We start from the raw sequence: 55933 nt of genomic DNA, 5'->3' as shown, positions 1-55933 counted from the left end.
TGCAGAAGAACAAATACTCTGCCTGCGGAAAAATATCATTGGGGCAATCAAGAGCCTTCTTTCAAGAGGGACGCAGTTCTTCTATATCCCAGAAGTGAAAAAAGCGGCCATGGAGCAAATCAAAGAGGATTCCCGTCCGTCTGTTCTACAAAAGCTGCATCAGAGGCAGGAAGAAATCAATCAGCGTGAGCAGACATGCACCAAACCGAAGAAGCGCAGTCATGGCATGGAACTGTAAAGGAGGAAAATCTTCAAGAACAACAATTTATTTGAAATCGTAAAGCTGAATACCATCAGCGAACGCACCGCCGCGAATCTGAAAGAAGCAATGGAGCAGGGCAACAATATCCTGGGCTTTCTCAAATCCGAGGGCTATTTTGAAATTCGGCAGGGGGCCAAGTGCAAATCCACGGATTTCTATAAAGTCTATGAACGCTGGTGTCTGGATAACCTGGAAAAGCCGCTGGCAGCATCAACCTTTATCCACCATCTAAAAGATAATCAGAAAAGTCTGGGCATTGTCTATGATGATAAGTGCATTGGCACAAATCGGGGCTTTCACAATGTAGACGTTGACCTGTTTTTACCCGTTGATGTTCCCAGTCCGTGGGATTATAGCAGTTTGCGTTTTTAATGCACAAGCAACATCCGCAAACTGCATATCGCAAATATGCCATTTTGATAGGCACTATTTTTGAAAATTGCGATAAAAAATAAGAATCAACTTGAAAAAGCCCTGCTCAGCCTGCTCACAGTGCGCAAAAGGTGCAGGATGCGCAGAGTGAGCAGGTGATTTTGAATTTACATCAAAAATAAAACATGGAGGTTTTGCTTATGAACAAATCTCGGCCTGTTGCGACCGAAATTGTGAAATCTTTGGATTATACGAAAAATATCTTGCAGACTATTCCGAATAACGATACAATGGAAGTGGTCACTCGAACCAATGCCGTCAAGTCTCCGACTGACAGCCTGAAAGCCGCAACACTGGTGTACACGGTGGAGGAAATTGCGCAGATGCTGTCCATCAGCCTGCGCTCTGCTTATAACCTGTGCAACAGCACCACCGAATTCCGTGTCCTGCGGGTAGGCGGAAGCATCCGCATCCCGAAAGACAGTTTCGATGCGTGGCTCCGGGCAGCTTGAAAAGGAGATAACGTATGGCATATATTACGAAACGCGGCAGCTCCTATGGTGTCCGCTATACTTACCAAGACGATCAGGGTAAAAACTGCAACAAATGGGAAAGTTTTTCCACGAAAGAGGAGGCAACAAATCGAACATGAACTGGCAAACGGAACGTTTCTGATTCCGTCCACCATCACCGTCAAAGAGTTTTTGATGGAGTGGCTTCCCAAGCAGTGCAACAAGCACAAGTGGGCACCCTGCACCTATCAATCCAATCTGGGAACGGTCCAGAATCTCATTATTCCGTATATCGGCGATATGCAGATGCAAAAGCTCAAGCCTTACCATCTGGAAGACCTGTATGCCACTCTCAGCAAAACGCCCTGCGGCCAGTATTATGAGGGCAAAAAGCAGGCGCTCTCGGAAAAACAACAGCAGCGGTTTCTCTCCGGCACGACCATCCACGAGGTACACCGCCTGCTGCGGACAGCGTTTCAGTATGCGGTGGAGTGGGGTATCCTCATCAAAAGCCCCGTTCCGGTGGACAGCCCTAAAAAGTCGATTCAGGAGCGCGCCATCTGGAATGCAGATGAGATGTGGGCCGCACTTGCCAGCATGGAAGACCCGATTCTGCATCTGGCTGTTCACCTCACACTGGTGGGCGCACTGCGTGAGGGCGAAGTCGCTGGCCTGACTCCGGAAGATCTTGATTTTGAGGGAGCGGACGGCACCGGCACATTCCGCATCAACAAGTGTATGCAGCGCGTCCAGAAGGCATCGCTGGCAAAAACGGGCAAGGGCTGCATCTTGCAGGAGTTTGAGGATAAGCGTGAGGGCAGTACCACAACGCTGGTGCTCAAAAAGACCAAAACAGCATCTTCCAACCGAACCATCTTCATGACAACCGTGCTGAAAGAGGAACTGAAGCACTGGTTCAAGCGTCTGGAAATGGACGAAGCTGACATGGACGGTAGATACCGCAACAGCGGGATGCTCCTGCGCTTGCCCAATGGTCTGGCGGTGGAGCCGATCCTCATCCGCAAGAAGTTCATCAAGTGGCAGGACGAGCACACGGAGTTCACCCGCATTGTGTTTCACGGTCTGCGGCATTCCAGTGCCACCTATCAACTGATGATCTCCGGCGGCGATGTGAAAGCGGTACAAGGCACAACAGGCCACGCCAGCGCCAATCTGCTGGTCAACACCTATGCACACATCCAGCAGGATTCCCGCAAAAAGCTGGGTAAAAAGTTCGAGGAAGGCTTCTATAAGCCGGGAGCAACACTTGTGCAGGCTGCCCCGGTTGAAGCAGAACCGACCATCTCGGTATCTGCCTTAGTGGAACTTCTGAAGGACGCAGACCCCTCTGTAAAAGCGCAGCTCCACTTGGCTTTGCTGACCTGAATTGCAAAAAATAGCACGAATTGCAGAGTAATTCACAGACTTACTCCATCTGACACGAAAAATGCGGACCGTGCAAAAACCGTGCAGAGACCGTGCAAATGGCGTATAAAAAGAAAATCCCACGAGGAATCTTACGATTCTTCGTGGGATTTTGGTGCGCTCGAGGGAACTCGAATCCCTGGCCCTCTGATTAAAAGTCAGATGCTCTACCGGCTGAGCTACGAGCGCATATTCATGCAATAAAACATATTGCCGAATTATATTACCACACCCGGGCAAAAAAAGCAAGAGTAAAGTGCAAAAAAGCGCATTTCTTTTTCCGCGGGCAGGACATGCCGGGCTGTGGGCCGGTGCTGGCCGGAACTTCCTCTTTACAAACCGGACAAGAACCAGTACAATCAAATCAATCAAAATTTACACTCAACCGCGCTGGGCCGGGCGGCTCAGCGCTTTTACAGGAGGTCTTCCGCAATGAAAATTTCTCGTCGGTCTGTACTTCGATTTTCGGGGATGGCGGCAGCGCTGCTGGCCCTGACGGGCTGCTCCGGGGCGGGCAGCGCCGCGCTGGGCGGCGGCGTGTCCGGGTGGATCAAAAAGCTGGTGGACGGCAACGCACCGGCCGCCAGTGAGGCTGGCTCTGTGGCGGCTTCCAGTGAAGCGGCTGCATCGTCCGTGGCCGGGGCCGCGTCGTCCGAGGCAGCCGCCGCGCTGCCGGTTTATGACGCTGATGTGCTGACCGGACAGGCCCACCGCACCAATGGCCGCATCGTAGGCGTGATGGTCAACAACATCTCCAACTCAGAGCGGCAGAATGCCCGCCCGCAGCGGGGCATCGGCTCGGCAGACATCCTGATTGAGAGCAAGGTAGAGGGCGGTATCACCCGCCTGTGCGCGCTGTTCCACGATGCCAATGACATCCCGGAGGTGGGCCCGCTCCGCTCCGGCCGCGACCAGTTCCTGCAGCTGCTCATGCCCTGGCAGGCACTCTATTACCACGACGGCGAGAGCATCTTCTGCACCCAGTTTGTCAATGTATATCAATATTCTGGCCTAAACATCGGCGGCAAGAATTACTTCAACACGCCCATCCACCCCCATGTGGCCCACCGGGACAGCCGGGGCCGCAACGTGGCCTACGAGCACACCGAGTTCACCTCCGGCAAGGAGATCCGGCAGGCCGCTTCCAACGCGGGCATCAGCCTGCAATATCCTTACGAGAGCACGTTCTTCCGCTTTGCGGATTACCGCACCGACGAGGTCAACAAGCTGAGCGGCACTCCCTCGGCCAAGAAGATCCACATCAGCCACTCGGACAGCTACCGCTCGGAGCTGGTCTACGGCAGCCGCAGCAAGACCTACTCGCTCTCCATGTACGACCCCTCCAAAAAGGCCTATGGCGACACCATTGACGAGCTGACGGGCAAGCAGCTGACCTTTGACAATGTGGTGGTCTGCTTTGCCAACATTGCCGCCTATGCGGGTGACTCCCACGACGTGCAGGAGGTCCAGTACGTTCAGGGCGGGCAGGCTTATCTGTTTACCCACGGCGGCGTCCAGACCGGCCGCTGGGAGAAGCCGCACCCCACCCATCCGCTCAAGCTCTACACCGACAGCGGCGAGGAAATGACCCTCAACCGCGGCAAGACCTACCTCGCTCTGGTGGACGATGATGAGTGGAGCAGCTTCAACTATCAGTAAGGGCAGTCATGCCTGCAACCGTAAGGAGACGCGAATGAAACGCATTGGAACCGCGCTCCGGGCCGCTGTCAGCCTCGGGCTCTGTGCCGCCCTGCTGGCAGGCTGTTCGCTCCTGCCATCCGATCCCGCCCCGGAGCAGCCTGTTCCCACCGACCCGCTCACCGGGCAGGAGCAGCTCTGGCCGGGCCAGCGCCCCGTGGCGGTGAGCATTGAGAACGCCTCGGACAGCACCACCCAGTGGGGGCTTTCCACCGCTTCCGTGGTGCTGGAAGCCCGCACCGAGCTGCAGGGCAGCACCCGGCTCTGTCTGGTCTATCCCTCTGTGAACGCTGTGCCTCAGGTGGGCCCGGTGGCCGCCGGCGAAGACTTATACTGGCGGCTTCTGGTAGGCCAGCAGGTGATCCCCGTCCAGCGCGGCGGCGGGCAGTTCGACCAGAATTATCTTGATTATTATTCTCTGCGGCCTGTCGATGCACTGGAAGCAGGCCGCAACGCCTTTTCCTGCCCGGCAGGGTGGAGCAACGCGCCCCTCTGGTACACCAGCGGCAGCGCCCTTTCCAGCGCGCTGGAAACGCTGAACATCTCCTCCACGCTGACCGAATCCCGGGTGACGACGGCCGCTTCCGCGGCGGCGGACAGCGCCTCCGGGGAGGACACGCCTCTGACCATCCCGGCCCTGCTGCCCCAGAGCATGGAAAATAAAGTCCCGGATGCCACGGCCCCCGATGCCGTCAATGTCCGGCTCCAGTTCGACGAACAGAACGCCACGGGCTTTGCCTACGACGCCGAGAGCGCCACCTACAACATGCTCCACGCCGACGGCACCCCGCAGCTGGACGCCAACAGCGGCCAGCAGGCAGCCTTTGACAACCTGCTCGTCCTGTTCAGCGCTTCCGCCCTGCGGGATGACGAGCAGACGTTCGACTATGATCTTTCCATGGGCGGCGGCGTCTGGCTCAACGGCGGGCACCTGTGGTACATCACCTGGACGCAGGGCACCGACACCACGTTCCAGTTTTACGATGCCGACGGCGAGCTGCTGACCCTGAACGCCGGGCGGAGCTACCTGGCCCTCGTTTCCAGCGTGACCGGGCAGGAGCTGACCGTGACCAACTCCGCCGGAGAAAATCTGATCCAATAATCTCAAACATGCAAAAATGCCTCCGCGCCGGTCTGACGCGGAGGCATTTGTTTTTCTTGGAATCTTTACAGGTCCACCACGCTGCCCACTTCGGCAGGGGAAGCGGGCACAGGGCCCAGCTGGACTTCATCGGCACCGCGGCGCACCACGAACGTCATGGGCTGGCTGGCCGCAAAGGCAGGCTGATAGGTCAGCTCCAGCGTCTCCCAATTTTCCGGTACCTCACAGAAGCAGTGGAGCATGGCTCCGCGGCCTGCGGAGAGGTTCAGCGTGAACGCCGAGGCATCCGCCGCATTCTCACCGTAGAGGGGCGCTGCAAAGCTGCCGCAGCGGACAGGCTTGCCGTCGCACCGGGCGGCGAGGCCCACGCCCAGGGTATAGAGCTCGTCGGTGGTGGCGACCTCCCGGCTGAGCAGGTAGCCTGGCCCCCACGGCCAGCGTTTTTGCAGAGAGATTTTCCACCGAGAGATAGATCAGCGCACCGCCCAGACCCGGGGCCGGGGCATAGCCCAGCAGCTCAACGGCAGCTTTGCCGTCCAGCAGGGCAGGTTCGCCCTGATAGCAGGGCGCAAGCGCGGCCGCCGAAACGCCCGTGAGCAGGGCAGCAGCCAGACTGACCGCACCCGACCCGGCGCATTTCAGGAACGAACGACGCGACAAAGATTGAGACATCGGGGGATTCCTCCTTGCAAGGGAAAAGTTTCACTTTATACAATAGTAAATTCCGGGCACCCTGTCAAGGCTTTTGCCCGGAATTTCTCGTTCTTTGCCGCAAAAATGCCGTCGGACAGCAGTTTTGTGCCCGGCGGCAAAGATTTTGCAGACTTATGATCCCACGTTATTCAAACGCTTCGTTTTCCTCGGTCTCGGCCTGGCCCCGCAGGGTATCGGCATAGCCAAAGGGCACGATGTCGATGGCCTCCACCAGGCGGTCCCGCATCCAGAGCTGAACATCGGTCTGGACAGTGTAGCCGCAGCCGGGGTCGGCCATCCACTGCTCCGGGTGGCGGGAGGGGAGGGCACGCTGGCTCAGCATACTCATGATGACGCCGCCGTGGGTCACGCAGGCGGCCTCGGTGACATCCATCCGGATCATGTACTCAAACAGCTTGAGCAGGGTCTCGGCACAGCGGGCATGGAACTGCTCGGTGGGCTCGGCACCCTCGGGCACAAAGCCGGAGCCGGGGGTGATCCACTTTTTGAAGTCCTCATCCTTGACCAGCTCTTTCACCGGGCGGTTCTCAAACACGCCGAAGCCCGCCTCCCGCAGGTCGTGCACCGAGAACTGGTGGGTGGCGTTGGGGAAGAGGATGTTGGCCGTCTCCACAGAGCGCATCAGCGGGGAGGAGAAGACGGTATCCACCTGCGGGTACTCGAACCGCTCTTTCAGCTCCTGCAGTTGGGCGCGGCCCTCGTCGCACAGAGGGATATCCGTGCCGCTGCCGATGTACAGCCCCTTGAGGTTGCCCTCGGTTATGCCATGGCGGATGAGATGAAGTTTGAACGTTTTCATGTAAACTACCTCAATTTATCCTGAATTTTGGCCCCGCAGGCAAGATCCTGTTTTGCCGCGTGCCACAAAATGTATGCTTTCTGTCCTCTAGTTTAGCATAGATATGGGGGAGGGGCAAGTTTTTTGATAAAAATGACGAAAATCGACAAAAAATTCCGTCACTTTTCTTGCTTTACAAGTCGTTTTCCATTGTGTATAATCAACGTGCTGTAAACCAAAAATCAAGGATGTTCCAATTTCATCATCGAGGAGCAAAAACATCATGGAATTTAACCGTATCATCAAACTTCTGCGCAAGGAGCGCGGCATCACCCAGAAACAGGCTGCGGAGGATCTGGGTGTCTCGCAGGCCCTGCTCTCCCACTACGAGAAAGGCATCCGCGAATGCGGCCTGGACTTTGTGGTCAAAGTGGCCGATTATTATAATGTCTCCTGTGATTATCTGCTGGGCCGTTCTGCCGAGCGCAACGGCATGATGCTCTCGGCCGAGGACCTGCCCAACCCCGATAAGATGAAAGACAACATCTACCACGGAAGCGTGCTGCCCACCATGAACAAAAAACTGATCTCCAACAGCCTCAACGTGCTGTACGCCAAGATCGGCCAGTGCCACAGCAAGGCCCTGACCACCGAGGTGAGCAGCTACCTGATGATGGCTGTGGCCAAGATGTTCCGGCTGCTCTATTCTGCCGAGCCTCACAACGCCCAGAGCCTGTTTGGCGTGGAGGCCCGCCGCTGGCCCGGCTACTCGGACGCCGTGATGAAGATGGCGGAATCCAACGTGGAGGCCCTGCTGGCCGGGGAGGATGTCAACGGCGGCGAGGGCGTCAAGGACCCCTCCAGCCTCGCCATGACCACCGAGAGCCTGACCCGCGAGTTCCCGCTGTACACCCCCAGCCTGCTCAACCTGGTCAAGACCAGCGAGACCCATGTCAAAGGCCTGACCCCGGAGCCGTGAGTTTTTTGTTGCTCCCTGTGAAACAAGTGTAAATTCTGGACGTAAATGCTTGCATCCTGGTGCAAAAGATGTTATAAACGAAGTATCAGAAAAGCGTTTCATGATCTGCATTCAATAGAAGGAGGCATTTCCCATGTCCAATAAAATTTCCCGCCGTACGTTCCTCAAGTGCACCGGTGCTTCTGCCGCCGCTCTGGGCACGGCCGCTCTGCTGGGCGGCTGCCAGTCCAGCTCCAATGCTTCTGTCGAGGTCAAAGTCGGCGATAAGGTCAGCAACTGGAACAATCTGGGTGTTCAGCTGACCAGCGTTTTTACCCTGACTTCCGCCCCCGATGTCCCGGGCCATGAGTATGTGGCTGTGCTGGTCACCGCCGTCAACCGCTCTTCCAGCGTCACGTTCAACATCGGTGCCCCCAACATTGCAGAGATCAACGCCGCTTACCCGCTGAATACCGATGCCGCCAAGGCTGCCAACACGGCTCCTTACTTCCACGCTCTGTCCGCTTCCACCACCGATTTTGCCGTGGTCTGCGATGGTGCCGACGTGGAGAGCGGCGCTTACATCTCCCTGTACGACAGCACCACCGAGACCTTTACCGATGCCCCCAGCCTGCCCCCGCAGCGCTCCGGCTACATTGAGCTGGTCTGCATGGTGCCCACCGGCTGGCAGCAGATCACGGTCACCTATACCCCGACCTTTGTCACCAACAAGACGCTCACTTTCAGTCTGAGCGCTTCCGATGTGGCCAAAGCCTGATCTTGCGGGACGAAATTTCGTCAGTTTTGGACAGAGCAAGGCCAAAAGTTTCACAAAAACATTTTCAAAACCATTGACATTTGCTTTGTTTTCGCCTATTTTATAGGTAATGCTTTTTGAGCAAACTTGCAAAATTGTATTTGTACATACGAGGAGGAACGATTATGTCCTTAACATTTTCTCGCCGCTCTTTCCTGAAATATACCGCTGTTGCTGCTGTGGCCGTGGCTGGTTCCAGCATGTTCACTGGCTGCTCCAAGGATGATAACAAAGCTACCCGTACGGAGTATGGCAAAATCACCGTCCTGCAGGCACAGTCCACGCTTTCTGGTGCAACTTATAATGCTTCCGATCGCACGCTTACTTTTGATTTCAGCGTTAAGTGCGGTCGCGGCAATCCGATGCGTGTCAACAATTCTTGCTTCTATGTCGGTATTACCAGTACCAACGATTCCGGGAAAGAAACCACCAAGAAATATGCTTCTGATTTCAGCAATCTGAAGATTAGTCAAGAGCTTTACAATGCCCAGTTGAAGAAAGACAAGACCGCTGAGGGCACTATTACTATTTCTGGTGTTTCCTCTCTGGGCGAAAAAGACGTCGTTACTTTCTTCTATCAGCCTGATGCCGACCCCTACACTGAGTATGGTGCCACTTGGAAATTGACCGGTGAGTATATTCTCAGCAATATGGCTAAGTAATTTAGTTTTTGCGCTTTCTGCCGCCCGGCGTTGCCGGGCGGCTTTTTTGCGCCCTTTTCACGTCATACTGCTCAAGTTTTCGGTAGGATTTTTAGTGGTTTTGTGTCTTGTGCACAGTGCCCGCTTGCTGTTACAATAGATGCATGAAAACGGAGGGGAGCACAGCGGCGGGCTCAGGAGAGCTGCTGTGCTGTTTGTGTTTTCGGCAAGGGCGTCCGCGCCGCATTTATCAGAACAGGAGTGTTGCAGTTATGATCAATATGGTAAAGCTTCCCACCAATAAGAGCAGTCTGTTCCTGCGCGTGGCCAAAGGCCATTTTGCCACCAGCCACAGCCATATCAACTATTACATCGACGTGACCACCCAGAAAGCCCGCCTGTCCGAAGCCAAAGCCGTGGCCAAAGAGCTGGTGGCCGCCTACCAGCACAACACCATCGTGGATACCGTCCTCTGCCTGGACGCACCCAGGTCATCGGCACCTGCCTGGCCAACGAGCTGACGAAAGACGGCTTCTCCAACATGAACGCCCACCAGACCATCTACGTCATTACCCCGGAGTACACCACCGGCAGCCAGATCATCCTGCGTGACAATCTGGCCCCCATGGTCAAGGGCAAGCATGTGCTCATCCTGGCCGCCTCCATCACCACCGGCTACACGGCGCAGGCCGCGGTCGAGGCTGTCAACTACTACGGCGGCACGGTGGCCGGCCTTTCCGCCATCTTTGCCACCACCACCGCGTGCGCCGGCATCCCGGTGACTTCCATCTTTGACCCCTCCAGCCTGCCCGATTACGCCAGCTATGACTCCCGCGAGTGCCCCCTGTGCAAGGCAGGCCAGCACATTGACGCCTTGGTCAACAGTTTTGGGTATTCGGCACTGTAAAATTCAGATCCTCGTAACAGAAAAGCGCTGCCATTGGCAGCGCTTTTCTTGCGTTTTATTCTTAATTTTTCGCTTTTTTCGGGAACACAAACGGGTCGTGCAGGTAGACCAGCACCAGCTCCACCGTCATAAAGCACCAGATGATGGGCTCGCAGAGGATGACGGCATCGTAGGCAAAGCGGGGGATGAAGAACAGCACGAACAGGATCTTGCCCACAAACTCAATGACGCTGGAGAAGAGGGGCAGCACTTTCTGACCCAGGCTCTGCAGGGCATAGCGGGTGGAGAGCAGCACACCCAGCACCGCGTAGAACGGAGCGTTCCAGATCAGATATTTTGCGCCGTTTTCCAGCACCACCGCCTCGCTGGAACCGGAGATCAGCTTGATCATCCACTCGGCGCCCACGTTCATCAACAGAACAGCCAGCACGGCCACCACCACAGAATAAAGGTAAATTTCCCGCATCCCCTTGCGGACACGGTCCGGGTGGTTTGCGCCGTAGTTCTGGGAGACGAACGTGGAACCCGCATTCGCCATGGCAATGAGTGGCATATCCGTAAAGGCGAACATCTTCCGGGCGGCGGTGTGTCCGGCGATGACCAGCGTACCCAGCCCGTTGATGCCATATTGCAGCACCACGGAGCCTGCCGAGACGATGCTGCTCATGAGGCCCATGGAAATGCTCTGGCTGAACAGGTCCCAGTAGAGCTTTCTGCCCACCTGGAAGTGCTTGCGCTCTGGCACCAGCACGCGGGTCTTGCGGAGGACATAGAAGATGCAGAGCACCACCGAAACGCCCTGGGAAATGACAGTGGCCACGGCCGCTCCCTTGACCCCCATGCCGACGACGGCGATGAACACGAGGTCCAGCGCCACGTTCAGGCCCGAGGAGATCAGCAGAAAGACCAGCGGCATGAAACTGTTGCCGATGGCCCGGAGCAGGCCTGCACAGAGGTTGTACGCAAACATGACCAGCACGCCCACGTCAATGATGATGATATAGCTGTAGGCCTCTTCCAGGATCTCCGCCGGGGTGTCCAGCAGCACCAGCAGCGGGTGCAGGCCCACAAGGCCTGCCAGCGTGATGCAGAGGGAGGACAAAAATCCGATGACGAGAGAGCCTGCCACGGTCTTCTTGAGCAGGTCCTCGTCCTGGGCCCCGTAGGAGCGCGCTGCAACGATGGCAAGGCCGTTGCCAATACCAATGCCGAATCCGACCAGAAGCTCGTAGATCGAGCCGCAGGAGCCAATGGCGGCCAATGCCGTGTCGCCCAGCACATTGCCCACGATCATGGTGTCCACGGTATTATACAGCTGCTGGAACAGGTTGGAAACAAAAATGGGGAGCATGAAGACGAACAGGCTCTTGAAAATGGGGCCGTTCATCAGGTCCACATTCTGGCTGAAGAAATTTTTCTTTGCGGGGATGGTCTGGGTCATAGGGTTCCTGCCTCTCAAAATTGATCGCAAAAACAGGGCTGCCATGCAGTTGCACAGCAGCCTTGTCTCATTTTACTTGTTGTTTACAGCTCCTGGGTCTCAAAGCCGTTGACGGTGAGCACCTCCACGCTGGAAAAGCCTGCGGCTTTCACCGCCTCAGCGGCCTCATCAAAGCCAAAGGTCAAGCTGGCGGTATCGTGGGCGTCGGAGGTGATGATGACCTTGCCGCCCATCTTGTGCCACTCGGTCAGGAGCCACGGGCCAGGGTAGAAGTCCTTGCGGTAGCCGCGGTAGACGCCGCCGGTGTTGACCTCCAGCAGGCAGCCATTCTCTTTGGCCGCGTTCAGCGCCTTGAGGGCAGCTGCCTTGTAGCGGGGAGACTCTTCATCAAAGAACTCGCCCTCGGCGTTCAGCTTCTTGATGAGGTCGATGTGGGCCAGGATGTCCGGCTTCATGGCCGCCACCTTTTCCACCTCGGCAAAGTAGCTTCCACAGCGGCCAGCGGGTCGCCGTCAAAATCATCGTAAATACAGTCGTGCAGGTCCTGCGGGCGGAAGTCGATCTCATAATACTTGCCCGTGTTCTTGCCGTACAGGTGGTGCGCGCTGCCGATCCAGTAATCATAGCCGGCGCGCTTGTCCTCGCTGAGGATGTCCCACTCGATGCCGCAGAGGATATCCACCTTGCCCTTATACTCGGTCTTGAGCTTGGCAATGGTGGCCTTGTACTGGGCGGTACGGCTGGGGCTCATGCAGTATTCGCGGTCACGCTGGGTATAGCTATGGCCCGTGAAGCCCAATGTGGTCAGGCCCTGCGCGCAGGCCGCGCTGGCCATCTCCTGCAAGGTGTTTTTGCCGTCGCACATCGTCGAGTGACAATGTACACTGGACTTCTTGAAATCTGCCATAGTGAACTCACTGCATCCTTTCCTGTTTGACCTTGTGGTCAATAACGTGTCGTTTTTCCAGCTCACGGGTGATATCCTCCACCGTGATGCCCGCCTGCACCATCAGTACCAGCACATGGTAAGCCAGGTCGCTGATCTCATAAATGGTCTCGGCGTTGTCTTCTTTTTCGCCCGCAATGATGACCTCGGTGCACTCCTCGCCCACCTTTTTGAGGATCTTCTCTTTGCCTTTCTCAAACAGGTAGGTGGTGTAGCTGCCCTCCTTGGGGCTGGTCTTGCGGCCCTTGATGAGGTCGTACAGGCCCTGCCAGCTGAACTGCTTGAGCTCCGGGGAGACATACACTTCGTTGAAGAAGCAGCTCTCCGCGCCGGTGTGGCAGGCGGGGCCCGCTTTTACCACTTCCACCACCAGGCGTCCGCGTCGCAGTCGGCGGTGATGGACACCACCCGCTGCACATTGCCGCTGGTCTCGCCTTTGCGCCAGATCTCCTGACGGCTCCGGCTCCAGAAGACCGTGCGGCCCTCCGCAATGGTCAGCGCCAGGGTCTCGGCGTTCATGTACGCGAGGGTGAGCACCTCTTTGGTGTAGTGGTCCTGCACGATGGCAGGGATCAGGCCTTTTTCATCAAATTTCAGTTCCATGGTAATACTCCCGCCCCGAATGGGGACACCTATAGTTTATCCGATTCCGATGGGAAACGCAAGGGGTTCACAGCCGCATTTCCACACCATTTTTATTTAAGTATTCCTTTAACTCCCGGATGGTGAGCAGCTTCTGGTGGAAAATGCCCGCCGCCAGGCCCGCGTCGATGCCCTTGTGGCCGAACAGCTCCAGAAAATCCTCTTTTTTGCCCGCGCCGCCGCTGGCGATGATGGGCACGCTGACCCGGCTGGCAACGGCATCCAGCATCTCGAGATCAAATCCATTGCGGACACCGTCCGTGTCAATGCTGTTGAGGCAGACTTCGCCCGCGCCGTGGTCCACGGCCCAGGCGATCCAGTCCAGCGCGTCCCGGCCCGTATCTTCGCGCCCGCCCTTGGCAAAAACGCGGAACTGGCCGTCCACCCGCTTGACGTCTGCCGAGAGGACGACGCACTGGTTGCCGTACCGCTGGGCCGCCGCCGGAATGAGGTTTGGGTTCTTGAGGGCTCCCGAGTTGACGCTGACTTTATCGGCCCCGCACTTGAGCACCCGGTCAAAATCTTCCAGCGTGTTGATGCCGCCGCCCACCGTCAGGGGGATGAAGATCTCGCTGGCCACCCGGGTCAGAATCTCCGTGAAGAGGGCGCGGCCCTCAAAACTGGCCGTGATGTCGTAGAACACCAGCTCATCGGCCCCGGCAGCGTTGTAGCGCCGGGCCATTTCCACCGGGTCGGCCACATCCTTGATGCCCTCAAAGTTGGTGCCCTTGACCACCCGGCCATTCCGGACATCCAGACAGGGAATGATGCGTTTTGTGATCATCTTGCGTTTCCCTTTCGTTTATTTCTGTACCAGCTGTACGCAGCGGGCAAGGTCCAGCGCCCCGGTGTAGAGGCTCTTGCCCAGGATGGCGGCCGCCACCCCCATCCGCTCCAGCTCCAGCAGCTCTGCCTCCGAGGAAATGCCGCCGCTGGCCGTGAACTCCACCCCCGGCACCTCGGCCGAGAGCTGGCGGTAGAGGGCCAGATTGGTGCCCTGCATGGCGCCGTCGCAGGCAATATCCGTGTAGATGATGGCTTTGCAGCCCGCTGCCGCCAGCCGCTTGCAGAAGTCCACGCCCTTTTCGGCGCTGACCTCTTTCCAGCCGTGGATGGCAACAAAGCCATCTTTGGCGTCCACGCCCACCGCGATCTGATCGCCGTACTTTTGCAGCATCCGGACCGTGAACTCAAAATCCGTCACGGCCACGCTGCCCAGGATGCAGCGCCCCACGCCGAGGGAGAGATATTTTTCGATCCGCTCCTCGGTGCGGATGCCGCCGCCCACCTCGATGTACAGGCCGCCCTGCTTTGCCAGTGCGGCAATGGTGTCATAGTTGGAGAGGGTACCGTCTTTTGCGCCGTCCAGATCGACAACGTGGAGGTATTTTGCCCCTGCGGCCACAAACTGCCGCGCCTGGGCGCAGGGGTCGGTGCCGTAGACGGTCATTTTATCGTAATCGCCCTGGGTCAGGCGGACGACCTGCCCGTTCCGCAGGTCAATGGCGGGATAGAGTTTCATGATATTTCCTCACAATTCTGCAAACGCCTTTAAGATCCGCAGCCCGGTGTCGCCGCTCTTCTCCGGGTGGAACTGCGTGCCGTACACCTTGCCCGCCCGCACCACGCCCGTGACCGGGATGGAGTAATCACTGACGGCCAACGTACTGGCGGTACAGTGTTTGCCGTAATAGCTGTGGACGTAATAGACGTACTCGCCCTCCTGGATATATTGGAAAAGCGGGTCGTCCCGGAGGATGTGGAGGGCGTTCCAGCCGATCTGGGGTACTTTCAGCGCCGGGTCTTTCAGGTCCGGCTCCAGCGGGCAGACCTCGCCTTGGACAAAGCCGAGGCCTTGGTGCTCGCCGTATTCATAGCTCTTCTCAAACAGCAGCTGCATCCCCAGGCAGATGCCCAGCAGGGGCTTTTTCCGGGCCTCTTCTTTTATTACCGGCACAAGGCCCGTGGCGGTGAGTTTCTCCATGGCGTCGCCAAAGGCTCCCACGCCGGGCAGGATGATCCGGTCAGCCGCCCGGAGCCGGGCGGGGTCTGCCGTGACCACCGCTTCCAGCCCCAGATGGGCCAGGCTGGATTTGAGGCTGAACAGATTGCCCACGCCATAATCAACCATTGCGATCATACCAGCAGTCCTTTCGTGGAGGGGATCTCATCCCGGTGGGCAGCGTCGATGCGGACGGCCTCGGCCAGCGCGCGGCCCGCACCCTTGAAGCAGGCTTCGAGAATATGGTGGGTATTTTCGCCTGCAAATTGTACAAAGTGGACGGTAGCAGGCAGGTTGCGCGCAAAGCCCAGCCAGAACTCCTGCACGCACTCCACGTCAAAATCGCCTACTTTTTCCGTCTTGCAGTGCACATCCCAGTTGAGGGTGCAGCGGCCGGAGATATCCACCGCGCAGAGGATGAGGCTTCGTCCATGGGCAGAGTGAAGCTGCCGTAGCGGCGGATGCCCCGCATATCGCCCAGAGCCTTGGCAAAAGCCTGCCCCAGTGCAATGCCGATGTCCTCGGTGGTGTGGTGGTAGTCCACCTCCACATCGCCGTGGCAGGTGAGGACGAGGTCAAAGCGGCCATGCCGGGCAAACAGCTCCAGCATGTGGTTCAGAAAGCCGCAGCCCGTGTCCACCTGATAGCGGCCCGCGCCGTCCAGATTGAGGGTCAGCTCGATCTGCGTCTCGTTGGTGTTCCGTTCGATGGTCACTTCCCGCATGGCTCATTCCTCCAAAATCTTGTCAAGAGCTGCCAGCAGCGCCTGCATTTCCTCCGGCGTGCCAATGGTGACGCGCAGCCAGTTGGCAATGCGCGGGGCATCGAAATGCCGCACCAGCACGCCCTTTTCTTTCAACTTTTTGTAAAGTTCCGCCCCGTTTTTCCGCTCCGTGCTGGCAAACAGGAAGTTGGAGCGGCTGTCCAGGCAGGTGAAGCCCCGCGCTTCCAGCTGCTGTTTCGTCCAGGCACGGGTCTCGATGATGGCCGCGCGGGTCTTGTCGAAATAGGCGGTATCGTTCAGCGCGGCCTCACCGGCTTTCAGGGTCAGCCGGTTGATATTGTAGGGGTTCAGGCTGAACTTGACCCGATTCAGGTCTGCAATGAGCTTTGCATTGCCCATGGCCAGGCCCAGCCGGGCACCCGCCAGCTGGCGGGATTTGGAGAACGTCTGGATCACCAGCAGGTTCTCGTACTGGTCGATGAGGGGCACGCAGCTCTCCCCGCCAAAATCCACATAGGCCTCGTCCACAATGACCACATTGTTGGGGTTGGCTTTCAGGATGCCCTCAATGGCACCGCGGGGCAAGGCCAGACCCGTGGGGGCATTGGGGTTGGCAATGACGATGGTCTCGTTCCGGCCGTAGTAATCCGCCGGGTCCAGGGTGAAATCCTCTTTCAGGGGAACGATATCGCTGGGGATGTGGAGCAGCCCGCACCAGACGCCGTAGCAGCCGTAGGTGATGTCGGCATAGGCCAGCGGGTGGCTCTCATCGCAGAACGCCCGGAGCGCGAAGAAGAGGTTCTCGTCGCTGCCGTTGCCGGGCATGATCTGATCCGGCTGCAGGCCAAAGTGCTTTGCCGCGGTCTGGAGCAGGGCGGCACAGGCGGGGTCGGAGTAGAGGCGGAGCTTTTCCACCTCGGCCCGGTTCACGGCATCCAGCACCGCCGGGGAGGGCGGGTAGGGGCTCTCGTTGGTGTTGAGCTTGATGTATTTCTGGTCCTGCGGCTGCTCCCCCGGGGTGTAGGGGGTGACAGCGGCAAGGCGGGGTGAAAGAAAACGGCTCATTCGATGTTCCTCCGTTTCTGATAATGCGTTCTCGTCAACTGGCAACGAAACCTCTTTGCCAAGGGCTCCCCTGATAGGAAAGACTCCCCGGCCGGGGGAGGTGGCACGGAAGTGCCGAAAGGGGAACGGCTGGCGCAAAGCGCCTGAGAGGTTTATTCGTATCGAATCGTCACACTGCGGGCGTGGGCGTGCAGGCCCTCCCGCTGGGCAAAATCGGCAATGCGGGGGGCAACCTCGCCCAGCGCCTCCCGGGTGTAGTAAATAAAGCTGGATTTCTTGACGAAATCGTCCACGCCCAGGGGGCTGGAGAAGCGGGCGGTGCCGCTGGTAGGCAGAGTGTGGTTGGGCCCTGCGAAGTAATCGCCCAGCGCCTCGGGCACGTTGCGGCCCATGAAGATGCTGCCCGCGTTCTTGATCTCGTTCAGCACGCCGAACGGGTCTTCCACACAGACTTCCAGATGCTCGGGTGCAATGATGTTGCAGGCCTCAATGGCCTTGTGCAGGTCCGCACAGACGATGATCTTGCCGTTGTCGTCCACGCTGGCCCGGGCAATGGCGGCACGGGGCAGCTGAGGGATTTGAACCTCCAGCTCGGCCTGCACGGCCTTGGCAAGCTCCGGGCTGTCGGTGACAAGGACGGGGCTGGCCAGCTTGTCGTGCTCGGCCTGGCTCAGCAGATCAGCTGCCACCCAGGCGGGGTTGCAGCCGCCATCGGCCAGGACCAGAATCTCGCTGGGGCCTGCGATCATATCAATGCCCACCTTGCCGAAGACTTTCCGCTTGGCGGTAGCAACGTAGATGTTGCCGGGGCCCACGATCTTGTCCACCGCCGGGATGGTCTGGGTGCCATAGGCCAGCGCGGCCACGGCCTGGGCGCCGCCGGTCTTGAAAATTTTGGTCACGCCGGCGGTGGCCGCCGCGGCCAGGATGACGGGGTTCACCTTGCCGTCCTTGCCCGCCGGGGTGGTCATGACGATCTCGGACACGCCCGCCACCTTGGCCGGGATGACGTCCATGAGGACGGTGGAGGGGTAGGCCGCCGTGCCGCCCGGGACGTAGACACCCGCCTTTTCAATGGGGGTGTACTTCTGGCCCAGCACGATGCCGGGCTTGTCGTTGACCACAAAGTTCTTGTGCACCTGCTGGCGGTGGAAGCTCTCGATGTTGGCGGCGGCTTCTTTCAGGGTTTCGAGGAAGTAGGGGTCCATGTTGGCAAAGGCGTCCTCGATCTCCTCCTGCGTCACCTGTAAATTCTCGAGCTCCGCGCCATCGAACTTGAGGGCGTATTCTTTCAGGGCCTCATCGCCCCGGGTGCGGACGTCCGCAAGGATGGCGTCCACCACGTCTTCCACGTTCTTCTCAGCGCGGATGTCGCGGTTTAAAATCTCTTCCGGCTTAAGCGAGTCAAAATCATAGAGCTTGATCATTTTGCTGCCTCCTGTTCTGCAAGTGCTGCCCGCAGCTTTGTGAGCATGAGTTCCATCTCGTTGTGTTTGAACTGGTAGCTGGCCTTATTGGCAATGAACCGGGCCGAGACGGGCATGAACTCCGTGACCACTTTCAGGCCGTTTTCCCGGAGGGTGGTGCCCGTCTCCACGATGTCCACGATGACGTCCGAGAGGCCCAGGATGGGGGCCAGCTCAATGGAACCGTTCAGCTTGATGATGTCGATGTCCCGGCCCATGGACGCGTAATAGCTTTTTGCAACGTTGACGAACTTGGTCGCCACCCGCACCGGGCGGCTGGGGTCGTCCTGGTAATCCGCCGGGGCGGCCACGCACATCCGGCATTTGCCCAGGCCGGTGTCCAGCAGCTCGTAGACATCGGCAGAGGCCTCCGTCAGGATATCCTTGCCCACGATGCCCACATCCGCCGCGCCGTGCTCGACGTAAATGGCAACGTCGCTGGGCTTGACGAGGAAGTAGCGGATGCCCGCCGCCGGGTTCTCCACCACCAGCTTGCGGGTGGCGTTGTAGTCCTCCGGGCAGCCGTAGCCGATCCTGGCCAGCAGGTCGTAGACCTTATCGCCCAGGCGGCCCTTGGGCAGGGCCACATTCAGCATTCCTTGATCGGCGTTCTGCTGCTGGACGGGCGGCAGCGGGGCGCTCAGGCGGTCCAGCTCGTCCAGATAGACCGCAAACCCGATGGCGTCCGCCCCGGGGGTGAATTTCTGCATCAGCAGATCGTACCGGCCGCCCTTGAGCAGCGGGCGGGGCAGGGGGCGGAGATAGCCCTGGAAAATAAGGCCGTTGTAATACTCCATCTCGCCCGCAAGGGTCAGGTCCAGCCGGATGCTGCCGCCCGCCTTTGCCAGCGGCTCGGCCAGCGCGTTAAGCTCGGCCACGGCGGCCTCCATCCGGGCGTTGCGGCAGAGGGCCGCGGCCTTGGGCAGGGCCACGGCATACTCCCCGCTGAGGGAGAGCAGGGCCGTCAGGGCGTTGGCATCGGCATCCGAAAGGCCCGCCGCTTTGGCAGCCGCCCGCAGCTCATGGATGTTCTTGGCCCGCAGCGTTTCCAGCAGGCCGGGGCGGGCGGCCTCCGGCACGCCCAGCGCGTCGAACAGACCGAAGAGATAACCCATGTGGCTGATCTCCAGCACCCAGGGCTGGCCCATCTGCTCCAGTGACTGTGCCGCCAGGCAGACCGTCTGCCGCACCTCCGGCTCTTTCACCTGGCCCAGCATCTCAAGACCCATCTGGGAGATCTCCTTGAACGTGTGGCTCTCCGCCGAGGGGCGGTAGACGTTCTCGTGGTAATAATATTTCAGCGTTTCGCCCGGGGCGGGCTGTGCCGTCTTGGCAATGGAAAGGGTCACGTCCGGCTTGAGGGCCAGCAGGCGGCCATCCAGGTCGGTAAACGTGATGACCTGCTCCGAGGAGAGGAAACTGCGGTTCTCCTGATACAGGCCATACTCCTCAAACCGGCCCATGTGGTATTTGCGGCAGCCCGCCGCTTCATACAGCGCGCGCAGCGCAAAGGAGGCACGCTCCTTAGGCTGCAGCCGTGCAAGATCAAACTCCATGCTGTCTCCCCATTTCTTTCCCAGTGTTTTTCCACGCCTTTTGCACGGCACGTTCCGTGCAGGCTTTTCCTGCAGCCGATGCAGGATGTTCTGGTTTTATTCTACTTTATCTTGGTAAAGTTGTAAAGCATAAAAGTGACAGCCTTTTGATTTTCCAGCAAAAATTTTCTGGTGTGTTTGCCATTTGTCCGTTCTCAGCGGACAAATCCACCGTATCCTGGCTCTTTTGGGCGCAAAAAAGCCCCCGGAGGGTGTTTTACCGCTCTCCGGGGGCTTTCTATGCGTGTTGTGCCTTGGCTCACACGACCAACGTTTTACTCAATTGCAATCAGATTCGGGTTCTCAGGCAAAGCCTTCGTCTGCTGAGAAGCAGGCAGCTCGATGTGCAGGACGCCATCCTCGAACTTCGCGTGGATGTCTTCTTTCTTCACATCGCCCACGTAGAAGCTGCGGGCACAGGTGCCGGAGAAAGATTCGCGCCGCAGATAGCGGCCCTCTTGATCCTTTTCATCGTTGCTGTGGCTGCGCACTGCCTGAATGGTCAGGTAGCCGTCGTTCAGTTCCATCTGAACGTCTTCCTTCTTGCAGCCCGGCAGGTCAACCGCTACTTCGTAGCCGTTGTCCGTCTGTTTGACATCGGTCTTCATCATGTTTGCACCGCGCTTACCAAAGGTGTCACGAGCCTCACGGTTCATCATACGTTCCAGTGCAGCGTCATTCCAGAACGGATCGAAGAAATCATCGAACAGGTTTTCATGGAAAACAGTCGGCATAAGCATAAATCATTCCTCCAATCCCGGCGTTCGGGTCGGGGCAAAAAATCTGAAGCGTCCATTCGGAAAGGCTTTCCGGGGAGCCTTGCGGCTCTCCTCTTGCCCTTCCTCCTGAGCACGCCACTGTTATAGCACCGTTTATTAGCAATGTCAAGCCTAGAGTGCTAAAATTCACAGAAGAATCATACTTTGATAAAATTTCATGCAATCTTTCAAAAATTCACTCGTTCTATCGTGTTTTATTCGTCTTCACTTCCGACACATTGCAGTGCAGATATGGAGCCCTGATTATAAATTATTTTTTGCGGCACGTTTTTCGGCCAGCTGGTAGACATCCTCTGCCGGAATTGTTTCCGCAGGCGTAAAATTCTGCAAGCGGCTTTCTGCCAGCTGGAGAAGCTTTGCGTCCTCCACCTCTTCCATCAGACTCAGATATTCTTCCGGCGACATCAGAACACACTCCGGCGTGTTATTCTTCATCACGACCTTTGCACCCTGCTTTTTGACGTCTTCAAATATTTTTCCGGCCAGACCACGGTTGAACTGCGTGATCGGCACTGTATTCTTGATCGCATTTACCAGTGAGTTCATTCTGCCCACCTCCTGTACTTTCAGTATAGGGTTCCACAATCAAAATGTCAACCATTTTATCGCCAAATTTATCAGTATTTCATTCAAGCACAAAAGCCCCACATCCGGCACTTTTACAGTACGGATATGGGGCTTGCTCTCATACTTTATCTCAGCCCAGCAGGCTCAGGACGCCGCTCTTCGGGCGGGCACCGACAGCGCGGTTGACCAGCTTGCCGTTCTCAAAGACCAGCAGGGTGGGGATGCTCATGACGTCGAACTGGCCGGCCAGCTCAGGCTGCTCGTCCACGTTGACTTTGCCCACCTTGATGTCGCCGCGCTCCTCGGCCACCTCGTCCACGATGGGGGAGAGCATCCGGCAGGGGCCGCACCAGGTTGCCCAGAAATCCAGCAGGACGGGCTTGTCGCTGTGCAGGACCTCGGATTCAAAGTTTGCGCTGGTAATGTTGATGACTGCCATATGTTTTTACCTCCGTAAGAGTGTATCGTTGTGTTCGATGGTGCTAGTATACCCCATTGGGCCCCCGTTTTCCGTGACTGTGTCACACAACGCGGCAGAAAACGCAAAAGAGGCCGCTGCAACTTACAGCGGCCTCCGGAAAAGCGGATTTTTTACTTGCCCAGCATCTCTTTTGCAGTCTTGCAGATGGTGGCAGCGTCCAGACCATACAGCTTGAGCAGATCCCAGGCCGGGCCGGAGCAGCCGAACTTATCCTGCACGCCCACACGGCGGACAGGGGTGGGGCACTTCTCGCTCAGGACGGCACAGACAGCCTCGCCCAGACCGCCGATGACACTGTGCTCCTCGGCAGTGACGATCTTGCCGCACTCCTTGGCCGCCTTGAGGATGATGTCCTCATCCAGAGGCTTAATGGTGTGGATGTTGATGACCCGGGCGTGGATGCCCTCGGCAGCCAGCTGCTCGGCGGCAATGCGGGCCTCGTTGACCATCAGGCCGGTAGCCACGATGGCGATGTCATCGCCCTTGGTGATCTGCTCGCCCTTGCCCAGCTCAAAATGGTAGTTGGCCTCGTCGTGGAACACGGGAACCGCCAGACGGCCAAAGCGGAGGTAGACCGGGCCCTGCATCTCGTAGGCGGCACGGACAGCGGCGCGGGCTTCCACATCGTCAGCGGGGCAGATGACCGTCATCCCGGGGATGCTGCGCATGAGGCAAAGTCCTCACAGCACTGGTGGGAAGCGCCGTCCTCGCCCACCGAGATGCCGCCATGGGTGGCACCGATCTTGACGTTGAGGTGAGGGTAGCCGATGGAGTTGCGGATCTGCTCAAACGCGCGGCCCGCGGCAAACATGGCAAAGCTGGAAACAAAGGGGACATAGCCCATGGTGGACAGGCCTGCAGCCACGCCCATCATATTGCCCTCGGCAATGCCGCAGTCAAAGTGGCGGCCGGGGTAAGCCTTGCGGAACATGCCCGTCTTGGTGGCAGCAGCCAGATCCGCGTCCAGCACCACCAGCTCATCGTGGCCCTCGGCGGCCAGCTCTTTCAGGGTATTGCCGTAACTGTCACGGGTTGCGATCTTCTTCACTTCTGCCATCTTACTTGTCCTCCTCTTCCAGCGCGGCGTAGGCTGCGTTCAGCTCCTGCATGGCGATGGCGTACTCCTCATCGTTGGGGCCCTTGCCGTGCCACTCCACAGCGTTCTCCATAAAGGAAACGCCCTTGCCCTTGATGGTGTCCAGAATGATGCAGGTGGGCTTGTCGTTTTCCGCGTGGAAAGCCTTGATGGCGGACTCGATGGCGTCATAATCGTGGCCATTGATGGTCAGAACGTTGAAATTGAAAGCCTTGAGCTTTTCTTCCAGCGGGTGGCTGTCCATGACCGTCTCGGTGGTGCCGTCGATCTGCAGATGGTTGCGGTCCAGGAAGACGCAGAGGTTGGAGAGCTTGTAGTGGGACGCAAACATGAACGCCTCCCAGCACTCGCCCTCTTCCACCTCGCCGTCGCCCACGATGGCGTAGACGCTGACGGGCTGCTGCTTGAGCTTGGCACCCAGTGCCATGCCGCAGGCGGCGGAGATGCCCTGGCCCAGGCTGCCGGTGGACATATCCACGCCCGGCACCGTGTTCATGTTGGGGTGGCCCTGCAGGTAGCTGCCGATCTTACGCAGGGTCTTCAGGTCTTCCACCGGGAAATAGCCGCGCTCGGCCAGAGCGGCGTACAGGCCGGGGGCCGCGTGGCCCTTGGAGAGCACCAGACGGTCACGGTCCGGTGCTTTCGGATTTTCAGGGTCAACGTTCATGTCCACGAAATAGAGGTAAGACAGCACCTCTGCAATGTCCAGGCTGCCGCCCGGATGGCCGCACTTGGCGCTGTGGGTCCCCTCGATCACGCCCATGCGGATGTGGCAGGCGTGCTTTGCCAGGGTGAGCTTTTCTGCATTTGTCATGATGGTCCTCCCGTATGAACCTCAGAATTGCAAGAATCTGCAAGATGGATGGCGCGCAATTCCTTGGTGTTTGCCGCGGTTTTGCACTATAGTTCAAGTTTATATTATCTATTCTGTGCAAAAAGGTCAAGTTTTTTCAGCAAAATGTACATCACCGGGCAAAATCCGTTGGAAATGCTCTGCTTTTTGGGCATTTTGCAGCTTCACTTGACAAAAGCCGCGAATCTCTGCTATACTTTTCACAATTTCCGGCAGGAAGCCGGGCCCGCGGGCAGAAGCCCGCCCTTTGCAGCTCATTTTCCCAAACTTTTTGTAACAGACGCCACGAAGGGGTCTGCCTTTGGCATGGATGCCGGGGCAGGCCCCTTTTTTGCGTCACCTCAGGAGGAATCACCATGAAAACCAAAACTTCTGCCACCCGCGGCATCGTGCTGGCGGCCCTGTTTCTCGCGCTGGCCTTTGTGCTGCCCATGATCACCGGCCATCTGCCCAGGTGGGCAACATGCTCTGCCCCATGCATTTCCCCATCCTGCTGTGCGGCTTTGTGCTGGGCGGCCCCTGGGGCCTTGCCGTGGGCTTTGTGGCCCCGCTGCTCCGCTCGGTGCTGTTCGGGATGCCCCCGATGTTCCCGGTTGCCATTTCCATGGCCTTTGAGCTGGCCACCTACGGCTTTGTTTCCGGCGTCGTTTACCGCCGGGTCCAGCACACCCTGCCGATGATGTTTGCCACCCTCCTCTCCGCCATGGTGGCTGGCCGTCTGGTCTGGGGCGCTGTCCGGTTCATCCTGGCCGGGCTCACCGGTTCCAGTTTCCCGTTCTCAGCATTCCTGTCCGGTGCACTCCTTACCGCCGTGCCCGGCATCCTTGCCCAGCTCATTCTGATCCCGCTCATCGTCAACGCGCTGACCAAGGCAAAGCTGATCGACTGATTTTTTACAGCACAAAAGGGCTGACACGCGAAGTGCCAGCCCTTTTCTCATGCTTTTGAAAATTATTTCTTCTGGAGGAAGTCCGGCAGGGGCTTGCCCTCCTTGCGCCACTGGTGATACTCGGCGGTAGCCGCAAACTCCACGTCGCCGGCGGAGTTCAGAGCCGTTTCCACGGAGTCCTGCACCACGCCGATGATGAAACCGACGCCGACCATCTGCATGGCAATGTCGTTGGAGATGCCAAACAGGGAGCAGGCCATGGGGATGAGCAGCAGGGAGCCGCCCGCCACACCGGATGCGCCGCAGGCACCCAGGGCGCTCATGGCGCTCAGGACAACGGCGGCGGGCAGAGAGACCTGAATGCCCAGGGTGTTGGCCGCTGCCAGCGTCATGATGGTGATGGTGATGGCCGCGCCATCCATGTTGATGGTGGCACCCAGCGGAATGGAGACGGAGTACATATCCTTATCGAGGCCCAGCTTCTCGCACAGGGCCATGTTGACGGGGATGTTTGCCGCCGAGCTGCGGGTGAAGAACGCGGTCAGGCCGGATTCTTTCAGGCAGCGGAAGACCAGCGGATAGGGGTTGCAGCCCAGATAGAGGAACATGATGAGCGGCGAAACGATGAGCGCCATAAAGAGCATGGTGCCCACCAGCAGGGCCAGCAGCTTGCCGTACTGGGTAAAGATGGACAGGCCGTTGCTGGAAACGTTGGAGTACACCAGACCCATGATGCCGAACGGAGCCAGGTTGATGATCCAGCGGACGATCTTAGAAACGGCGTCAGCCGTGTTGGAGAGGAAGACCTTGGTGCTCTCGGCACCGATCTTTTTCATGGCAAGGCCAAACAGGCAGGCCCAGAACAGGATGCCGATGTAGTTGCCGTTCATGATAGCGCTGACGGGGTTGGCCACAAAGTTGGCCAGCAGGGTGTTCAGCACCTCGCCCAGACCCTGGGGAATGACGTCCGATTCTGCCGCGTCCGCCAGGACGACGGTGACCGGGAACAGAAAGCTGGTGACGGATGCAATGGCCGCCGCCAGAAACGTGGTAAGCATGTACAGCCAGATGACCGTGCCAAAGCGTCGGTCCAGCTTGGACGAGCCCTGCGCCAGCGCGCTGGCCACGATGACAAAGACCAGCACCGGGGCAATGCCTTTCAGGGCACCGACAAACAGGGTGCCGAGCTCCGCGACCCAGCCAGCCCCCGGGACTGTCAGTGCCAGCACCGCGCCGATGACCAGACCGCACAGGATGCGGACGATCAGGCTGATGCTGTTGTACTTGGCAGCAGCCGCATGCATCATTTTCATATCGAAACACTCCTCTGTTTTCACTGTGCGCCCATTGCGCACATTTTTCCCATTCTCTTACACGGGACGTCCCCCAGTATACTCACTTCGGAACGAAAAATCAAGGGCTTTTCCGCATCTTTTGGTTTTTCATCTCACCAAGCCCCAGCACGAGCGTTTTTCAGTTGTATTCGCACGGAGGACAGAACACAAAAACTCCCGCCGTTTTTCACGCGGCGGGAGTCCTGTTTATTGTCTATTTCAATCGAGATAGTGCACTTTTCCGGCCACAAAGCCCTGAATGCCCATGCCCGGCGCGTCCGAGACGGTAATGTTCTTTTCATCGAACGTGGCACCGCCCAGGATGTGATCCTCACTGCAGAGCACGGGGCCATCCAGGTCGATCTTGGTAATGATCTTCTTGGCGCAGGCCAGCTCCACAGCGGCGTTGACCGAGATCTTGGCCTCCAGCATGCAGCCGATCATGCACTCCACGCCGTACACCTCAGCGGCGGCGGCAATGCGGAGAGCGTTGGTGATGCCGCCGCATTTCATCAGTTTGATGTTCACGAGGTCGGCAGCGCCCGTCTGCATGATCTTGAGGGCATCCGCCGGGCTGAACACGCTCTCATCGGCCAGCACCGGCACATCGGCGTGGCGGGTGACGTACTGCATCCCCTCCAGATCGGCGGCGGGGACAGGCTGCTCCACAAACTCGATGTCGAGGCCCTTGTCCTGCATCTGGTTCAGGATGCGGACGGCCTGCTTGGCGTTCCAGGCCTGGTTGGCATCAATGCGGATGCAGATGTCCTTGCCCACGGCCTCGCGGACGGCGGCCAGACGGGCCACATCCAGCTCCGGGTCAATGCCGACCTTGACTTTCAGGCAATCGTAGCCGCGCTGCACGGCGGTGCGGGCATCCCGGGCCATCTCCTCCGGGGCGTTGACGCTGATGGTGATGTCGGTGACGATGTTCTTCCGGGCACCGCCCAGCATCCGGTAGACCGGGGCGTTGTATTTCTGGCCCAGCAGGTCCCACAGGGCCATATCCACGGCGGCCTTGGCACTGGTGTTGTGGACAAGGGCTTTCTGGACCGCGGCGGTCAGGTCCTCAAACTCGTCGAGGTCACGGCCCAGAATGGCCGGGGCAATGTGATCCTGAATGGCCCCGAGGATGGCCCCGGTGGTGTCGCCGGTGATGACGCCAGTGGGGGGCGCTTCGCCATAGCCCACCGCGCCGGTATCGGTGTGGAGCTCTACGATGACGTCCTCCACACTGTTGACAGTGCGCAGGGCGGTTTTGAACGGAACGCGGAGCGGGGTCGAAATGCGGCCCAGCTTGACCTGTGTGATCTTCATGTCAAAACCTCCTTAATGTTCCAGCGGCATGGTAAGGGACATCCGCTGGTAGGCAAAGCGAGGGGAGCCGTCTGCCACATGGATGACGCCGCAGCGGGTAAAACCGGTTTCTTCCAGAATGTGCTGCATGGCTTTGTTGTCGGCGTGGGTGTCGGCGCGCAAGCTCTCGCAGTGTTCCAGACACCAGGTGATGACATCCGTTGCCACGCCCTTGCGCTTGCCCGCCGAGGCCAGCCGATGGATGGTGCCGTAGGGCAAGGTGTCGTTGAGCCACTGGCCGTCCTCGATCACGGCATACGTGGGGTCCGGGCCGAGGATGAATGCAAACACCGCTTCCAGCTCGCCATTGACGAGGTAGACAAACAGGCGGTTGGAATCAATATCCTCTTTCAGCAGCTCTTCCGGCGGGAAGCTGGTGCCCCACTGGGCGGGGTTGCCGGCGGCGGCCATGGTCTCCCGGGCGCGGGCATAGATTTTCAGGATCTCGGGCAGATCCGAGCGGGTCGCTCCACGAAACATACAGTTCCACCTTCTCTTTCCGTGCCGGGGCGCTCCCCCGCACACAGCATCATTTCTATCATAATAGCACAATCGGCCCATAATTTCCAGATTTTGCGGCACAGGGACCTCTCTGCACAAAAAAAGATGCACTGCACAAAGCGGCAGTACATCTTTCAAGAGGAGCCGGGCGTATTCACGCGCTGGCCCGGACGCGCGGGGTGCGGCTGCGGCGGTACTCCCGGGGCTGACGCCATACCGCTCATGGAAAAGGCGGTAGAAGTAGCTGGTGTTCTCGTAGCCGACGTAAGTAATGATCTGCTGGATGTTCCAGTCGCTGCGGCGGAGCAGCCGGGCGGCGGTCTCCATCCGGTGCTTCTGCAGCAGTTCTTTGTAGGTCTTTCCCGTCTGGGCACGGACGCACTCGCTGACATAGGCCAGCGAGACGCCGTAACTGCGGGCCACGTTGGAAAGGCTTGCTTCCCGGTAATTCTGGGTGATCTCGTGCAATGCCGCCTGGACCAGCGCTTCCCGGCTGACCGTTTCGCCGCGCGCTTCCAGCGGGAATTTTTCGATGTTTGCCATAGAGTGTGTCCTCCATTGTGGTGCGGCGGGCGGGGGACAGGGGGGACGCCGGACGCCCGCCGCCACCAGTTACGCCAGCTTCCGCCCGGAAGCTGTTCTGTATGGGATACGAATGGCGCGGGACGAAAATTGCGTTTTTTGTAATTTTCACAAGTTCTTTGCAATGAAACCTCTCCGTCTGCACTGGAGTGCAGACAGCTCCCCTGACAGGGGAGCTCCATTGCGGAATACAAAAAAGCCGCCGAAGCGTCCCGCCGCGGCAGCTCTTTCCGGAAAGTGAGGAAAACACGAAAAACTCATCCGGGAGAAACACATCTTGAACTTTAAAACAGAGTCTCGTTGTGGTAGCAGCCGGTGCGGACAAACTCCACCCACTCTGCCACATTGACAGCGTGGTCGCCGATCCGCTCCAGATACTTGATGACCATGAGCAGATCCAGCGCGGCATCCACCTTGCCGGGGTCGGCAGCGATCTCCCGGGCCAGCGTGTGCTTGATGGCGTTGAAATCGTAATCCACCTCATCGTCAGCGGCGATGACTTTACGGGCAGCCGTCTCGTCCTCTGCCGTGAGGGCGGCAAGGGCGTCCAGGATCATCTGGTGAGCTTTCTGGCCCATCCGGATGGCCTGGCTGACCGCCGGGTCGCCCTCCTTGCGGACGGTGACCAGATGGGGGATGATCTCGGCGATATCGGCGGCGTGGTCGCCGATCCGCTCCATGTCCGTGACGACTTTCATGGCCGTGGAAATGCGGCGCAGATCGCCCGCCACGGGCTGCTGGCGGAGCAGCAGGGTCATGCAGCGGTGCTCAATGTCCCGCTCCATGTTGTTGATCCGGCCATCGCCCTTGACGATGCCTGCCGCGGCGTCCGCGTCGGCGGTGCAGAGGCTTCCAGCGCGTCCTCCACGGCGTCGGCGGAGCTGCGGCCCATTTCGGCCAGCGCGGCTTTCAGGGCCTCGAGGTCGGAATCATATTGTGTACGGATGCTCATGGGTTCCACCTCTTTCCAACCTTAACCAAAGCGGCCCGAGATATAATCCTCGGTCCGTTTGTCCTGCGGGGTGCTGAAGATCTGAGCCGTGGGGCCCGTCTCCACCAGCTCGCCCAGCAGGAAGAACGCGGTGCGGTCGCTGATGCGGGCCGCCTGCTGCATATTGTGGGTGACGATGACAACGGTATAGTTCTTCTTCAGCTCGCTCATCAGCTCTTCCACTTTCATGGTGGAGCCGGGGTCCAGGGCGCTGGTGGGCTCGTCCATCAGCAGCACTTCCGGCTTGACCGCCAGCGCCCGGGCGATGCACAGGCGCTGCTGCTGGCCGCCGGAAAGGCCCAGGGCGCTCTTTTTCAGGCGGTCTTTCACCTCGTCCCAGAGGGCGGCGCCCCGCAGGGAGCTTTCCACCAGCTCATCCAGCTCGGCCTTGTTCTTCACGCCGAGGAGCTTGGGGCCGTAGGTGATGTTATCGTAGATGCTCATGGGGAACGGGTTGGCTTTCTGGAACACCATACCCACCCGGCGGCGCAGGGTGGTGAGCTCCATCTCCCGGGCAAAGATGTCCTGCCCTCTGAGCCGGACATCGCCCTCGATGCGGACCCCGGGCACCAGATCGTTCATCCGGTTAAGGGTCTTCAGGAATGTGGATTTGCCGCAGCCGGAGGGGCCGATGAGGGCCGTGATCTCCCGCTCGCCCACGTCCAGCGAAATATTTTTCAGGGCCTTGAAATCCCCGTACCAGAGGTTCAGGTTCTTGGCCGAGATCACAGGGGTAGCTTGTTCCATAACGATTCCTCTTTTTACTGTTTCTGCTTCAGCTTGGTCTTGGCCAGCCGGGCGGCCAGATTGATGGCCAGCACCAGCACCAGCAGCACCGCGCCGATGCCCCAGGCCGAATCAAAGTCGCCATCCTCAAAGGCCCGCAGGTAGAGCAGGACCGAGAGGGTCGCGCCGTTGGAGGTGTAGGCCTTGACGACGTTCTGGGCAATGACCTCCGCCGCGCCTGCCGTGAAGAGCAGGGCAGCACTCTCGCCCACGATGCGGCCCACTGCCAGGATGCAGCCTGTCACGATGCCGTCCACGCTGCAGGGGAGCACGATGGTGCGGATGATGTGCCACTTGCCCGCGCCCAGGCCCAGCGCGCCCTCCCGGTAGCCCTGGGGCACCGTCTTGAGGGATTCCTGGGTGGTGCGGATGATGGTAGGCAGGTTCATGATGACGAGGGTCAAGCTGCCCGAGAGCAGGCAGGTCTTGAAGCCCAGTGCCTGGGAAAAGACCAGCATCCCCACCAGGCCGTAAATGATGCTGGGGATGCCTGCCAGCGTCTCGTTGGTAAACTCGATCCCCTCAATGAGACGGCGGTTGGTGGCATACTCCGTCAGGTAGACGGCCGCACCCACGCCCAGAGGCAGTACGATAAGTAATGTCAGCAAGATGACATACAGTGTGTTGAGGATGGCGGGCAGGATGCCGTCGGTGCCTTTCAGCACGCTGGCCGTGGTGGTGAGGAACTCCACACGGATGTGGGGGATGCCCCGCGCCAGCACCATGCCGATGATGCCGGCCACCAGCACGATGACCAGTGCAGCCGCCACCCAGACGGCGGCGGTGAAGAAGCGGTTCCAGGCCCTGCGGGAGGGAGAGAATTCCGCCCGTTCATTCATGGCTGTGGCCCCCTTTCAGGACGATGTTGAGCACCACATTGATGAGCATGATAAAGAGGAACAGCACCAGCGCGATGCTGAACAGCGCCTGTTTCTGCAGGCCGCTGGCGTAGCTCATCTCCTTGGCGATGGCCGTGGTCAGGAACGTGACGCTCTTGAAGAGGCTGGTGGGCATGTTGGGGCTGTTGCCGGCCACCATCATCACGGCCATGGCCTCGCCGATGGCGCGGCCGATGCCCAGCACGATGCCTGCGGCAATGCCGCTCTTGGCCGCCGGGACGCTGATCTTGAACCAGGTCTCGGTGTCCGTTGCACCCAGGGCCAGGCTGCCCTGCTCGTACTCCGGCGGCACGGCATTGAGGGCCGTGACCGACACGGACACGATGCTGGGCAGGATCATGATGGACAGCACCACGATGGCCGACAGCAGGCAGGCACCGGAGGCCTTGCCAAAGGTTTTGGCCACGGCGGGCACCAACACCTGCATCCCCAGCAGGCCAAACACCACGCTGGGGATGCCGGAGAGCAGCTCAATGGCCGTGACCACCACGGCACGCACCCGGGGCCCGGCGGCTTTGGAAAGGAACACCGCCGTCAGCAGGCCGACAGGCACGCCGATGAGGGTCGCCCCCAGCGTGCCGTAGATGCTGGAGAGCAGGAACGGCAGGATGCCGAATTTCGGGTCTGCCGCTGTCGAGGCCCACTCGGTGCCGAACAGAAACCGGAACAGGCCGATCTGCCGGATGGCCGGCACGCCCGAGACGACCATGTAGGCCGAGATGAGGACGACGCAGCCCACCGCCAGGATGCCGCAGAGGAAGAACAGGAAGTTCATGATGGCTTCCAGCCACTCGGCAGCGTTCCGGGGCAGCTCCAGCCGTCGCGGGGAAGAAACGGTTTGTTTCATATAGATCACTTTCTTTTGCAAAAGTGGAACTTACTCGTTGACGGGCACGGCACCGGCCGTACGGATCAGGTCCGCAGCGTCCGTGCTGGTGGCAAAGTCGAAGAATGCCTGCGCCTGCTCGGACAGGGGAGCGGAATCGTTGGTGACGAAGACGAACGGGCGCTGGATCTTGTAGGTGCCGTCCTTGACGGTATCCTCACTGCACTCCACGCCCTCCACGGTGACAGCCTTGACGGTATCGCCGACGGCAGACAGGGAAGCGTAGCCGATGGCCAGGGGGTTGGCCTCCACAGCGCTGATGACAGCGCCGGTGGCCGTCAGCTCCTGGGCATACTTGCAGGCGTCCTTGACGTCCACGATGCTCTCAAAGCCATCGCGGGTGCCGGAGCCAGCCTCGCGGCCCACCAGCACGATCTCGCCGTCGTCGCCGCCAACCTCAGACCAGTTGGTGATCTCGCCGGTGAACATCTGCTTGAGCTGATCGACGGTCAGGTCTTCCACCTTGCTGTCCTTGTTGACGATGATGGCGATGCCATCCAGTGCAATGGTGGTGCCGGTCACGCCGGTCTCATCGGCTTTCAGCGCGCGGGAAGACAGGCCGATGTCCAGCGTCTTATCGGTTGCGCCGGTGATGCCAGCGCCGGAACCGGTGGGGTCATAGCTGACGGTAACACCGGGCTGGACTTCCGCAAAGCCCTCGGTCATGGCAGCGATGACGTTCTTCATGGAAGTAGAACCACCGGTCGCCACATTGCCGGAGAGGTCACCGGCTGCGGAAGCGGCCACAGAAGAAGCGGCCGTGCTGGAAGCTGCAGAAGAAGCAGCGGTAGAAGAAGCGGAGCCGCCGCAGGCGGACAGGGCAGCGGCGGCAGCCACAGCACCACAAACGGTCAGGAACGAACGGCGAGTGATCTTTTTCATCATGTTTTCCTCCGATTTTCTCAGTACAAGTGTTTTCCAAATTCCGGGCACTTTTTCCGCCCGGGGTCTCTCATTGTGTTTTCCTTGGGAACACCATGATTGTACTCCAACCGCCGCTCCGCCGCGACCATGACCACGCAAAATCGAAGTAAAGCTTTGCGCTATGGTTTTACGCCAATGTAACCGTTTGGTAAAGCCGCTTTGAAAATCATCGTCCTTGATTTTACATTTCCCGCCAGAATGCCGAAATCCCGCCCTTTTCTTTGTGCGGGATGCCCTGACCGCCGCGCTGCAAAACGCAAAAAGCCGCCCGGCGGCTCTTGGAAAAGAGCACACCGGGCGGCAGGAATCTATTTTTGATTTATGCAGTTTTCAGATTAATTTTCTTGTTTTTCAAATCAACCACAAAGGTCTGCGTCTGGCCAGAGAGGGTGACACTGAGTTCCAGTGTTTTCTCGCCGGAAATGGCTGCATTGTATGCGGTCTCGTCGGTAGTGGTAAATTTCGGCAGACAGTCAACCGTTTTGCCCTGAATGAGGTTTACACGCTTGTTCTCGTCCAGCTTAAATTCTACATCGCCGACTTTCAGTGCAAACATCTCTTTATAGCTCTTGTTGTTGAATCCGCTCTTCTTGCCCTTGATGGTTACTTCCGGAATCACAAAGCCATAAGGATTCTTCTTTTCGTTCATCCAGCCATAGCTCTGCAAAGACAGATAAACTGTATATTCACCAATGGTGTAACCATCGCCTTTGCCGCCGCCACAGGCGGTCAGCAGACCGGATGCGGCCGTTGCCACGGCCAGTGCGGCAGCGCCTTTGAGGAAGCTGCGGCGAGATACTTCATATGCCATAAAAAATCCCTCCTGAATTTTTCCAAAAACTACAAGTCACGCCCTTATGTTACCACTTTGGGGCGTGGTGTCAAGCGTCCTTTTTTCGGTCCGAATTTCAGTGGTGATACAGCGTTAAAAAACGCCGCCCCGGCGGGTGCAGCGGCACTCCACACAGGGCGGCGGTTCCGTTTTGTGTTCTGCTCAGAGCAGCTGGGCGGTGGTTCCGTCCGGGCGGTAGAGCTCGATGTACTGCCGCCACTTGGGCTCCCCGATGACACGGCGGTAGCAGTCGGCCAGCGCGCGGCAGGCATCCTCCGCGCCCATGGGCTGCTGCCCCGGGGCGGCCAGTGTCAGCACCCGGAACCAGGAAGCCCCGAACAGCTTTTCGGTCCAGCCCGTATCCACGGCCCCGCAGCGGGCGTAGAACCCCAGACGGCGGACCGCCATAGCCGGGTCGTCGGCTTTTTCCGGCAGCTCGGCCTCAATGAGGATGGCATCGGCCCCGGCCTCTTTGCCGGGCAGGGCGGCCAGCAGCTTTGCCCCCAGACCGGCGGCGCGGCAGGCCGGAAGCACGGCAAAATAATCCAGCTGGCTGACCGTCGCGCCCCGGGGCCGTACCATGAGCAGATAGGCCACGAGGGTCTCGCCGTCGTAGACGCCCCAGGTGTGGGAGTCGCCAACGGCTTCACTGTTCAAAACCATGCTCAGGGGTTTGAGCTCCGTCGGGGGAAAATCCCGGCGCATCTCATTGAGGTAAACGCGGGTCAGTTCCTCCGCGGTCAGCAGCCGCCAGGTCAGGGTGTTCATACGATGCGGGTTCCTTTCTGGATCACAGCTTTGAGATTGAGCTCCTGGTCGGCCAGGATGATGTTGCCATAGCGGCCCGCGGCAATGCTGCCGTAGTCATTGTCCACGCCGATGCTCTTTGCCGGGTTCTCGCTGGCGGCACGGACAGCGCTCTCCAGCGGCACGCCCATCTCCAGCACGGCCCGCTTCATGCAGTCGTACAGGCAGGTAGCGCTGCCGGCAATGGTGCCGGGCTGCTCGGTCAGGGTGGCCCGGGGGCCCTCCACCGTCACAGCCTGACCGCCCAGACTGTACTGGCCGTCGGGCAGGCCGCAGGCCATCATGCTGTCGGCAACGAGGATGACATGGTCGTCACCAAAAGCCTTGAACGTGAACCGCACCACCGCCGGGTGGATGTGGACGTTATCGGTGATGAGCTCCACTTCCGCCCCGCGCTCCATGGCCGCAATGATGGGGCCGGGGGCACGGTGGGTGATGCCGGGCATGGCGTTGTACAAGTGGGTCATGTGGGTGGCACCGGCGTCAAAAGCGGCAATGGCGGTGTCGTAGTCGGTGCAGGTGTGGGCCAGCGAGACGCGGACCTCCCCATGGCACTCTTTGATGAACTCCAGCGCGCCCGGCTCCTCCGGGGCAATGTCCACCAGCTTAATGAGACCGTTCGCCCGCTTCTGCAGACGGCGGAACATCTCCACATCGGCCTTGTGGAGGTACTCCGGGTTCTGGGCACCCACCTTGTGGGGGCTGATGAACGGGCCCTCCATGTTGATGCCAACAAGATCGGCACCCTTGCCGTTTTTGTGAGCGGCCGCGGCATCCATGACGCCGTTCAGGATCTCTTCGGAGAATGTCATGGTGGCGGGGCAGATGGCCAGCACGCCCTTGCTGGCCTCAAATCCGCCAGCGTCTGGATGGCTTCTTCCTTGCCGTCACAGAAATCCTTGCCCATAGCACCGTGGAAGTGGATATCCACGAGGCCCGGCAGGCATAGAGGCCCTGTGCGTCCAGAACTTCCTCGCCCTCCTCGGGGGCAGCAAAGGGCACAATGCGGCCCTCCCGGATGACGATGCTCCCCTTTTCAAACGTGTGGCGGGGAGTGTAGACCAGAGCATTTTGAATGATCATAACAGGCTCAGAGCCTCCTCATCGGCCACGAGGATGCAGTCGGGGTGCATCTGCAGGATGGAGCCCGGGCACTCGGGGGTCACGGGGCCGGAGACGACCGCCTTGACCGCCTTGGCCTTGGCCAGACCGTTGGCCACCACCAGCACCTTGCGGGCCTGCATGATGGTCTTGATGCCCATGGTGTATGCCTGCTTGGGCACCAGATCCTCGTTGCCGTCAAAGAAGCGCTTGTTGGCCTCGATGGTGGCGGGGGTCAGGTCCACGCAGTGGGTCTCCAGCTCAAAGGCCTCGCCCGGCTCGTTGAAGCCGATGTGGCCGTTGGGGCCCAGGCCCAGCAGCTGCAGGTCGATGCCTCCCACGCTGTGGATGATGCCGTTGTACTTGGTGCAGGCATCAACGGCATCGGGGTTGGTGCCGTCGGGCAGGTGAATGGCCTCGGGGCGGATGTTCACATGGTCAAACAGGTTCTTGTGCATGAAGCTCCAGTAGCTTTCCGGGTGCTCCTTGGGCAGGCCGCGGTACTCGTCCAGATTCACGGTGGTCACCTCGGAGAAATCCAGGTCGCCCTTGTTGTACCACTCCACCAGCTGGGCGTAGGCCCCCACCGGGGTGCCGCCCGTTGCCAGGCCCAGCACGCAGTTGGGTTTCATGATGACCTGCGCGGAGATGATGTTGGCTGCCTTGCGGGACATATCCTTGTAATCTTTTGCACGAATGATCTTCATACGAATAACCTCCCAGTTTTTTTACGGCCCCCGCAGTGCGGCGGTCATTCAGCTGCTCTCAGTATACCACAGAACAGCAGGATCTACAATTCCGGCAAAACGCCAGCGGACAAAACAAGAACCGCCGGGGCCGGGTACAAATACCCGGCCCCGGCGGCCTCAGGAATGCTTTCTTGCGGAATCAACCAGCTTTTCCGCAAATATGTCTGTTACAGGTGCCGTGCGTTACAGCATCTTCTTCAGCTCGTCGTACACGAACTGCACCTTGGTGCCGATGACCACCTGGCAGGTGGTCTTATCGGGGCGGATGACGCCGGCAGCACCGGCAGCCTTCACAGCCTTCTCGTCCACCTGGGTGTAGTCCTTGATGGTGAAGCGCAGGCGGGTAGCGCAGTAGTCCACGCTGGAGACGTTCTCCTTGCCGCCGATGGCCTTCAGCACGCCGGCAGCGACCTCGGTGTAATTGTTGTTGGCCAGCACGACCTTCTTCTCAGCCTCTTCGGCGTCCTCGTCCTCACGGCCGGGGGTCTTCAGGTCGAACTTGGTGATGGCAAAGTAGAACACTGCATAGAACACCACGAATGCTGCGATGCCCAGAGGAATGATCATCCAAGTCTTAGCGGCTGCGGGCAGGGAAGCAGAGAACACCAGGTCGGTAGCGCCTGCGGAGAAGCAGAAGCCTGCACGGAAGCCGGAGTAATAGGTGATGATGGTGAAGATGCCGTACAGAGCGGAGTACACAACGTACAGCGGGAAGCACAGGAACATGAAGCCGAACTCGAAGGGCTCGGTGACGCCGCAGACAAAAGCGCAGATGGCGGCGGACAGAACCAGACCGATGGCAGCCTTCTTGTTCTTAGCGGTCTTGACCATAGCCAGAGCCGCACCGGCGATACCGAACATCATGCAGGGGAAGAAGCCGGACATGTACATACCCAGGCTCCAGCCCACGTCAGCAGAGGTCTCGCCTGCCCAGAAGTGGGACAGGTCGCCCAGGCCGATGGTGTCGAACCAGAACACGTTGTTCAGAGCGTGGTGCAGGCCGGTGGGGATGAGCAGACGGTTCAGGAAAGCGTAGATGCCGGCGCCGATGCCGCTCATGCCAGCGATGCCGGTGCCGATGGCGACCAGAGCGTCGAAGATGACGGGCCAGACGAACAGCAGAACGACAGAGACAACGATGGAGATCAGGCCGGTGGCGATGGCGACGAAGCGCTTGCCGGAGAAGAATGCCAGCCAGTCAGGCATCTGGGTGCTCTTGAACTTGTTGTAGCAGGTTGCGCCCACCACAGCGGCCAGAATGCCGATGAAAGAGTTGCCGGCCACTTTCTGGAAAGCGATGTAGGTAGCGGTGCCCTCTTCGAGGCTGCGCACCATGCTGACCACACCGGGGTTCAGCAGCTGCTGCATCATCAGATAGCTGACCAGACCGGCCAGACCAGCGGTACCATCGTGGTCATCCGCCAGGCCGACGGCCGCGCCGATGGCGAACAGCCATGCCATGTTATCGATCAGCGCGCCGCCTGCCTTGACCAGCAGGAAGCCGACGGTGTAAGCCGCGCCGGAAGTTGCTGCACCGGGAACGCCCATAACGCCCGGAGCAAAGGCATAACCAAGACCCATCAGGATGCCGCAGATCGGCAGCACAGCGACGGGAAGCATCAGTGCCTTGCCTAATTTCTGGAGATACTTCATCATAAGACACATTCCTCCTTAAAGAATGTTTGTGTTATGGCGGCTCCTGGTTGAAAGCCGTCCATAATTTCGTAACATCATCTTAACATATTTTCAGCAAAAAAGAAAGTCGTTCCCATCAAATTTTCATGTTTTTGCCCCAAAAGTCCCTATTTGACGGTTCAGGAGTCAAAAGTTTTTGGATTTTTTGCGCAAAATTCCAATTCATCTTTCCTCACGGTTGAAAAATCTTTTCTTTTCGCGGCTTCTCCGGCAAACACCTTGCATCCCCGGGCGGAATCGGGTACAATCCTATATAAGTACAACACTTTTCAAAACAGGAGGATTTTCCGCAATGGAATGGACTGATATTCGCCTGACCGTGGCCAAAGCCGATGCCGACAACGCCGAGGCCGTGGCCACCATGATCGCCGAGGGCGGCATTTATATTGAAGACTACAGTGACATTGAGCAGCAGGTGGCTGAGATCGCCCATGTGGATCTCATTGAGCAGGAGCTGCTGGATAAGCCCCGCGACCAGGTCATCATCCACATGTATCTGGAGCCGGGCGCTTCCCCCGTGGAAACGCTGGCCCTCATCGCCGCCCGGATGGAGGCGGCAGGCATCCCCTACACCGCCGAGACCGAGGGCGTGGAGCAGGAGGACTGGCAGAACGGCTGGCGCAAATATTACCACCCCATGGACATCGGCCAGCACCTGGCCATCGTGCCCTCCTGGCAGGAATATGACACCGACCGTGTCAAGCTCATCCTGGATCCCGGCCTGGCCTTTGGCACCGGCGGCCACGAGACCACCAGCCTCTGCCTGGAAGCGCTGGACGAGCGGGTCAAGGGCGGCGAGCGGGTGCTGGATATCGGCACCGGCAGCGGCATCCTGGCCATTGCCGCCCTGAAACTGGGCGCTGCCAGCGCCGAGGGCGTGGACATCGACCCGGTCGCCGTCCGTACCGCTGGGGAGAACGCCGCCCTCAACGGCGTGGCCGACAAGCTCACCGTTCTGGTGGGCGACCTCTCCGACAAGGCCAGCGGCAAATATGACATCATCACCGCCAACATCGTGGCAAACGCCATCATGTCTCTGGCCCCCGCCGTGCCCGGCCTGATGGCCGACAACGGCGTCTTCATTGCCAGCGGCATCATTGACAGCCGCAAAGACGAGGTGCTGGCCGCCCTGAAAGCCGCCGGCCTCGCCGTGCAGGAAGTAAAAGAGAAGCGCGGCTGGGAGTGCATTATTTGTAAGAAGTAAAACCTCTCAGGCGCTCCGCGCCAGCCGTTCCCCTTTCGGCACTTCCGTGCCACTTCGCCCCGGCGGGGAGTCTTTCCGATCAGGGGAGCCCTTGGCATAACGGGTCAGCTCTGCTGACTGCGAATGGCTGCAAAACAAATCAACGGGAGTTATAAAATGCCTCATCGTTACTTTACCACCGAGATCGCCGACGGCGCGGCTGTGCTGCGCGGCTCCGACGCCCACCACCTGGCCCGGGTGATGCGGGCAAAACAGGGCGATACTGTCATTTTATGTGACGGCAACGCTGTGGAGTACACCGCCACCATCACCGGGTTCGGGGACGAGTGCGTGGAGTTCCGCGTGGAACCGGGCTACCCCAGCGCCGCCGAACCCAGTGTGGAAGTCACCCTGCTGGCGGGCTACCCCAAGCAGGACAAACTGGAACAGATCATCAAACACGGCGTGGAGCTGGGCTGCACCCACTTTATCCCGTTCTTCAGCCGCTACTGCGTGGCCGCCCCCAAAAAAGAGGAACAAAAAAACGAGCGCTACAACCGCATCGCCTTTGAGGCCGCCAAGCAGTGCGGCCGGGGCGTGCTGCCGGATGTGGCTCTGCCCCTGCCCAATTTCGGGGCGGTCTGCCGCAGCCTTGCCGGGTACGACCTCGTGCTCTTCTGCTATGAGTGCGGCGGCGAGCCTCTCCGCCAGCTGCTGGCGGAGACCAAGCCCGCTGACGGCAAAAAGCTGAAAATCGCCATCATCACCGGTGCCGAGGGCGGCTTTGCCGCCGAGGAGGCCGAAATGGCCGCCAAGGCCGGGGCCAAGACCGTCGGCCTCGGCCCCCGCATCCTCCGCTGCGAAACCGCCCCCCTGGCGGTGCTCTCCGCCGTGATGACCTGACGGGGAACCTGGAGTAAGCCATCAGACGCAAAACCGCCCAGCCGAGTAATTTTACTCGACCGGGCGGTTTCTTTTTGTTATTCCAATTCTTCCTCCTCCGGGAGGGCGTCGGCCTCCAGCAGGGCTTTTTTGGCCTCCAGCAGGTTCTGGGGGCTCATGGAGAAACTCCGCAGGCCCAGCTGCAGGTACTGGGTGGCGTTGGCCGGGTTGCCACGGCAAGGCCGCAGATCGTCACCGGGACACTGTCCTGTTTGGCGGCGCCCATCACCATCCGGATGAGCTTTTTCATGGCTTTGCTGGCCGGGCGGTAGTAGTGCTCCGCCGGAGCCAGCTCCCGGTCCACCGCGTGGGTATACTGGGTCAGGTCGTTGGTGCCGATGACGAAGAAGCCGCAGCCATGGGCCACAAATTCTTCCGCCGTCAGGCAGGCCGAGGGCACACTGAGCATAACACCGAACGAGGTATCCTCATTGAACGAGACGCCCCGCTCCCGCAGGCGCTGGCGGCACCGCTCCACCACCTCCATGGCGGCGTCCCAGTCTTCCACGTCCGTCACCATGGGGAACATGACCCGCAGCGGGCCCCGGGCCGCCGCCCGCATGAGGGCGCAGATCTGCGTTTCAAACTGGCGGGGGTTGCGCAGGCTGTTGCGGATGCCGCGCAGGCCCAGCTTGGAGGACTGCAGGCCCTGGTAGGCGTCCGCCATGGTGCGGTCGGCACCAAAATCAAAGGTGCGCACCGTCACCGGGCAGCCATTGGCTGCGGCGAGGCAGGAAGTGTAGAAGAAATACTGCTCCTGCTCGTCCAGAATGCGGCCGGGCAGCATCATGTAGCTGCTGCGCAGCAGACCTACGCCGCAGGCACCAGACTGCATGGCCGTGTCGATGTCCTCCGGGCCGAAGCAGTTGGCCAGCAGCTCAAAGGCGGCACCATCCCGGGTGCGGTTGGGCAGGGCGCGGAGCGCGCTCAGCTCCTCGTTCTCCCGCTGCAGCTCACAGATGCGGGTCACCGCCTGCTGGCGGGCGGCGGCATCCGGGTCCAGGATGCACTCCCCCTTGGTGGCGTCCAGGATCACGGCACGGCCATCACAGTCGTCCAGAAAACCCTTGCCCACCTGCACGATGCCGGGGATGTTCATGGCCCGGGCAATGATGGCGGCATGGCTCTGGCCGCTGCCCTCGGAGGTGATGAGTCCCAGGATCATGCCGGAGGGCACACTGAACAGGTCGGTGGGCATGAGGACATCTGCCGCCAGGATCACCGGGTGATCCAGCGCCATCCAGACCCGGGGACGGTTGCCCAGAATATTGACCACGCGGCTGGTGGCGTCCAGGATATCCACGCTCCGCAGCTGCATGTAGGCGTTGTCTTTCATATTGGCCAGCCGCTCGGCATAGCGGCGGCCCACCCGGTCCATCGCCTCGGCGGCTCCCACGCCCGCCTTGATCTGAAAGCGGACTTCATTCATCATGCCCTCGTCTTCCAGCATCATGCTCTGAAACAGGAAGATGGCCTGCTCGGTGGGTGCCGAGCGCTCGGCCATGGAATCCAGCTCGGTCTGGGCCGTGTGGATGGCCTCGTCCAGCATCCGCTGTTCCCGCTCCGGGTTGAACGGCCCATCGCTGAACGTTTCCACATGGCGTTCCAGACGGCTCACCTGGCCCAGCACCAGCCCGGGCGAGGCAGAAGCTCCCTTGTAAACTTTCATTTCTCGATCACCTCCGGCAGCACCGGGCCCGTCAGCACACGATACACCAGTGCCTGTAAGAACGTGTTGGGCAATAACGCGGCCCGGGCGGCATCCGCCGCGCGGCCGCTGCCCTCAAACAGCGGGGCAAAGCTCTCAATGCGGTCTTTTTCGCATTTTTCCAGAAACGCCTTGCCCAGGGTCTCCGTGGTATAGAACTGTGTGGGGTCCACGCCCACATCCTCGGCGGCGGCTTCCAGCGGGGCCAGCTCCGCGTCCTTGAGGTTGGCCAGCCGCAGGGCGAGGTCTGCCGTCAGGGTAACGGGGTATTTTTCCCGCACGGACTTCTGCTGCTGGCCGAACTGCCACGCAAAGGCCGCCGCGTCCTGGCAGCTCCGCGCGTCACAGGAGACGGCGTAGGCGCAGCCCCGCAGGTAGCCCATGGCCCGGCGGGTATCGTAGTAGCCCAGCTCCATGTTCCGCCGGGCCGTGTCGGGGTCAAAGTGGAGGATATCGCCCAGCTCCCAATAGCTCCTGATGAGGGTGGTGGGCAGGCCCGTGCGGTTGGGGCGGGTGATGCCCACGCCCTCCAGGTCCACGCAGACCAGCTCGTCGGCCCCCATCTTCTGGGCCAGCGCCGTGGGCATGTTGTCCCGGTAGCCGCCATCCAGGTAAGAGACGCCGTCAATGATGTGGGCCCGCAGGGCGGGGAAGCAGGCGGCGGAGGCCAGCAGGTAGTCCTTGACTTTGCCGTGGGGGATGTCGTCCAGCGCCAGCTCCCGGGCCTTGAGGCCCCGCTGCTCCACCGTGACCAGACCCAGCCGGATGGGGGAAGCACGGAGGGCGTCCTCGTCCAGCACCCGCTCCACGATCTCTTCCAGCGGGGAGACATCCATGCCGCCCTGCCGCACCACGTCCCGCAAAAAGGCGTGGAGTTCTGAGAGGTCGGCGTTCTGCTCCGGCAGCTCCATCACATCCTGGCTGCGGATGGTCAGCCACATATCCCGGGCCGTCTCATAGAGGTCCAGCGCAAACATGGCCCCGTTCAGGCTGCCCACACTGGTGCCTGTGATAATCCCGGGCCGCCAGCCCAGCTCCGTCAGGGCACGCCATACGCCCACCTGATAGCTGCCGCGGGCACCGCCGCCTGCCAGCACCAGTGCCCGCACCGGGGCATGGACAGAGTTATTGACAGGCCGATTCCAGGCCATGGTCCGCACCTCCCTCTGGTCGGTTCCAGTTTTTTCAAATTATAGCATACTTTCCGGGAAAATTCTCTCTGTTTTTGCAACAAAAAAGAGGGAAGTTTTTTGCTTCCCTCTCCAGTTTCTTTGTTGGCGTTACGGATTTTGTTCCATCCAGGCTTTAAACCGGGCTCGGACGGCGGCTTCCTTGCCGCGGGGGATGGGCACCCTGGCTCCGCTCCGCATCCGGAACTCGCCTGCCGCCAGCTGCTCTGCCGCCGCCAGGTTGACCACATAGGAGCGGTGGGGCTGCAAAAAGCGGTCGTCCGCCAGCAGGGGCTTTGCCACCTCCGCAAAGGGCACCCGGAGGGAGAGGGAGGGCACGTCCTCCCCGGTGACAAGATGGAAATGCACCACATGGTGGGTACACTCCAGATACTCGATGTCCGCAAAGGGCAGCGCCCGCAGGCCCGCCGCCGTGGACACCGCGATGACCGGGCCGTACTCCGGCTCCGTGGCACGGTCCAGCAGGGCGGTGAACTGCTCCGGGCGGAACGGCAGCAGCAGGTACTGCATGGCGTCCACCCGGTAGGCATTGTAGGCGTGGGCGGGCGTGTGGGCAAAAAAGGCCAGCGGGGCCCGCGCGCCGTGCCGCCGCAGTGTATCGGCGGCTTTCAGGCCCGCCGGGGCGTTGCCCGCCGTCAGCTCCACAAGGTAGAGCTCGTACCGGGTACCCTCGGCGTCCCGGGCCAGCAGGGCGTCCACCCCGGGCAGCTGCTCCACGATACAGGCATCCGCCCGGCGGGCATAATATTCCAGACACTGCCGCTCCACCCGGCCGCGCAGCACCGGGTCCGGGCTGCACACTGCAATGTGAAAGATCATGGTTTCCAAAAGCCCCCTTTCCGGGCTGTGTGCCGCACCGCTTGCATTTTGCGGGCAGCGAGAGTATCATAACAGAAAAACACCAGACTACAACAAAAAGGAGACGCCGCCATGAAACAGCCGCTTGTCAGCATCATCCTGCCCGTTTACAACGCCCAGAGCCATCTGGCCCGGTGCCTGAGCAGCATTTGCGCCCAGACTTACCAGAACCTTGAGATCATCGTCCTCAACGATGGCTCCAAAGACCAGAGCCTGCCCGTGTGCGAAGAGTTCCGCAAAAAGGATTCCCGCATCATTCTGGTGGACAAGGCCAACTCCGGCGTCTCGGACACCCGGAACCTGGGCCTGAAACTGGCCACCGGCGAATACATCCAGTTTGTGGACAGTGACGACTACATTGACCCGGATTACACCGGGCATCTGGTGGCCGCTGCCGAGGAGCACCACGCTGACCTGGTCATCGCGCCCTACAAAATGGTCATCCCGGCAGGTGCTTCCAAACCCGAACAGGTATTGGAAAAGCTGGAGGACGAGCTGGGCGTGATGACCGTGGCCCGGCCCCCGGAAGTGCGGGAATATGGCTTCCTGCCCGCGGGCGTGTATGACAAAGACCACTTCGCGCTCCGGCTGATGGACAAGCCTGCCTCCTATTTTTACAGCGTGCTCTGGAACAAACTCTACCGCCGCATCCTGCTCACCGGCAACGACATCTGTTTTACCAGCGAGGTGCGCTGGGCGGAAGACCTTGTCTTCAACATGCAGTATATCCAGTACGCGGAAGTGTTTGTCGCCATCGGCACGCCGGGGTACTACTATGTGCAGAACCCTCAGAGCATCTGCCACACCCAGATCAACCCGGCCACCATCGTGCAGAACAAATTACAGATGTTCCGCTATTACAAAGATCTTTACACCCGGCTCGGGATGTACGAGGAGGTACGGCCCCAGCTGTACAAGTTCCTCGTGGACATTGCCGAGAGCACCTACCCCTCCGGGCCGTTCAAAAAGGTCATCGACGAGGCAAAGGCGTACTGGCGCGCCCACAAACAGTAACACAAAAGGCGAGTGACCCTGCGGTCACCCGCCTTTTTTCTGCTATTTAGCGCCCCTGACAGGGGAGCTGGACACGCGAAAGCGTGGCCTGAGGGGTCAAGCCCCGATGGCGGCGCACTTCTTGGCCAGCCAGTCGCGCTCTTCCTCGGTCAGGTGGGGGGCCAGCTTGGTGAAGACCTCGCGGTGGTAAGCGTTCAGCCAGTCCAACTCGTCCCGGGTGAGGACGCCGGGCACGACGGGGGAGGTGGCAATGGGCACGAACGTGATGGGCTCAAAGCCCAGGAACGTGCCGTACTGGTTGTCGGCCTTGTGGACGCACATCAGCTCGTTCTCAATGCGGATGCCGACCTGGCCGCCCTCGTAAACGCCCGGCTCGTCGGTGACGATCATGCCCGGCTTGAAGACCACGGTGTTCCGGCCGTTCAGGGCGTGGGGGCCCTCATGGACGTTGCCCACAAAGCTGACGCTGTGGCCGGTGCCGCAGCGGTAGTTGATGAGGTGACGCCAGAGCGGCTCCCGGGCGATGGTATCCAGCATGTGGCCGTCGCAGTAGTCCAGCCAGACGGCCTTTGCAATGTCGATATGGCACTGCAGCGTCCAGGTGTAGAACAGCCGCTCGTCCTCGGTCAGCTCGCCCAACGGGTAGGTGCGGGTGATATCGGTGGTGCCGTCCAGATAGGTACCGCCACAGTCCACCAACAGGAAGCCTTTCCGCTCCAGCTTGGCGTGGTCTTCCTCGGTGGCGTGATAGTGCATCATGGCAGCGTTTCCGCCGTAGGCGGCGATGGTGCCAAAGCTCTCCACAATGAACTTGTCCTGTGCGCTGCGGTACTTGTGCAGGATCTCGTCCACGGTCAGCTCGGTCAGCTCCTCACCGGCAGCCAGACGCTCTTCCAGCTCTTTCTGGAACCGGACCATGGCCACGGCGTCCCGGATGTGGGCTTCCTTGGTGTGGGCCAGCTCCACTTCGTTCTTGATGCCTTTCATGGGCAGCAGGGGGTCGGCCTCGTCTTTCACGGTGAGCGCCTTGTTCTCTTTCAGGGTCTCATACACGGCAAAGTTGACGGAAGCCGGGTCGGCCAGCACGGTCTGGGGCTCGGTCTCGGCCGCCAGGAAAGGGAGCACGTCGTCGTACTCGGCAATGGTCACGCCGTTCTCTTTGAGCTCGGCTGCCGCTTCCGGCTTGAGGCGGGCGGTGTTGAGGAAGAGGACCGCGCGGTTTTCGGTGACATAGCAGTAGGCCATGGCGTAGGGGGTGCACTGGATATCCATGGCACGGAGGTTGAGCAGCCAGGCCAGGTTGTCCAGCTTGCCCACCAGCTGGGCGGTGCAGCCCAGCTCCTTGAGCTTTGCCCGCAGCTGGCCCAGCTTCTCGGCGGGGGAGAAGCCTGCGTACTCTTTGGGCAGGACCCAAGCCGGGGTGGCAGGCAGGGCCGGGCGGCCCTCGGTCCAGAGCTCGTCCTCCAGGTTCAGGGTCTTGATGGTGCCGTGCTTGGGGGCCAATGCTTTCTGGATGCCCCGCACCAGCCCGCAGGAGGCCGTCAGGCCACAGAGGCCCAGGGTGCCGCCCTCGGGCAGGACCTTGGCGCAATATTCTTCCACGGTGGGCACGCCCGGCTCGCCCATCTTCTGGAGCTGGATCTCGGTGCCGGCGATCTCTTTCTCGGCCTGCACAAAATAGCGGCCATCGGCCCAGACAGCACTCTCGGTCATGGTGACGACAAAGTTGGAATTCTCGCCGTGGAAACCGGAGAAATAGGTCAGGGAGGTGTAGTGCTCCGGCAGATACTCGCTGGCGTGGGGGTCGCCCACGGGGATCAGGTAAACATCCACACCGTTTGCTTTCATGGCGGCGCGCAGGGCGGCCAAACGCTCAGGAACAGGATTCATGCTCATTGGGTAAAGCCTTCTTTCCAAATCTTACACTTTTACAGTTGCCGGAAGAACGTCCGGCGGCGTTGGTTTGCTGCCTCTTATTGTAACATCCCCGCGCGGAGAATGCAATCCGCATCCCCTCTTGACAGTTTGTATTTGTTGTATTATACTCACTAATACAAACAGGAGGAATGAAAATGCTGTTCCGGTTGGATTTTCAGAGCGCGGTGCCCATCTACCGCCAGATCCGGGATCAGGTGGTGCTGGCCGTGGCGCAGGGGGAGCTGACCCCCGGCGAGCGGCTGCCCACCACCCGGGCGCTGGCGGAGGACGCGGGCGTCAATGTAATGACCGTGAGCAAGGCCTACCAGCTGCTCAAGGCCGAGGGATATCTCGTCACCGACCGCCGGGCCGGGGCCGTCGTCCGCGCCCCGCGGGGCAAGGCAGTGGGCCTGTCTGCCGACCAGACCGCCCGGCTGAAACTGCTGGCGGGCGAGGCACGGCTGGCCGGGCTTTCACTGGACGATTTTGTGGCGGCCTGCAAAGCCGCCTTTGGCGAAACGGAGGACTGAACGATGGAGACCATGAGTGGATTTATGCTGTTGACCTTCTGGCTCTGCGCGGGCGTCAATTACATCATGCTGCGCAATATGAGCAAGCGCCAGAAGGGCCTGCTCCTGGGCGTCACCCTGCCCCCGGAGGCAGACGCCCTGCCCGAGGTGCAGGCCATTGTAAAACAATATCGAACGCGGCTGGGCACCCTCTGTCTGGTCTGCGCCGCGCTCAGTGTGCCGCTGGCCTTTGTGCAGGAGACCGCCATTGCGCTGACACTCTGGATGCTCTTCTTTTTTGCCGGGCTGGCCCTGCCTTACCTGCCCCTGCTGCGGGCCAACGCAAAGCTCAAGGCCCTGAAAAAAGCCGCAGCCGGGCAGAATGCGCCCACTCGTGTGGTGGACACTGCCGCTTCGGCCTTTGCACTGCCAAAGCCCATGGGCCTGTGGACGCTGCTGCCGCCGCTGGTGCTGAGCCTTGCACCCATCTCCCTGCCCGGCCTGCCCCGGGGCGTGGCGCTGGCCTGCGGCATCGACGCGGCCACCCTGCTGCTGCTCTGGGTGCTGGGCCGCACCACCTTCCGCCGCCGGGAGGATATGGTCACGGCGGACTCGGCCCGCAACCAGACCCTGCTCCGGGTGCGGCGGCTCTACTGGGACCGCTTCTGGCGGCTCAACCTCTGGGCACTGGCGGTGCTGAACGGAATGCTGGCCCTCGGCTTCCGTTCGGAGGCCACCATTTTGGGCGGGACGCTGGGCTTTACCGTCCTGCTGGTGGCGGCGACGCTCTGGATGGAGCTCTCCGTCCGCCGGGCGCAGGCCGTGCTGACGGATGCCGCCACCATTGTGGCCGATGAGGATGACGCCTGGCTGGGCGGCATCTTCTACTATAATCCCACGGACAAGCGTTTTCTGGTCGCCAAGCGGATCGGCCTTGGCTCCACCGTCAACCTCGGCACCTGGGCGGGCAAACTCTACTATGCCTTTGTCGGCCTTGTGCTGGTGGTCTGCCTTGCCATCGGGCCCATCTTCGGCATTGTGGACAGCATCCCCGTCCGGCTGGAGCTCTCCGGCAGCGCCCCGGTCTGCCTCGTGGCCTCCCATGGCCAGAGCGAAAAATACCGCTTGGACACCGACGCCATCACCGATGTCCAGCTCCGGGACACCCTGCCGGATGCCGCCCGCACCTGGGGCACCGGGATGGACCACTATTTGCAGGGGGATTTCTATGTGATCGGGGAGGGGAACGCCCGGTTCTGCCTCGACCCCACCCAAAAGTGTTTTCTCCGGGTGGAGGCAGGCGGGCAGGTGTATTGGTTCACCGGAGATTCCGAGGACCACACCGCCGCCATTGCGCAGGCACTGCAATCCACCGTTCACCCCTGATGCAAAGGGCCGCGGGAGCCGAATTTTGGCTCCCGCAGCCCTTTCTTTTTGTCATTTGCCCCAAAACGCAACCAATTTGCAAAAAATGTTACAATTTTTTCTTCAAAAACGGCGTTTTACCATTGACAGCCTTGTTATAATAGAGGAGTAAGATGTTTGAGCCAGCACTCTGCGGCTCTGTGTGCTAAAAAGAAAGAGGCATTTGAATCATGACCAAAATTGATATCTTCTCCGGTTTCCTGGGTGCCGGCAAAACCACCCTGATCAAAAAACTTATCAAGGAGTCCTTTGCAGGCCAGAAAGTGGTGCTGATCGAGAACGAGTTCGGCGAGATCGGCATTGACGGCGGCTTCCTCAAGGAGTCCGGCATCCAGATCAACGAACTGAACGCCGGCTGCATCTGCTGCTCTCTGGTGGGCGATTTCCGCGCCGCCCTGCAGCAGGTGGTGGAGCAGTACCACCCGGACCGCATCGTGATCGAGCCCTCCGGCGTGGGCAAGCTGAGTGACGTGACCCGCGCCGTGGAGGGCGTGGCCGAGCACCTGGATGTCCAGCTCAGCAGCTTTGTCACCGTGGCCGACGTGAACAAGGTCAAGATGTATATGAAGAACTTCGGTGAGTTCTACGACGACCAGATCAGCCATGCAAGCTGCATCATCCTGAGCCGTACCCAGAACGCCACCGAGGAGAAGATCGCTGCTGCCGTGGCCATGCTGCGGGAGAAGAACCCCACCGCCACCATCGTGACCACCGCCTGGGACTCCCTGACCGGTGAGCAGATCCTCAAGGCCATGTCCACCAAGGACGATTTCAAGGCCGAGCTGATCGCCATGGCTGCCAAGGCCAACGAGGAGCACGCCCACGAGGATGAGGAAGAGGAGCACGAGCACCATCACGATCATGAGGACGACCACGATCATTGCTGCTGCGGCCATCACCACCACGACGAAGACGACGATGACCATGACGAGCATGAGCACCATCATCACGACGGCCACTGCTGCCATCATCACCACCACCATGACCACGACGCCGACGAGGTCTTTACCAGCTGGGGCGTCGAGACGGCCAAGAAGTTCACCAAGGCAGACATCGAGCACGCCCTCACCGAGCTGGACACCGGCAATTACGGCATGATCCTCCGCTCCAAGGGCATCGTGGACGGCGGTGCCGACGGCTGGCTGGAGTTCGATTACGTTCCCGGCGAGTGGGAAGTCCGTCAGCGCGGTGCCGATGTGGGCGGCAAGCTGGTGGTCATCGGCTCCAAGCTGGATGAGCACGCCATCGCCGCGCTGTTTGGCTGCTGATGCCCTCTCAAGCCAAGACGAAAGTATAAAAGGAGAATCCCATGGCAAACGAAATTCCTGTTTACCTGTTTGTTGGCTTCCTCGAAAGCGGCAAGACCAAGTTCATTCAGGAAACATTTGAAGACCCCAATTTCGACTCCGGCGACAAGACCCTGCTGCTGGTCTGCGAGGAGGGCGAGGAAGAATACAACCAGAAGAAATTCGCGTTCCCCGGCGTGACCCTCTACAATCTGGAGGACAAGGCCGAGCTCAACCCCCAGAACCTGGCCAAGCTGGCCAAGGAGGCCGATGCAGGCCGCGTGGTGATCGAGTACAACGGCATGTGGCTGCTGCAGGATCTGGCCAACAATCTGCCGGAGAACTGGATCGTGTACCAGTGCATCGCCACGGCGGACGGCACCACGGCCCTGACCTACGCCCGCGACAACTCCATGCGCAGCCTGATGCTGGACAAGATCGCCCGCAGCGAGCTCATCGTCTTCAACCGGGCCGAGGCCGTCAACAACGACGCCGCCCGGCAGGAACTGCACAAGCTGGTGCGTCAGGCTTCCCGCAAGTGCGATATCGCCTACGAGTTTGCCGACGGCAGCGTGGCTTACGATGATATCCCCGACCCGCTGCCGTTCGACCTGAACGCCCCGGTGGTGGAGATCGGCGATGAAGACTTTGGCATCTGGTATATGGACTGCCAGGACGAGCCCGAGAAGTACACGGGCAAAACCGTCCGCTTCCTGGCGCAGGTCTGCCAGACCAACCGGGCCGGCAAAAACAGCTTTGTGCCCGGCCGCTTTGCCATGACCTGCTGCGTGCAGGACATCCAGTTTGTCGGCTTCCCCTGCGTTTACGACGGCTACAAAGCCCTGGAGCAGCGTGCCTGGGTGCGCGTGACCGCCAAGGTCAACTATAAGTTCCACAATATCTACCGCGGCAAGGGCCCGGTGCTGACCGCCCTCTCCGTGGAGCCCGCTGAGAAGCCCCTGAACGACGTTGTGACGTTCTCTTAAATTCGCCCGTCTGCTTTGCGGACGCTCTCCCAAACAGAGAGGCAAGGGCCGGTCTATAGCCAGTTGGCTTTAGGAGGTTGCTATGAAAGCTTTGTTCCGTATCCTGGGCACGGCGGCTGCCGTTGCTGTCACCGGCGCTGCCATCGTTGTGCTGGATCAGATCCTCAACGACAAGGCCCCGCTCCATGTGGAGGAAATCGAGTTCCCCGAGGACGCCGAAAATGACGCCGAGGAGGCCGCTAAGACCGCACAGGCTTACGCCGAGGGCGAAACCAAAGTGGAGGGCGAAGCCAAAGCGGAGAGCGAAACCAAAGCGGAGAGCGAAGCCAAAGCGGAGAGCGAAGCCAAAGCGGAGAGCGAAGCCAAAGCGGAGGCCCCCAACCCGAACCCCGTGGAGGTCGGCCCCGCTGTTGCTCCCAAAGATGAGAACGGCAAGTTCGACCCCACCAAGATCGCGGAAGCTTCCGACTTCGGCGATTGGGAAGAGCAGGGCTGCAAGGGCTGATCTGCATTTTTTGAATCCGTAACATAAAACCCCGGCGGAGTCGAACGATCCCGCCGGGGTTTTGCTGTAACTTGCTGTATTTTCTTTTACATGGCGATCCAGCCCAGTGCATTTGCCACCGAGCTGACCAGAATGATGGCCGCGAAAACGGGGCAGAGATACTGGATCATAAAGTTGAAGACGACCTTGCGGCGGAACGGTTTGCCGCTCAAAGTGACCTCTTCCTCGATCTTTTTTACACCGATGACGCGGGAGACCAGCAGGCAGGTGGTGATGGCCGCAATGGGCATCATGACGGAGTTGGTGAGGAAATCAAAGAAATCCAAAAACTGCATCCCGAACACGGTCACGCCTGCCAGCGGGCCGTAGCCCAGGGCCGAGAGGCTGCCCAGCACCAGCATGATGACGCCGATGAGGACGGTGGCCTGATGACGGTCCCAACCCAGCTCGTCCTCAAAGGTGGAGACGGCGCTTTCGGTCAGGGCAATGGAGCTGGTGACCGCCGCAAACAGCACCAGCGTGAAAAACAGGATGCCCACCACGGTGCCAAGGCCCATGCTGTCGAACACCTTGGGATGGTAATAAACATCAGGGCCGGGCCAGCCTGCAGGGTATCGGGGTCGCCGCCGGAGAACGAGAAGACCGCCGGAATGATCATCAGGCCCGCCATGATGGCAATGGCCGTGTCAAAAATTTCGACGTTCTCGGTGGACTCCTCAATCGAGACGTCCTTTTTCATATAGGAGCCGAACGTGACCAGAATGCCCATGGCGATGGACAGGGAATAGAACATCTGCCCCATGGCCGTGACGACGGTCATCCAGGAGAAATGGGCGACATTGGGCACGAGGAAATACTTCACACCCGCCAGCGCCCCGGGCCGGGTGACGGAGTAACCCGCAATGATGACGGAAAGCACCACCAGAATGGGCATCATGACTTTGGAGACCCGTTCCACGCCGTTGCGGACGCCCGCAAAGATGATCGCCAGCGTCAAGATGGTGAAGATGACAAAGCAGATCTCCGCCGAAGCACCATTGGAGATGAACGACGAGAAATAGCCGTCCGTGGCCAGCTCCTTGCCGTGCCCGGCAGTGTAATCCGCCAGGTACCGGATGACCCAGCCGCCAATGACCGAGTAATAGGGCACGATGAGGATGGGGATGATGGCGTTGATCCAGCCGCCGAACGAGAGCCCGCCCTTTTTGCCAAAGGCCGCGAAAGCGCCCACCGGGCTCTTCTTGGTCATCCGGCCCAGAGCCGTCTCCGCCACGATCATGGTATAGCCGAACGTGAACGCCAGCAGAATGTAGATGAGCAGAAAGATGCCGCCGCCATACTTGGCCGCCAGATACGGGAAACGCCAGATGTTGCCAAGGCCAACGGACGCGCCTGCGGCCGACAGCACAAAGCCGATCTTGCCGGAGAACGCGCTCCGCTTTTTGTGTTGAGATTCCATATTTTTCTCCTATCTCAAATTCCAAAACGAACGAATCCAGTGTAACACAAGCCATCGGTAAATTCAATGCACCAGAACAGTAATGTTGCCATGCCCGGCCCCGCGGGCGTTCTTGTGTTCCCCCCGCCGCCGTGTTACAATAGTCTCAGGCGTTTTTCGTGTTTTTGGTCAAAGCCGGTCGATTTTTGCCGTGCTTTGCTTTACGAATTGCACTTTGTTGAAAAATTTCAACTCAAAGGAGAGATCTCATGGCGCAGACCAGACAGAACATGGGGAGCGGCAATGTCAAAAAGCTGCTGCTCCAGCTCATGATCCCCGCCGTTGTGGCTCAGGTGGTCAACCTGCTGTACAACATCGTGGACCGTATTTATATCGGCCATATTGCGGGCATTGGCGCGGCGGCGCTGACGGGTGTGGGCCTGTTTGCCCCCATCCTGATGCTGCTCAACGCGTTTGCCATGCTCATCGGCGCGGGCGGCGCGCCCCGCACGGCCATCGCGCTGGGGCAGGGCAACAAAGAAGAAGCCGAAAAGATCATCGGCAACAGCTTTACCATGCTGCTGTTTTTTGCCGTGGTGCTTACCATCGGGTTCTATGCCGGGGCTCCCATCCTGCTGCGGCTCTTTGGTGCCAGCGAGGCCACCCTGCCCTATGCGCTGGCCTACAGCCGCATCTATATCCTGGGCTCGGTCTGTGTCCTCATCGTCATGGGCATGAACCCCTTTATCACCACCCAGGGCTTTGCTAAGATCAGTATGCTGACCACCGTCATCGGCGCGGGCATCAACATCATCCTGGACCCCATCCTCATCTTTGTGCTGGACATGGGCGTGCGGGGTGCCGCCATTGCCACGGTGCTCAGCCAGGCCGTGGGTGCCTTCTGGATCCTGCGTTTTCTCACCGGGAGCAAGACCATCCTCCGGCTCCGCAGAGAGCACCTGCGGCCCGAGGGCCGGGTCATCCTGCCCGTGATGGGGCTGGGTATCTCCACCTTTGTGATGCTTTCCACCGAAAGCCTGCTCTCCATCAGCTTCAGCTCCAGCCTGGCCCGGTACGGCGGCGATGTGGCCGTGGGTGCCATGACCGTCATCACCAGCGTGTCCCAGCTCTGCAGCCTGCCCGTGCAGGGCATCTGCCAGGGCGGCCAGCCCGTCATGAGTTTCAACTTCGGCGCAGGCAGCAAAGCCCGGGTCAAGGAGGCGTTCCGCTTCCAGCTGGCCCTCTGCGGCGGCTATGCCACCCTGTTCTGCCTGCTCATGCTCCTGGTGCCCGGTGCGGTGGCGGGGCTCTTCACCTCGGACGCAGCCTCATCCAGTACACCACCTGGGCCATGCGCATTTATATGGCAGGCTTCTTTGCCATCGGGTTCCAGATCGCCTGCCAGCAGAGCTTTATGGCACTGGGGCAGGCCAAGGTCAGCCTCCTGCTGGCCTGCCTGCGCAAGCTCATTCTCCTCATCCCGCTCATCTTCCTCCTGCCGCACCTCCTGCCGGACCCGGTGTTCGCGGTCTTCCTCGCGGAGCCCGTCAGCGACATCACGGCGGCCAGCATCACGGTGTTCACGTTCCTGTCCCGGTTCGATAAAATTCTCGATCGGGGCGCGGCGAACGTCTGAGCGTATTTCTGGAAAGAAAAAATCCATCGCTGTTTTTGACAGCGATGGATTTTTTGTTTGCGGCTTTTATGCGTTAGTCTTCTCATCCTCCGCGGCACGCTCCGGGGCCTCGGCCTGAACACGGGTCAGCATATCCAGCTCGGGCATCAGCTCATGGCTGACCACCGAGAGCATTTCCTCAAGCTTTTTGCAGTCCTCCGGGGAGAACCGCTCCCTGGCACGCTCAATGACGGTGTGCAGGTAGGAATAGCTGATGTTGTAGTAGTTGATATACTTCTGTGTAGGACGGAGATGGTACTCCCGGCGGTCCACCGTGGACTGGATCTTTTCCACATAGCCCTTGCGGACCAGGCTGCCGATCTTATAAGCGGCATTGGGGGTGGAAATGCCCATCATCCGGGAAAACTCGGCAATGGTGGGCTCTCCCATGGCCATGATGCCCTCCATGCAGAACGACTCCACCGTGGTCAGGGTCGCCTCCCGGGTAGCAAAGCGCTGGAACACGCTCTGGTAAAAATGCAGTTTGAACTTGGTGTAGACTTCCTGAAACACTTCTTCCAGCAAGATGAACGCCCTCCTTGTGACAAATTAACTCAATTTCTTTTAGTATATCACGTTTTGGAGGAAAAAATCAACGCTTGTCGCAAAATTTTCAGCGAACAACTTTTTTGCCGTGGCCCGTCCGCACCCGGATGACGCTCAACACGATAAGCTCCAGGAAAATGGCGACGCCCAACAGTACCAGAGAGCTGACCAGATTGGCCCGGGCACCCAGCACGGCCTCCGACAGGCCGGTGAGGACATAGCAGCCCGCCGAGACGCCGGCCACCGTCAGCGCATAGGGCAGCTGGGTGGAAACGTGGTTCACATGGCTGCAATGGGCACCAGCCGAGGCCATGATGGTGGTGTCGGAGATCGGGGAGCAGTGGTCACCGCAGACGGCGCCGGACAGGCAGGCCGCAATGGAGATGACCAGCATCTCTCCCTCCGGGAATGCATGGCAGACGATGGGGATGAGGATGGAGAACGTGCCCCAGGAGGTGCCGGTGGCAAAGGCCAGGAAGACGGCTACCACAAAGATGATGACCGGCAGCAGATACTGCAGCGCCGCGGCCGAGCCGCCCAGCAGGTTGGCGACGTAATATTTTGCACCCAGCAGGC

At 59.8% G+C, this 55933-nt stretch carries 53 protein-coding genes, 1 tRNA gene and 8 pseudogenes (2 of these 62 only partly in view); 21 read left to right on the top strand and 41 right to left on the bottom strand.

Going from position 1 to position 55933, the window contains the following annotated elements:
- The 5 genes from DXA70_RS13715 to DXA70_RS02640 all read left to right on the top strand — a co-directional run.
- Positions 1–238, top strand: the end of a protein-coding gene (locus DXA70_RS13715) for a hypothetical protein (RefSeq protein WP_347553467.1). Its footprint begins 1130 nt before the window's first position; the window shows 238 of its 1368 coding nt (coding positions 1131–1368); its start codon lies off the left edge, out of view; the stop codon is at positions 236–238.
- Between the two features lie 90 nt (positions 239–328).
- Entirely contained in the window at positions 329–634 is a 306-nt protein-coding gene (locus DXA70_RS02650) for a hypothetical protein (RefSeq protein ID WP_199522842.1), read from the top strand.
- Positions 635–834: 200 nt separating this feature from the next.
- Positions 835–1146, top strand: a complete 312-nt coding sequence (locus DXA70_RS02645) for a helix-turn-helix domain-containing protein (RefSeq protein WP_128117537.1) — start codon at positions 835–837, stop codon at positions 1144–1146.
- A gap of 14 nt (positions 1147–1160) precedes the next feature.
- Positions 1161–1286 carry a hypothetical protein gene (locus DXA70_RS15015; protein ID WP_278321304.1) on the top strand — a complete coding sequence of 42 codons (126 nt, stop codon included), beginning with the start codon at positions 1161–1163 and terminating at the stop codon, positions 1284–1286.
- 55 nt (positions 1287–1341) lie between these two features.
- Positions 1342–2532 (top strand): site-specific integrase, encoded by a 1191-nt coding sequence (locus DXA70_RS02640; RefSeq protein WP_243001000.1) that lies wholly within the window; start codon positions 1342–1344, stop codon positions 2530–2532.
- A gap of 152 nt (positions 2533–2684) precedes the next feature.
- Here DXA70_RS02640 and DXA70_RS02635 read toward each other — a convergent pair.
- Positions 2685–2760 (bottom strand) — tRNA-Lys (locus tag DXA70_RS02635).
- Positions 2761–3003: 243 nt separating this feature from the next.
- Here DXA70_RS02635 and DXA70_RS02630 point away from each other — a divergent pair.
- Positions 3004–4230 (top strand): DUF3048 domain-containing protein, encoded by a 1227-nt coding sequence (locus DXA70_RS02630; protein ID WP_128117536.1) that lies wholly within the window; start codon positions 3004–3006, stop codon positions 4228–4230.
- A 34-nt stretch (positions 4231–4264) separates the two neighbouring features.
- A complete protein-coding gene (locus DXA70_RS02625) occupies positions 4265–5371 on the top strand; it encodes a DUF3048 domain-containing protein (RefSeq protein ID WP_128117535.1) in 1107 nt (368 codons plus the stop codon).
- A 65-nt stretch (positions 5372–5436) separates the two neighbouring features.
- Here DXA70_RS02625 and DXA70_RS14020 read toward each other — a convergent pair whose 3' ends face one another.
- The 3 genes from DXA70_RS14020 to DXA70_RS02615 form a co-directional block, all read right to left on the bottom strand.
- On the bottom strand, positions 5437–5739 hold the full coding sequence (locus tag DXA70_RS14020) for a hypothetical protein (protein ID WP_243000998.1): 303 nt from the start codon (positions 5737–5739) through the stop codon (positions 5437–5439).
- Positions 5669–6043, bottom strand: coding sequence for a hypothetical protein (locus tag DXA70_RS14015; protein WP_243000996.1), 375 nt, complete (start codon positions 6041–6043; stop codon positions 5669–5671). The genes DXA70_RS14020 and DXA70_RS14015 overlap by 71 nt, the downstream gene beginning before the upstream one ends.
- 166 nt (positions 6044–6209) lie before the next feature.
- Positions 6210–6884, bottom strand: a complete 675-nt coding sequence (locus tag DXA70_RS02615; protein ID WP_128117534.1) for a histidine phosphatase family protein — start codon at positions 6882–6884, stop codon at positions 6210–6212.
- 262 nt (positions 6885–7146) lie between these two features.
- On the opposite strand from DXA70_RS02615, the gene DXA70_RS02610 reads away from it, so the two are divergent.
- The 4 genes and pseudogenes from DXA70_RS02610 to DXA70_RS02595 all read left to right on the top strand — a co-directional run bounded on the left by DXA70_RS02610 (position 7147) and on the right by DXA70_RS02595 (position 10186).
- The gene (locus tag DXA70_RS02610; protein ID WP_112115573.1) at positions 7147–7842 is read left to right on the top strand and encodes a helix-turn-helix transcriptional regulator; all 696 of its coding nucleotides are present in this window, start codon (positions 7147–7149) and stop codon (positions 7840–7842) included.
- Positions 7843–7975: 133 nt separating this feature from the next.
- A complete protein-coding gene (locus tag DXA70_RS02605) occupies positions 7976–8599 on the top strand; it encodes a twin-arginine translocation signal domain-containing protein (RefSeq protein WP_128117533.1) in 624 nt (207 codons plus the stop codon).
- Positions 8600–8763: 164 nt separating this feature from the next.
- Positions 8764–9300 (top strand): twin-arginine translocation signal domain-containing protein, encoded by a 537-nt coding sequence (locus tag DXA70_RS02600; RefSeq protein WP_128117532.1) that lies wholly within the window; start codon positions 8764–8766, stop codon positions 9298–9300.
- 251 nt (positions 9301–9551) lie between these two features.
- Positions 9552–10186 (top strand): annotated as a pseudogene (locus DXA70_RS02595) (orotate phosphoribosyltransferase).
- Between the two features lie 61 nt (positions 10187–10247).
- On the opposite strand, the gene DXA70_RS02590 reads toward DXA70_RS02595, so the two are convergent.
- The 16 genes and pseudogenes from DXA70_RS02590 to DXA70_RS02520 all read right to left on the bottom strand — a co-directional run bounded on the left by DXA70_RS02590 (position 10248) and on the right by DXA70_RS02520 (position 23804).
- Positions 10248–11627, bottom strand: a complete 1380-nt coding sequence (locus tag DXA70_RS02590) for an MATE family efflux transporter (protein ID WP_128117531.1) — start codon at positions 11625–11627, stop codon at positions 10248–10250.
- Between the two features lie 83 nt (positions 11628–11710).
- Positions 11711–12082 (bottom strand): hypothetical protein, encoded by a 372-nt coding sequence (locus DXA70_RS14010; RefSeq protein WP_243000995.1) that lies wholly within the window; start codon positions 12080–12082, stop codon positions 11711–11713.
- Complete coding sequence (locus DXA70_RS14005) at positions 12079–12534, bottom strand: PHP domain-containing protein (RefSeq protein ID WP_243000993.1); 456 nt, start codon at positions 12532–12534, stop codon at positions 12079–12081. The genes DXA70_RS14010 and DXA70_RS14005 overlap by 4 nt, the downstream gene beginning before the upstream one ends.
- A 7-nt stretch (positions 12535–12541) precedes the next feature.
- Positions 12542–13176: pseudogene (hisIE, locus tag DXA70_RS02580) on the bottom strand (bifunctional phosphoribosyl-AMP cyclohydrolase/phosphoribosyl-ATP diphosphatase HisIE).
- 67 nt (positions 13177–13243) lie between these two features.
- On the bottom strand, positions 13244–13999 hold the full coding sequence (hisF, locus tag DXA70_RS02575) for an imidazole glycerol phosphate synthase subunit HisF (RefSeq protein ID WP_128117530.1): 756 nt from the start codon (positions 13997–13999) through the stop codon (positions 13244–13246).
- Between the two features lie 18 nt (positions 14000–14017).
- Complete coding sequence (gene hisA / locus DXA70_RS02570; RefSeq protein WP_128117529.1) at positions 14018–14737, bottom strand: 1-(5-phosphoribosyl)-5-[(5-phosphoribosylamino)methylideneamino]imidazole-4-carboxamide isomerase; 720 nt, start codon at positions 14735–14737, stop codon at positions 14018–14020.
- A gap of 9 nt (positions 14738–14746) precedes the next feature.
- Positions 14747–15355: an imidazole glycerol phosphate synthase subunit HisH gene (gene hisH / locus DXA70_RS02565; RefSeq protein WP_128117528.1), complete on the bottom strand. Its 609-nt coding sequence runs from the start codon at positions 15353–15355 to the stop codon at positions 14747–14749.
- Positions 15352–15941, bottom strand: a pseudogene (hisB, locus tag DXA70_RS02560) (imidazoleglycerol-phosphate dehydratase HisB). The gene hisH and the pseudogene hisB overlap by 4 nt, the downstream one beginning before the upstream one ends.
- A 3-nt stretch (positions 15942–15944) precedes the next feature.
- Complete coding sequence (gene hisC, locus DXA70_RS02555) at positions 15945–17006, bottom strand: histidinol-phosphate transaminase (RefSeq protein WP_128117527.1); 1062 nt, start codon at positions 17004–17006, stop codon at positions 15945–15947.
- Positions 17007–17158: 152 nt separating this feature from the next.
- Positions 17159–18433, bottom strand: a complete 1275-nt coding sequence (gene hisD, locus DXA70_RS02550; RefSeq protein WP_128117526.1) for a histidinol dehydrogenase — start codon at positions 18431–18433, stop codon at positions 17159–17161.
- Positions 18430–20028 (bottom strand): ATP phosphoribosyltransferase, encoded by a 1599-nt coding sequence (hisG, locus tag DXA70_RS02545; protein WP_128117525.1) that lies wholly within the window; start codon positions 20026–20028, stop codon positions 18430–18432. The genes hisD and hisG overlap by 4 nt, the downstream gene beginning before the upstream one ends.
- Before the next feature lie 314 nt (positions 20029–20342).
- Complete coding sequence (locus DXA70_RS02540) at positions 20343–20807, bottom strand: Hsp20/alpha crystallin family protein (protein WP_128117524.1); 465 nt, start codon at positions 20805–20807, stop codon at positions 20343–20345.
- A gap of 282 nt (positions 20808–21089) precedes the next feature.
- Positions 21090–21392: a type II toxin-antitoxin system Phd/YefM family antitoxin gene (locus DXA70_RS02535; RefSeq protein ID WP_128117523.1), complete on the bottom strand. Its 303-nt coding sequence runs from the start codon at positions 21390–21392 to the stop codon at positions 21090–21092.
- Between the two features lie 151 nt (positions 21393–21543).
- Positions 21544–21852, bottom strand: coding sequence for a thioredoxin (trxA, locus tag DXA70_RS02530; RefSeq protein WP_022256846.1), 309 nt, complete (start codon positions 21850–21852; stop codon positions 21544–21546).
- A gap of 152 nt (positions 21853–22004) precedes the next feature.
- Positions 22005–22951 (bottom strand): annotated as a pseudogene (locus tag DXA70_RS02525) (transketolase family protein).
- A gap of 1 nt (position 22952) precedes the next feature.
- Entirely contained in the window at positions 22953–23804 is an 852-nt protein-coding gene (locus DXA70_RS02520; protein ID WP_022256844.1) for a transketolase, read from the bottom strand.
- Positions 23805–24306: 502 nt separating this feature from the next.
- On the opposite strand from DXA70_RS02520, the gene DXA70_RS02515 reads away from it, so the two are divergent.
- A complete protein-coding gene (locus DXA70_RS02515; protein WP_347553463.1) occupies positions 24307–24732 on the top strand; it encodes an ECF transporter S component in 426 nt (141 codons plus the stop codon).
- Between the two features lie 62 nt (positions 24733–24794).
- Here the strand turns inward: DXA70_RS02515 and sstT are convergent, their stop codons facing one another.
- The 14 genes and pseudogenes from sstT to DXA70_RS02445 all read right to left on the bottom strand — a co-directional run bounded on the left by sstT (position 24795) and on the right by DXA70_RS02445 (position 38136).
- Positions 24795–26045 (bottom strand): serine/threonine transporter SstT, encoded by a 1251-nt coding sequence (gene sstT, locus DXA70_RS02510; RefSeq protein ID WP_128117522.1) that lies wholly within the window; start codon positions 26043–26045, stop codon positions 24795–24797.
- A 240-nt stretch (positions 26046–26285) separates the two neighbouring features.
- Positions 26286–27383, bottom strand: a complete 1098-nt coding sequence (locus tag DXA70_RS02505; RefSeq protein ID WP_128117521.1) for a dipeptide epimerase — start codon at positions 27381–27383, stop codon at positions 26286–26288.
- A gap of 12 nt (positions 27384–27395) precedes the next feature.
- Positions 27396–28466: a helix-turn-helix domain-containing protein gene (locus DXA70_RS15260; RefSeq protein ID WP_347553462.1), complete on the bottom strand. Its 1071-nt coding sequence runs from the start codon at positions 28464–28466 to the stop codon at positions 27396–27398.
- 323 nt (positions 28467–28789) lie between these two features.
- The gene (gene phoU, locus DXA70_RS02490; RefSeq protein ID WP_243001017.1) at positions 28790–29299 is read right to left on the bottom strand and encodes a phosphate signaling complex protein PhoU; all 510 of its coding nucleotides are present in this window, start codon (positions 29297–29299) and stop codon (positions 28790–28792) included.
- Positions 29260–29457, bottom strand: coding sequence for a hypothetical protein (locus DXA70_RS14000; protein WP_243000991.1), 198 nt, complete (start codon positions 29455–29457; stop codon positions 29260–29262). Before DXA70_RS14000 ends, phoU begins: the two co-directional genes overlap by 40 nt.
- Positions 29458–29478: 21 nt before the next feature.
- On the bottom strand, positions 29479–30243 hold the full coding sequence (pstB, locus tag DXA70_RS02485) for a phosphate ABC transporter ATP-binding protein PstB (RefSeq protein ID WP_128117520.1): 765 nt from the start codon (positions 30241–30243) through the stop codon (positions 29479–29481).
- Between the two features lie 14 nt (positions 30244–30257).
- Entirely contained in the window at positions 30258–31121 is an 864-nt protein-coding gene (gene pstA / locus DXA70_RS02480; RefSeq protein ID WP_128117519.1) for a phosphate ABC transporter permease PstA, read from the bottom strand.
- A complete protein-coding gene (pstC, locus tag DXA70_RS02475) occupies positions 31114–32028 on the bottom strand; it encodes a phosphate ABC transporter permease subunit PstC (RefSeq protein WP_128117518.1) in 915 nt (304 codons plus the stop codon). Before pstC ends, pstA begins: the two co-directional genes overlap by 8 nt.
- Before the next feature lie 30 nt (positions 32029–32058).
- Positions 32059–32949, bottom strand: coding sequence for a phosphate ABC transporter substrate-binding protein (locus DXA70_RS02470; RefSeq protein ID WP_128117559.1), 891 nt, complete (start codon positions 32947–32949; stop codon positions 32059–32061).
- A gap of 361 nt (positions 32950–33310) precedes the next feature.
- Positions 33311–33802 (bottom strand): twin-arginine translocation signal domain-containing protein, encoded by a 492-nt coding sequence (locus tag DXA70_RS02465; RefSeq protein ID WP_128117517.1) that lies wholly within the window; start codon positions 33800–33802, stop codon positions 33311–33313.
- Between the two features lie 183 nt (positions 33803–33985).
- Complete coding sequence (locus DXA70_RS02460) at positions 33986–34591, bottom strand: GNAT family N-acetyltransferase (RefSeq protein WP_112148457.1); 606 nt, start codon at positions 34589–34591, stop codon at positions 33986–33988.
- Positions 34588–35713: pseudogene (nagA, locus tag DXA70_RS02455) on the bottom strand (N-acetylglucosamine-6-phosphate deacetylase). Before nagA ends, DXA70_RS02460 begins: the two are co-directional and overlap by 4 nt.
- A complete protein-coding gene (gene nagB / locus DXA70_RS02450; protein ID WP_112115602.1) occupies positions 35710–36438 on the bottom strand; it encodes a glucosamine-6-phosphate deaminase in 729 nt (242 codons plus the stop codon). Before nagB ends, nagA begins: the two are co-directional and overlap by 4 nt.
- A gap of 225 nt (positions 36439–36663) precedes the next feature.
- Complete coding sequence (locus tag DXA70_RS02445; RefSeq protein ID WP_128117516.1) at positions 36664–38136, bottom strand: PTS transporter subunit EIIC; 1473 nt, start codon at positions 38134–38136, stop codon at positions 36664–36666.
- Positions 38137–38467: 331 nt separating this feature from the next.
- On the opposite strand from DXA70_RS02445, the gene prmA reads away from it, so the two are divergent.
- Positions 38468–39379, top strand: coding sequence for a 50S ribosomal protein L11 methyltransferase (prmA, locus tag DXA70_RS02440; protein WP_022256590.1), 912 nt, complete (start codon positions 38468–38470; stop codon positions 39377–39379).
- A gap of 156 nt (positions 39380–39535) precedes the next feature.
- The gene (locus DXA70_RS02435) at positions 39536–40261 is read left to right on the top strand and encodes an RsmE family RNA methyltransferase (RefSeq protein WP_128117515.1); all 726 of its coding nucleotides are present in this window, start codon (positions 39536–39538) and stop codon (positions 40259–40261) included.
- A gap of 154 nt (positions 40262–40415) precedes the next feature.
- On the opposite strand, the gene DXA70_RS02430 is transcribed toward DXA70_RS02435, so the two are convergent.
- The 3 genes from DXA70_RS02430 to DXA70_RS02420 form a co-directional block, all read right to left on the bottom strand.
- Positions 40416–41969 carry a putative PEP-binding protein gene (locus DXA70_RS02430; protein WP_243000990.1) on the bottom strand — a complete coding sequence of 518 codons (1554 nt, stop codon included), beginning with the start codon at positions 41967–41969 and terminating at the stop codon, positions 40416–40418.
- Positions 41966–43159, bottom strand: a complete 1194-nt coding sequence (locus DXA70_RS02425; protein ID WP_128117514.1) for a patatin-like phospholipase family protein — start codon at positions 43157–43159, stop codon at positions 41966–41968. Before DXA70_RS02425 ends, DXA70_RS02430 begins: the two co-directional genes overlap by 4 nt.
- Positions 43160–43288: 129 nt before the next feature.
- Entirely contained in the window at positions 43289–44017 is a 729-nt protein-coding gene (locus DXA70_RS02420; RefSeq protein ID WP_128117513.1) for a LytTR family DNA-binding domain-containing protein, read from the bottom strand.
- A 111-nt stretch (positions 44018–44128) separates the two neighbouring features.
- Here DXA70_RS02420 and DXA70_RS02415 point away from each other — a divergent pair, with 111 nt between their 5' ends.
- Positions 44129–45070, top strand: a complete 942-nt coding sequence (locus tag DXA70_RS02415) for a glycosyltransferase family 2 protein (RefSeq protein WP_128117512.1) — start codon at positions 44129–44131, stop codon at positions 45068–45070.
- 96 nt (positions 45071–45166) lie between these two features.
- Here DXA70_RS02415 and DXA70_RS02410 read toward each other — a convergent pair whose 3' ends face one another.
- On the bottom strand, positions 45167–46966 hold the full coding sequence (locus DXA70_RS02410; protein ID WP_128117511.1) for an aminopeptidase P family N-terminal domain-containing protein: 1800 nt from the start codon (positions 46964–46966) through the stop codon (positions 45167–45169).
- 176 nt (positions 46967–47142) lie between these two features.
- Between DXA70_RS02410 and DXA70_RS02405 the strand changes: the two genes are divergently transcribed.
- From DXA70_RS02405 to DXA70_RS02385, 5 genes are all read left to right on the top strand, one after another.
- A complete protein-coding gene (locus tag DXA70_RS02405) occupies positions 47143–47517 on the top strand; it encodes a GntR family transcriptional regulator (RefSeq protein WP_128117510.1) in 375 nt (124 codons plus the stop codon).
- A gap of 3 nt (positions 47518–47520) precedes the next feature.
- Positions 47521–48882 carry a DUF5808 domain-containing protein gene (locus tag DXA70_RS02400; protein ID WP_128117509.1) on the top strand — a complete coding sequence of 454 codons (1362 nt, stop codon included), beginning with the start codon at positions 47521–47523 and terminating at the stop codon, positions 48880–48882.
- A gap of 209 nt (positions 48883–49091) precedes the next feature.
- Positions 49092–50189 (top strand): CobW family GTP-binding protein, encoded by a 1098-nt coding sequence (locus tag DXA70_RS02395; RefSeq protein WP_128117508.1) that lies wholly within the window; start codon positions 49092–49094, stop codon positions 50187–50189.
- 41 nt (positions 50190–50230) lie between these two features.
- Positions 50231–51193, top strand: coding sequence for a GTP-binding protein (locus DXA70_RS02390; RefSeq protein ID WP_022256599.1), 963 nt, complete (start codon positions 50231–50233; stop codon positions 51191–51193).
- Positions 51194–51275: 82 nt separating this feature from the next.
- Positions 51276–51698, top strand: coding sequence for a hypothetical protein (locus DXA70_RS02385; RefSeq protein WP_128117507.1), 423 nt, complete (start codon positions 51276–51278; stop codon positions 51696–51698).
- 86 nt (positions 51699–51784) lie between these two features.
- Here DXA70_RS02385 and DXA70_RS02380 read toward each other — a convergent pair.
- Positions 51785–53157: pseudogene (locus DXA70_RS02380) on the bottom strand (sodium-dependent transporter).
- 248 nt (positions 53158–53405) lie between these two features.
- On the opposite strand from DXA70_RS02380, the pseudogene DXA70_RS02375 reads away from it, so the two are divergent.
- Positions 53406–54772, top strand: a pseudogene (locus DXA70_RS02375) (MATE family efflux transporter).
- 66 nt (positions 54773–54838) lie between these two features.
- Here DXA70_RS02375 and DXA70_RS02370 read toward each other — a convergent pair.
- Both DXA70_RS02370 and DXA70_RS02365 read right to left on the bottom strand, forming a co-directional pair.
- Entirely contained in the window at positions 54839–55336 is a 498-nt protein-coding gene (locus DXA70_RS02370) for a MarR family transcriptional regulator (RefSeq protein ID WP_128117506.1), read from the bottom strand.
- 88 nt (positions 55337–55424) lie between these two features.
- Positions 55425–55933: pseudogene (locus DXA70_RS02365) on the bottom strand (Na+/H+ antiporter NhaC family protein) (it continues 1161 nt past the right edge of the window).

The organism is Faecalibacterium sp. OF04-11AC (assembly GCF_003460645.1).
Taxonomy (GTDB): Bacteria; Bacillota; Clostridia; order Oscillospirales; family Ruminococcaceae; genus Faecalibacterium; species Faecalibacterium prausnitzii_I.
Note: the sequence above shows the minus strand (reverse complement) of the source record. Positions and strands in the feature narration are given on the sequence as shown.

Excerpts from the sequence above, each read along its gene's own strand:
- DXA70_RS02650 (WP_199522842.1), top strand. The coding sequence starts at position 329 with ATGGAGCAGGGCAACAATATCCTGGGCTTTCTCAAATCCGAGGGCTAT.
- DXA70_RS02645 (WP_128117537.1), top strand. The coding sequence starts at position 835 with ATGAACAAATCTCGGCCTGTTGCGACCGAAATTGTGAAATCTTTGGAT.
- DXA70_RS15015 (WP_278321304.1), top strand. The coding sequence starts at position 1,161 with ATGGCATATATTACGAAACGCGGCAGCTCCTATGGTGTCCGCTATACT.
- DXA70_RS02640 (WP_243001000.1), top strand. The coding sequence starts at position 1,342 with ATGGAGTGGCTTCCCAAGCAGTGCAACAAGCACAAGTGGGCACCCTGC.
- DXA70_RS02630 (WP_128117536.1), top strand. The coding sequence starts at position 3,004 with ATGAAAATTTCTCGTCGGTCTGTACTTCGATTTTCGGGGATGGCGGCA.
- DXA70_RS02625 (WP_128117535.1), top strand. The coding sequence starts at position 4,265 with ATGAAACGCATTGGAACCGCGCTCCGGGCCGCTGTCAGCCTCGGGCTC.
- DXA70_RS14015 (WP_243000996.1), bottom strand. The coding sequence starts at position 6,043 with ATGTCTCAATCTTTGTCGCGTCGTTCGTTCCTGAAATGCGCCGGGTCG.
- DXA70_RS02615 (WP_128117534.1), bottom strand. The coding sequence starts at position 6,884 with ATGAAAACGTTCAAACTTCATCTCATCCGCCATGGCATAACCGAGGGC.
- DXA70_RS02610 (WP_112115573.1), top strand. The coding sequence starts at position 7,147 with ATGGAATTTAACCGTATCATCAAACTTCTGCGCAAGGAGCGCGGCATC.
- DXA70_RS02605 (WP_128117533.1), top strand. The coding sequence starts at position 7,976 with ATGTCCAATAAAATTTCCCGCCGTACGTTCCTCAAGTGCACCGGTGCT.
- DXA70_RS02600 (WP_128117532.1), top strand. The coding sequence starts at position 8,764 with ATGTCCTTAACATTTTCTCGCCGCTCTTTCCTGAAATATACCGCTGTT.
- DXA70_RS02590 (WP_128117531.1), bottom strand. The coding sequence starts at position 11,627 with ATGACCCAGACCATCCCCGCAAAGAAAAATTTCTTCAGCCAGAATGTG.
- DXA70_RS14010 (WP_243000995.1), bottom strand. The coding sequence starts at position 12,082 with ATGAAGCCGGACATCCTGGCCCACATCGACCTCATCAAGAAGCTGAAC.
- DXA70_RS14005 (WP_243000993.1), bottom strand. The coding sequence starts at position 12,534 with ATGGCAGATTTCAAGAAGTCCAGTGTACATTGTCACTCGACGATGTGC.
- hisF (WP_128117530.1), bottom strand. The coding sequence starts at position 13,999 with ATGATCACAAAACGCATCATTCCCTGTCTGGATGTCCGGAATGGCCGG.
- hisA (WP_128117529.1), bottom strand. The coding sequence starts at position 14,737 with ATGAAACTCTATCCCGCCATTGACCTGCGGAACGGGCAGGTCGTCCGC.
- hisH (WP_128117528.1), bottom strand. The coding sequence starts at position 15,355 with ATGATCGCAATGGTTGATTATGGCGTGGGCAATCTGTTCAGCCTCAAA.
- hisC (WP_128117527.1), bottom strand. The coding sequence starts at position 17,006 with ATGAGCCGTTTTCTTTCACCCCGCCTTGCCGCTGTCACCCCCTACACC.
- hisD (WP_128117526.1), bottom strand. The coding sequence starts at position 18,433 with ATGATCAAGCTCTATGATTTTGACTCGCTTAAGCCGGAAGAGATTTTA.
- hisG (WP_128117525.1), bottom strand. The coding sequence starts at position 20,028 with ATGGAGTTTGATCTTGCACGGCTGCAGCCTAAGGAGCGTGCCTCCTTT.
- DXA70_RS02540 (WP_128117524.1), bottom strand. The coding sequence starts at position 20,807 with ATGCTTATGCCGACTGTTTTCCATGAAAACCTGTTCGATGATTTCTTC.
- DXA70_RS02535 (WP_128117523.1), bottom strand. The coding sequence starts at position 21,392 with ATGAACTCACTGGTAAATGCGATCAAGAATACAGTGCCGATCACGCAG.
- trxA (WP_022256846.1), bottom strand. The coding sequence starts at position 21,852 with ATGGCAGTCATCAACATTACCAGCGCAAACTTTGAATCCGAGGTCCTG.
- DXA70_RS02520 (WP_022256844.1), bottom strand. The coding sequence starts at position 23,804 with ATGACAAATGCAGAAAAGCTCACCCTGGCAAAGCACGCCTGCCACATC.
- DXA70_RS02515 (WP_347553463.1), top strand. The coding sequence starts at position 24,307 with ATGCTCTGCCCCATGCATTTCCCCATCCTGCTGTGCGGCTTTGTGCTG.
- sstT (WP_128117522.1), bottom strand. The coding sequence starts at position 26,045 with ATGAAAATGATGCATGCGGCTGCTGCCAAGTACAACAGCATCAGCCTG.
- DXA70_RS02505 (WP_128117521.1), bottom strand. The coding sequence starts at position 27,383 with ATGAAGATCACACAGGTCAAGCTGGGCCGCATTTCGACCCCGCTCCGC.
- DXA70_RS15260 (WP_347553462.1), bottom strand. The coding sequence starts at position 28,466 with ATGGCAAACATCGAAAAATTCCCGCTGGAAGCGCGCGGCGAAACGGTC.
- DXA70_RS14000 (WP_243000991.1), bottom strand. The coding sequence starts at position 29,457 with ATGAGCATCCGTACACAATATGATTCCGACCTCGAGGCCCTGAAAGCC.
- pstB (WP_128117520.1), bottom strand. The coding sequence starts at position 30,243 with ATGGAACAAGCTACCCCTGTGATCTCGGCCAAGAACCTGAACCTCTGG.
- pstA (WP_128117519.1), bottom strand. The coding sequence starts at position 31,121 with ATGAATGAACGGGCGGAATTCTCTCCCTCCCGCAGGGCCTGGAACCGC.
- pstC (WP_128117518.1), bottom strand. The coding sequence starts at position 32,028 with ATGAAACAAACCGTTTCTTCCCCGCGACGGCTGGAGCTGCCCCGGAAC.
- DXA70_RS02470 (WP_128117559.1), bottom strand. The coding sequence starts at position 32,949 with ATGAAAAAGATCACTCGCCGTTCGTTCCTGACCGTTTGTGGTGCTGTG.
- DXA70_RS02465 (WP_128117517.1), bottom strand. The coding sequence starts at position 33,802 with ATGGCATATGAAGTATCTCGCCGCAGCTTCCTCAAAGGCGCTGCCGCA.
- DXA70_RS02460 (WP_112148457.1), bottom strand. The coding sequence starts at position 34,591 with ATGAACACCCTGACCTGGCGGCTGCTGACCGCGGAGGAACTGACCCGC.
- nagB (WP_112115602.1), bottom strand. The coding sequence starts at position 36,438 with ATGAAGATCATTCGTGCAAAAGATTACAAGGATATGTCCCGCAAGGCA.
- DXA70_RS02445 (WP_128117516.1), bottom strand. The coding sequence starts at position 38,136 with ATGATGAAGTATCTCCAGAAATTAGGCAAGGCACTGATGCTTCCCGTC.
- prmA (WP_022256590.1), top strand. The coding sequence starts at position 38,468 with ATGGAATGGACTGATATTCGCCTGACCGTGGCCAAAGCCGATGCCGAC.
- DXA70_RS02435 (WP_128117515.1), top strand. The coding sequence starts at position 39,536 with ATGCCTCATCGTTACTTTACCACCGAGATCGCCGACGGCGCGGCTGTG.
- DXA70_RS02430 (WP_243000990.1), bottom strand. The coding sequence starts at position 41,969 with ATGAAAGTTTACAAGGGAGCTTCTGCCTCGCCCGGGCTGGTGCTGGGC.
- DXA70_RS02425 (WP_128117514.1), bottom strand. The coding sequence starts at position 43,159 with ATGGCCTGGAATCGGCCTGTCAATAACTCTGTCCATGCCCCGGTGCGG.
- DXA70_RS02420 (WP_128117513.1), bottom strand. The coding sequence starts at position 44,017 with ATGATCTTTCACATTGCAGTGTGCAGCCCGGACCCGGTGCTGCGCGGC.
- DXA70_RS02415 (WP_128117512.1), top strand. The coding sequence starts at position 44,129 with ATGAAACAGCCGCTTGTCAGCATCATCCTGCCCGTTTACAACGCCCAG.
- DXA70_RS02410 (WP_128117511.1), bottom strand. The coding sequence starts at position 46,966 with ATGAGCATGAATCCTGTTCCTGAGCGTTTGGCCGCCCTGCGCGCCGCC.
- DXA70_RS02405 (WP_128117510.1), top strand. The coding sequence starts at position 47,143 with ATGCTGTTCCGGTTGGATTTTCAGAGCGCGGTGCCCATCTACCGCCAG.
- DXA70_RS02400 (WP_128117509.1), top strand. The coding sequence starts at position 47,521 with ATGGAGACCATGAGTGGATTTATGCTGTTGACCTTCTGGCTCTGCGCG.
- DXA70_RS02395 (WP_128117508.1), top strand. The coding sequence starts at position 49,092 with ATGACCAAAATTGATATCTTCTCCGGTTTCCTGGGTGCCGGCAAAACC.
- DXA70_RS02390 (WP_022256599.1), top strand. The coding sequence starts at position 50,231 with ATGGCAAACGAAATTCCTGTTTACCTGTTTGTTGGCTTCCTCGAAAGC.
- DXA70_RS02385 (WP_128117507.1), top strand. The coding sequence starts at position 51,276 with ATGAAAGCTTTGTTCCGTATCCTGGGCACGGCGGCTGCCGTTGCTGTC.